The following is a 57,671-nucleotide window of genomic DNA, read 5'->3' on the forward strand; positions in this document are numbered from 1 at the left end:
TAGTGGCGTTGCCAAGAAATAGCCTTGTCCAATACTGACAGAGATGGTTTCACCCGGTAGCCAGTCTTTATCGTACGTGTCTTTTTTCCATTTCGGTGATGGCATAATGCCTGATTTTTCATTAGGAAGATCAATGCCTGTCTTGTCACCAAAACCAAAGCGCACCATCCAGTCGTGCAGACGCTGAATACCCATCTCATAAGCCAGTTTATAATAGTAAGTATCAACCGACATTTGGATAGATTTTTTCAAATCAACCGTACCATGACCCCCGCGCTTCCAGTCACGGAAACGATGGCTGTCTCCTGGTAAACTAAAATAGCCAGGATCATAAATAGTACTGTTCCAATCTCGCAAGCCGTAGTGAATACCGCCTAGACCCTCAAATGGTTTGATGGTCGAGCCAGGTGGATATGTCCCTTGGAGCGCACGATTATATAGTGGCTGATCAAGGTCTTCCCGCAGCGCATCATAGTCTTTGAAGGAGATACCTGATATGAAAGGGTTTGGGTCATAGCTTGGGTTACTGACAAACGCCAGCACGTCGCCGTTTTGGGGATCTATTGCGACGATTGCACCGCGGCGTCCATCTAGCTGCTGTTGGGCAATCTTTTGCAGCCCATAATCTAAGCTCAACGTGATATCGTTACCAGAGGTAGGCGGTTTGGTGTCCAATTGACGTAGGATGTTGCCATGAGCATCTGTTTCTACCGACTGGTAGCCTGGTTGCCCAAGCAAAATATCTTCGTAATAGTCTTCAATACCAATTTTACCGATCAGATCAGTACCTGCATAGCGGTCTTTATCAATACGCTTAGACTCTTTATCGTTAATACGACCAACGTAACCGATCACATGAGCAAATAGCTCATCATAAGGATAATCACGCGTCAGCTTACTTTGGATAGAAACACCGCGAAAGAACGGCTTACGCTCACTAAACTGAGCCAGCTGCGCCTCTGTGAGATCGATTTTGATGGTCACAGGGTCGTTTTTGTTTTTGCTCAAGCGCGCCAAAATATCTGTGATGTCTTCTTCTGTGAGATCAAAGATGGGGGCTAACAAGTTTAAGGTGCGCTCAGGGTTGTCAATCTCGTCAGGACTTAGCATGGCCGTAAAGACTGGCTGGTTATCCGCCAAAATTATCCCATTACGATCATAAATATAACCGCGGCTAGGCGGTGCAGATATGAGCTTGATGCGGTTGTTATCGGCTTGCGTGGTGTACTTATCATGAGCGTAGACTTGCAAATAACCATAACGCGTTATCAGGCCGCCCAAACCCAGCAATATTAAAATCCCAAAGATAATAATACGGTTGGTAAAGGTACTGTTGACCTGTTCGGTATTGGGAGTTAGCGGTTTATTCATAGAAAATCAGAGCCCAATCGGTCAGTGAGTCAATAAAAGCAGGATACATGGGCGGGTTAGTTAACCAAAGTGCGGTGAGTCTAAAGGATAATACAAAGGATTTCAATCACATAGCGTTATATGATCTAAAATCAACGTGCATCGATTTGTATGTAGATGGCGTCTATCGTTTGACTACAAATTATAACAGAACAAATGAGAAGGCGCAGTACTCAGCCACTTATTTTGTTGTGACCATATGCTGTATAAGTGATGAGCTAGATTAATCTCTTTATTCTCAGATGCAGGGCATGAAATGTGTCATCTTTAGTCACAACTTGCCAAGGGTCTACATGTGCTAATAAATGGCAAGTATGCTAAAATCAGGCGATTTATTTATAGCAGTTATTATGGGCAGAGCGTCTTTTTGAAACGTTCTAATTTTGCTAATGGCTTGTTATCGGTAACGACAATATTAGCAACGACAATCAACCTGTCAGGAACTAGAGAAGTCATGGACGTAAATTCATTGTGGCAGACGATAACTGAGCACCCAGAGTTTTTTGCCATGCTGACCATTCCACCAGTGACGGCATTCGTCACTTGGGTACATGTGTGGATGGCGCTCAAGATGCTGTTTTATCCGATTAAGTTTTGGGGTATTCGTATTCCAAACTTCCCATTTTTTGGGCTGCCAGGTATCGGTTGGCAAGGTATTGTTCCGCGCAAAGCGGGCAAGATATCAGGGGTTATCGTTGACCAGACGCTCTCAAAACTCGGTTCACTTGATGAGTTTTTTAAGGCGATGGAGCCTGAGCAAATGGCGATATTTGTCACTGATACGGTGGACAAAAACCTTGAGCCATTGATTGATGAGATTATGCTGGATCACTCGCCAGCATTGTGGGGTAATTTACCTTACGCCCTAAAGCGCCGTGTCTATGCGCAAGCCCATAAAGAGCTACCTAGTATTATGCAGTCGCTTGTAACAGATTTGACTTATCATGTCGAAGACTTGGTCGATATGCGTAAAATGATTGTCAACACCATGGAAAACGATCGTCGCTTGATGGTCAATATGTTTTTAAAGGTCGGTCAAAAAGAGATCGATTTTATTTGGCATATCAGTGCTTTGATTGGGTTAGTGTTTGGTATTATCCAGATGTTTATATTTTTGGTGGTGCCGCAGCATTGGACTGTACCGTTTTTTGCCGCGATCTGGGGATTTTTGACCAATTGGATTGCGATTTGGATGGTTTTTAATCCAGTAGAGCCGCATTTTATTCCATATTTGAAACTTTTTGCGGTACAGAGCCACTTCCCCTTTATCAAGCCAGTCATGCCGCATATCGCAAGGTATCGTCTGCAAGGTGGCTTTATGAAGCGCCAAGAGGAAGTTTCGGAAGTTTTTGCTGAGATTGTGGTAAAAGATTTGGTTACTTTAGAGAACATCATGAACGAGATGATGTACGGTGATCGCTCAGCACAAACTCGTGAATTGATGAAGTCACACTTATATACGGTACTAGAGTCACCAGTAATCAGCACGACATTACGTGTAGGATTGGGCCGCCGTGATTATGGGCAGCTGAAAAACACCATTATTGATAAATCGATTGTGGCAACGATGGTACCGCTGCGTGATCCTGAGCTCAATGAAAGCCGAGCCAGTAAAATATTTGGGCTGTTTCGCGATAGAATACGTGCACTGACGCCAAATGAGTTTCAGAATCTACTGCGCCCAGCCTTTCGTGAAGATGAGATGACCTTGATTGTTTTGGGCGGCTTGACTGGTTTTCTAGCAGGTTGGTTGCATTTAGTGTTAGTATTTTTCCCCTCGATGCAATAATGCATCAATAAGTATTTTTAATTAGTCATGAACGGCTGTATTGAATAAGCTTTGAATAACTAAAAAATGTAAAATTAACACCAGATAAGCAATTTGTATCAATCATTCATATTGGTACGTCACAATGATAGTAGCGGGTTTTATGTGCTTCTACAGCAATTGAAACCTCAGTTTTTAACCGTAAACTATGACCGCATAAAGGACTATTTAGCGTTTGCCAGTGGCTCACAATGCCATCGGTGAACTCTTAATGGTATCCAAGGTAAACAAGGTTAGACCGTATGTTAATCACAGAATTGGGTTATTTTGCCTTGCTGGCCGCTTTTATACTGGCGATTTTGCAGGTGGTACTACCAACCATTGGTGTCATGCGCGATCACGTCGCTTGGCAACGTCTAGCACCAAGTCTTGCATGGGCGCAGTTTGCGGCCATGATCATATCATTTGCTGCACTGATGGCAGGCTTTTATTACAACGACTTTAGTCTTGTCTACGTCACTCAGCATTCCAATACGTTGCTGCCTTGGTATTACAAGCTGTCTGCAACGTGGGGCGGGCATGAAGGGTCATTGCTACTGTGGATGACCATTATGGCCACTTGGTGTGCGCTGGTCTCTTATTTCAGTCGTGGGTTGCCTCTGTCCATGCGTGCGCGTGTCCTTGTGATATTGGCAGGCGTACAGATGATGATGCTAGCGATGCTGATCTTCACCTCATCGCCATTTGATCGTACCTTGCCCAATTTGCCAGTTGATGGCGCAGATCTAAACCCTGTCTTGCAAGATTTCGGTTTGATTATTCATCCGCCGATGCTCTACATGGGCTACGTAGGCATGGTCGTGCCATTTGCGTTTTGTATGGCGGCGTTGTGGGAAGGGCGTTTGGATGCGGTGTGGACACGCTGGTCGCGTCCGTGGGCGCTAGCTGCTTGGGGTTTCTTGACAGTCGGTATCGCACTTGGCTCATGGTGGGCCTATTATGAGCTTGGCTGGGGTGGCTGGTGGTTTTGGGATCCAGTAGAGAACGCGTCATTAATGCCATGGCTGGCAGGTACAGCATTGCTACATTCGCTTGCTGTCACTGAGAAACGCGGTGTGTTCAAAGCATGGACGATCATGCTTGCTATTTTTGCCTTTGCACTTAGTTTGCTAGGTACATTCCTCGTACGTTCAGGAGTGATCACTTCAGTCCATTCATTTGCTGCTGACCCAACGCGTGGTCTCGTTATTCTAGCCATTCTAGGCGTGATTATCGGCGGTGGTCTGCTGATGTTTGCAGTACGTGGTTGGCGCTTGACGGTTGAGAGTCAATATCGACTGATCTCACGCGAGTCGTTCTTGGTGATTAATAACGTCATTATTTTGATTTCGACCTTGGTTGTCCTACTTGGGACGCTATACCCGATTATCGCTGATTCTTTTGGCTTAGGTCAGGTATCGGTTGGCCCTCCATACTTCAATGCGCTATTTGTGCCATTAACATGGTTACTGTTGGTAGCGATGGGGATGGGCTCTAATATTCGCTGGAAACAAGACAGCCGCCCATTATTGGGTGCTGGCATGGTCATCGCTGTGAGCAGTCTGGTGTTGGCGGCGATTATCGCTTATTTCACAAGTCCATCAGCGATGCTAAATATTGGCGTTACGTTGGCAGTGAGCTTTTGGGTGCTCTTATGGATGGTGGTCGACTTTAGAGACAAAACCAAGAATGCACCGAGTAGAGTAAAGGGGTTGCGCCAGCTGCGTCTAAGCTATTGGGGTCAACAAATCGCTCATATCGGGGTGCTCGTTGCAGTTATCGGCGTGGCATTTACCAGTACGCTCAGTATTGAGCGTGATGTGGCGCTGGGACCAAATGATAGTGTCAATGTCCAAGGTTATGACTTTACAGTAAAAGGTTTTAGCGAAGTAAAAGGCAGTAACTTTGACGCCACCCAAGCCGAGGTATCGGTGAGCAAAGACGGTCAAGAGGTGGCTACGTTATATCCTGAAAAGCGTAACTATATCATCAGTATGATGCCAATGACCGAGGCGGCGATTGATGCCAGCCTTATGCGTGATGTGTATGTCGCACTTGGTGAGCCAATTGCTGAAGACAGCAACGAGTGGGCGTTCCGTATCTATGTCAAACCGCTTATTCGCTGGATATGGCTAGGTGCGCTTATTATGGCGTTTGGCGCATTGCTCAGCATGCTAGACAATCGTTACCGTATTAAGAAAACCAGAACACCTGCGCAAATCGCCGCCAAAAAGTCAGGCTTTGCTACGGTGGCAGATTTGGAATCGCCAGCTATCAAGACAGGGGATCAGTAACATGACGACCTCAAACAATGCACCTGATAAACAGACTCAGCAAAGCAATAAGAATACCAAACGCAAAAAGTCACTCAAGTTAGGATTTTTGATTCCTCTGGTGATTTTTATTGGTCTGGTTGCCATGCTGTATATGCGCTTGGGCAAACCGACGGATATCGTGACGAACACAGCACTTGAGCGTCCAGTACCCGCTTTTGAGCTGCCATTGTTATCCGATACCAGTCGTATCATGACCAATGATAACCTGCCTGATGAGCCGTTCTTGATGAATATCTGGGGATCATGGTGCCCTACTTGCATCATCGAGCATCCTTTCTTAATGAAATTGGAGGAGCGCGGTGTGAACTTGGTAGGTGTCAACTACAAAGATGACATTGGTAATGCACTCGGATACCTGAACAAAGGCGGCGATCCCTTTTCGATGTCTATTCAAGATCTATCCGGGCAGTTTGCTTTAGATTTGGGCTTAACTGGCGCGCCTGAGACTTTTGTCGTCGATGGTGAAGGGATTATTCGTCAGCATATTATCGGTGAGGTCAATGAGAGCAACTGGCAAAGCCGTATTGCGCCTTGTTTGATGGTGCTCAATGACGCCAATAATAATGGCGTCAGTTTAGAGCCAAGTCAGGTTGAGGAGGCGTGTCAATGATAGCCTATCAAATAAAATCCGTTACGATAAAATTAGCAAGCTTGCTTATCGCTTGTCTACTCAGTATGGCTAGTTTTGCTGCTATCGACGTCTATGATTTTGACTCTGTACAGCAAGAGGCACAGTATCGTGGCCTTATCGAAGAGCTACGTTGCCCAAAATGTCAAAACCAAAATCTAGCAGGCTCTGATGCCCCAATTGCCCAAGACTTAAAGCAAAAAACCTATGATTTGGTCAAAGATGGTCGTAGCGATGGTGAGATTCGTGCCTATATGCAGGAACGTTATGGCGACTTTATCAGCTACAAGCCACCAGTTCGTCCTTCAACGTGGATCTTATGGTTTTTCCCACCATTATTGCTCATCATCTTGTTAGTAGGTTGGTTTTGGCAAAGCAAACGACGTCAGCTTGTTGCCAGTGGTGCAAGCGGCATGACAGCAGACAGTACCGCTGAGGCGCTGTCTGTTGCCGAAAAAGCGGAGCTTGAGCGCTTATTATCACGTGCTGATAATAAAGACGATCACGATATTACAAGCCTTGGGGGCAAAAAATGACCATATTTTCTACGGTTGGCTTATTTATTGCGCTGAGCCTACTTACCGCCTTACTGCTTGCTGTTATAGCTATCAAACCATGGTTGAGAGCACCGCGTACGCATAGTAAGCCTTTGGACAATCAGCTATTAGATATCAACGTTGCCGTATTTCGTGAGCGCTTAGCGGAGCTGAAAACAGATAAAGACAGCGGCATCATTGATGACCATCATTATCAAAACCAAAAGCTTGAGCTTGAACGCCAGCTCTTGGATGCTCAGCGTGAAGTCGCACCTATGGTCACGCCTGGTATTAAGAGTCGACTGATTATTGTCTTTTGGGTGCCCGCATTAGCCGCTATGGCGTACTTGATGGTCGGAGATCGCACGCCTGTATTCGAGCTTTGGGCAAGCGAAGACAAAGTAGGTCAAGTGGCGGATGACTTATTAACTGGCAAGATTGACCAGCCGCCTGCTTGGGCGATCGAAGATGGCAATCAGCTGATTAGTGCCATGCAGACCAATGTCTATCGCCATGCGTACGATTACAACCGTTGGATGCGCCTATCGGAGTTGTTCTTATCATTAGAGGCGACTGATTCAGCACTAGAGGCCTTATCACGTGCTTATCGTTTGTCACCTGATAATGAAGAGATTGCGATTACTTACGCGCAGATTAACTTCTTTGCTAATAAGGGTCAGCTAGACGAAAATAGTCGCCGAGTGCTAGAAACTGTATTGGCCAAAAACCCACAGCATGAAGGCGCGCAAATGCTCATGGCAATGGGCGAGGCGCGAGCGAATAACTTTGATCAAGCACAAGGCTGGATCAAACGCTTGCGTGACAGTATTTCTGCCAAACCAGGCGATCATACGCAGGCGCTATCAAGCCTAGATGAGCTCAGTGCCAATGTGACCATGCAGCAGCAACAAGCCTCTGAAGGTATCGAGGTGACCGTTAAGATCAACTCAAGCCTACTACCATTGGTCAAAGCGGATGACGTGCTGTTTGTAGCGATTCGTGATGTGAATGGTGGCCCGCCATTTGCAGCTAAACGTTTACCAATTACTGCCATCAAACAAGGTGAAGCTACTATTAGCCTAAGTGATCTTGATGCCATGATGCCAGGGCGTACCCTAGGATCTGCTCGATCTGACAAAGTACAGTTAGCGGTCATCGCTCGTATTAGCCATAGTGGTACAGCAATCGCAGAATCAGGAGACCTATCAGGCAATCCTGTGGTGATTAGTGCTGATCAAAACCAGGCTAATGTAGAAATCAATCAACAAATCCCCTAGTATTGGGATGTGTCATTGTCAGCATTTGTCGTATCAATGCTGTTGCCCACAAAATGGTGCAACAGCGTTGTATGAACAGCTAAGTCATGGCAACTTATGACCATAATCATGAAAATACTTGAGGTTTGCAAGGTCACAAGGTAAGGTATCTCTGCAATCCGCCAATCCCTAAGTTTTATTAATCCTAAAATCCCACTCAATTCAGGAGAATCGTGTAATGATGCGTATTATTTTGCTAGGTCCACCAGGCGCCGGTAAAGGTACTCAAGCCCAGTTTATTTCTAAAGAATATGATATTCCGCAGATATCAACGGGTGATATGCTACGTGCTGCTATCAAAGAAGGCAGCGAGCTTGGCAAAAAAGCCAAAGATATCATGAATGCTGGTGGTCTGGTTTCTGATGACCTCATTATCAATCTCGTGAAAGAGCGTATTGCTAAGCCTGATTGTGCCAACGGTTGTATCTTTGATGGTTTTCCACGTACTATCCCACAAGCGCAAGCACTTGCTGATGCTGATGTTGCCATCGATCATGTGGTAGAGATCAGTGTACCTGATGATGAAATCGTGAACCGTTTGTCTGGCCGTCGTCAGCATCCAGGTTCAGGCCGCGTTTACCATGTTGATTACAATCCACCAAAGCAGGAAGGTATCGACGACGTGACTGGTGAAGCGCTTATCCAGCGTGAAGACGATCAAGAAGCGACCATTCGCGACCGTCTGTCGACTTACCATGAGCAAACATCTGCATTGGTTGGTTTTTATCAAGAAAAAGCCGCCGAGGGCGCAGATTCACCAAGCTACGATAAGTTTGATGGCACGCAAGACATCGAAGACGTTAAGCAACAAATTTTGTCTGCACTAAAAGGCTAAGATATTCTCAATATTTAGTCTATTTGTATAAAAAAGACCTCGACTTTGAATAGTCGGGGTTTTTTTATTTGAAAGTCACAGCTTTTAGTCAATATTTGCGTAGCGCGAGATAAAATAACCAGTGTATAGTTAAATATAAATCGTCAATTTATTATTAATGGAACAGATGTGACATGGATAAACCAACACTAAATATCATATTTCATCCTGATCTCATAAAGCCACCCTTTGCATCTGAAGTTTTTTCAATATTAAAAGAGACAGTGATTTGGAACAAGCAAATGACTTCTAGGTATACAGAAAGCTTTGGTCTTTCTTATCATTATTCAGGAATGAGTTATGATGAGAAAAAGATGCCAAAGATTATTCAAGAGATAGCTTTGATCATAGCAGGGGTAGTTGGTTATTTACCGAATAATTGCTTAGTGAATTACTATCTAGATGGTAGTAGTAAGATGGGCTTTCATTCAGACGATACGAATCAGTTAGCTGATGGAACAGGTGTCGCTATTTTGTCGTTGGGGGTGACTCGAGATATGCTCTTTAAGCACAAATATTTTGAAGATATTACGGAGTCTTTTCATCTTACGAATGGAACGTTAATATATATGAATGATAGTATTCAAAAAGAGTGGTTACACTCGATTCCTAAAAGTGACACTCAGTCAGGCAGAATCAGTCTTACCTTTAGAAAGTTAATAAGGTGATGACTAAAAACTAATTATATCTTAAACATAAAAAAGCCGTTTACTCATTATGAGTAAACGGCCTTTTATCAAATATACGACTCGTAGAGCTCATATATTTTTGGTTAGCGCTTAAGCATTACCTTGAGCATCAACTTGTGCTTGCTGCTGGCTTTGTGCGTACGCTTGATCAAAGTTCACAGGTGCAAGCAATAGCTGCGGGAAGCTACCGCGCGTCACGATGTCGCTGATGACTTCACGAGCATATGGGAACAGCACGTTAGGGCAGTATGCACCCAAGATTTGACCGATTTGATCTTCTGGAATGTCTTTTAGCAAGAAAATACCTGCTTGATGTACTTCAGCGATGAATGCTGCTTCTTCCGCATTTTTTGCGGTTACGCTTACGGTCAAGATGATTTGATAATGATCATCATCTAATTTTTCAGCGTTGCTAGACAAATTGATATCAAGCTCTGGGTTCCACTCTTTGGTGAATACACTAGCGCCTGGTACTTCAAGTGACATGTCTTTTACATAGATGCGTTCTAGTGCCAATTGTGGTTGTGCTTGTTCTTCAGCCATGATAAATCCTCTAAAATTAAATCAAGTGATGGGGCAAACGGTCATGTTAATAAAAAATCATTGTAATATAAACTAAGCGTTTAGCTCGATATTTTTTTAACCTTACTTTTTATTACGGTTTCCAAGCTTGCCACTGTCTATCTTTACATAAATAAAGACAGACAGTAAAGCAAGGTAGCAGATTAACCCGCTAATAGCTCGTCAAGTTTGCCTTGCTGGTTCATTTGGTTAAGCTCATCAAAACCGCCAACAAAGGTTTCACCAACGAAGATTTGTGGCACAGTGCGGTAGTTATTGGTTTTTTTCATCAGTGCTTGACGATCTTCGCTGCTCATGTCGTGCATGCCGATTTCTTCATAATCAACGCCTTTGGTTTTTAATAGTTGTTTGGCGTTTGAGCAGTATGGGCAGATAGGGGTCGTATAAACTTTAACAGATACAGTCATAGTAAGTCCTTATTTATAAATTTATGAGATAACAAACTTATCATAGTCTAAGTAATGGTAGAATCTGTTATCAATGAGTAAAGTGCAAATGTATTCGATTCTGCTCATACTAAAGTGGGGATGAGCATGACAAATTCAAGCCGTCTTAGTTTAAAACCCTCGACAGCAGTATAAACAGAATATAAAAAAAGACACCTATTGCTAAGGTGTCTTTTTATTTTGCTATTATTAATCAGATGCTGTTTTTAGTCAGAAGCTATATTTCAGCCAATCTACTATTTGCTTAAACTAGGCTTGGTCTTAGCTTTGTTTTTTGATTTGGCGTCTTTTACACCAACCAATGGCATACCAGCGCCTTGCCAGCCGCCAATACCGCCCTCTAAGCGATAGACACTGTCTTTGCCAATCATCTGAATCGCAGCGCCTGCCTGCACACCCATATCGCAGATGATAATCACTGGCTGCTCAATCGCACGAATCTCTGCTAAGCGCTCTTTGAGGTCAGTGAACGGTATGTTGCGGCTGCCTTGAATATAACCTGATTCAAACTTCTTCTTGGCGCGAATATCGATCAGCTGCGCGTTTTGAGAGTTGACCATCATGCCAAGGGTGTTGGGCGATATTTTTCTACCGCTACGTTTGTTTTCAATGGTAAAAAACAGGATAGCAAGTACGGCTAATATACCAAATAAAAACGGGTGGTTGCCCACAAATTCCAGCGCACGATCCAAACCATACCTCCAAAAAAATAGGTGTTCTATTGAGCTGAGAAGCCAGCCCAATGATATTGAACAAGGCGCTATTATACCGATAAGGTCATCTATAGTAAACGGGCGATGACACGGTCAATAATCAAGCTATCATTTTACCTTTGAAATGATGCTAACTGAACCTAGTAGGGCTTAGTATCAGCTTCCTCTCGTAGCGTCACGAGGTTCTCAACGCGGCGCTGTAATACGGTACCGTCAGCCACGGCTTCCCATAGCGCACAGCCTTTGCTGTTATGGGTGTGGCGACAGTCACGGAACTGGCAGTTACCGGCTAGTGGCGCCAGCTCAACGAAGCCTGAGATGATATCGTCAGGCGTCAGATGCCAGATACCATATTCACGGATACCTGGTGTATCCACGATGCCGCCTTCGGTCAGATCGTCTGGGTTAAATGGCAGTAGTCGACTGGTCGTGGTGGTATGTTGACCAAGCTTGGAGTTTTGCGAGATGATATTGACGCTTTGACCAGACTCTGGGAGTAGGGCGTTGATAAGACTGCTTTTGCCAACACCAGATTGTCCAGCAAAAATGACCAACTTTTTATCTATGTAGCGTTTTAACTCATCGAGGCCTTCTTGTTCGTCACTCTCGGCGATATTTTCAGGACAATCGACCGAAGTCAGAACGCTTTCATAACCAAGTGCGGCATACTGCGCCAACAACTCATTAGTATCCACGCCGTTTTCTTGGGCCAACAGATCGGCTTTGTTGAGGACAAGCAGTGGTTTGACGCCCGCGTGATGGCATACCACCAGATAGCGATCAATTAGGGTCGGTGCAGCAGCAGGCAATGGTGCAAAGACAATAGCAAGAATATCAACATTGGCGGCGACGGGTTTGAGCTTATGATAACGATCAGGGCGAGAGACCAATGAGGTACGCGGTTTGACGGCTTCGATACGCCCAAAGCCTGTGTTGGAGTCGGCACTCCAGCGCACTTGGTCACCAGCAGCTAGCATCGGCAGATTGGTACGTACGTGGCAGCGCCAGATGTCGCCGAGCTCGAGCGTTTGCCAAAACGGCTCCGGATCATCAGGGGCAATCTCTGGCTGCTCAGGTATCACCGCAGGTAGGCTGGTGACTTGTACTTCTAGTTGCTTACCGTAATGCGCCATGACCACACCATCCATCAAGCTATCATCGATGCTGTCTTGATTGGACAATTGCTGCTTGTCGATGCGACGAATCTGTTGTTTGGTCAGTTTGCGTTGCCGGATTAATGCCATGGGTTTTTGACCTATTATAAAAATATTGCTAAGTGTAGCGTGAAAATTTGCTAACATACAGCCTAAAGCGTCTGCGGCAGACAGTGGTTTTGTAATATTGTACGACTTCATAGGTTTTCTAAACCAAGTAGCGTGTTGCAATACTGTTTGAGCACGAGTGTCTACATGTAATACGTTTTTTCAATTGTTTTTCTAAAGTTGTTTTTCCAAAATTATGAATGATAGGATATTTTATGGCTACCGGCGACCATCCCAATAAGATTAAGATCAAAAACCAAGGCAAAAAAGGGTTGGTATGGATTGATTTAGAAATGACCGGACTTGATACGTTAAACGATGAGATTATCGAGATTGCTACTGTCGTTACTGACGAAGATTTGAATGTACTTGCTGAAGGGCCTGTGTTTGCGATCAAGGTATCGGATCAAGTCTTAAATAAAATGGATGACTGGAATACCAAGCAACATGGTCAGTCAGGATTGGTCGATCGTGTGCGTCGTAGTACCGTGACATTGGCAGAAGCGGAAGCTGAGACTATCAAGTTCCTAAACAAATGGGTTGATAGTGGCAAGTCACCAATGTGTGGTAACTCTATCTGTCAAGATCGCCGCTTTATGGCGCGCCAAATGCCAGAGCTTGAGCGCTTCTTTCATTATCGTAACCTTGATGTGTCGTCAATTAAAGAGCTATGTTTTCGCTGGCGTCCTGATATCTTAAAGAATTTCGAAAAAGGTGGCAGTCATTTAGCCTTAGATGATATTCGTGACTCTATCCGTGAGCTAAAGCATTACCGTCAGCATTTCTTTAAATTAATGGATTAGATAGCGAGCGATAAGCAGTGCAAGAATGTAATGAACGTAAAAAGGGTCTGTTGAACTATCAACAGACCCTTTTTGTATTGAAAAGATATTTTTTAAGGTGCATTGTTTAAAATGCCATTAAGTTTAAAACGCCATTAAACGCGCTTTAGCGAATAAAAAATTCAAACTCAAATAATCCAAAATCAGCATCATCACTGCTTAAATTATGACTATGCAAGCGGTCATTTGAATGCTCATCGACTATTACCGCGCCAATCACCGCATTAACTTTAGGCTGGCGGGTATCTTCATCTAATAATCGCCAGTCGCCAAGCACGTAGCGCTTTTTATCAGCGGTGACGTGATGGATATAGGGACGATGGGTATGTCCATGCAATAAGGCACCGCTGTCAGTAATGGCTTGACGTACGGCTTTATTATTCACATCCATGATATAAGCCGCTTTATTAGCATTGTTCTGCTGGCTTTTTTTGCGCATATTGTCTGCGATCGCCAAGCGTTTTTCTAATGACTTATTAAGCAAATACCACTGGGTCAGACGATTACGCATAATTTTGCGAAAGAACTGATATTTTTTATCATCGGTACAGAGTGCGTCACCGTGTTCTAAGCGGTAATTCTGCTGACCAACAGTCAAGTTATACGGCTCGCTGATAAGCTCACCACCGAACAGATTACAAAACGGTTGGCCTAACAAAAAATCACGGTTGCCGTGCATGACTAATATCTCGCAACCATTGATACGTAGCTGTTTGAGCTTTGCAATCAACGGGGTTAGCCAATGCGTTATTTGCTCGTCTTCTGACCTTTTTTCTTTTAATAGGGATAAATACGTATCATCACCCAGCCATACCTCAAACCAGTCGCCCAATATAAAGAGACGCTTAAGCGCTGGCAGGGCAAGACAGTCATCAAGCAGCGCCAAAAAAGCCTGCACTAAGGCAGGCTCCTGAGGCGATAAATGCAAATCGCTAATCAATACTTGCCGCACTTGATGAGGGCGGGTCGTGATTAAGTGATTAAAACGTTGCATTTATCTTTGTCCTCGTGACTTATCGTATAGCGAGCATGACTTAATAAATTTTATTAGAAAGTGCTCGCTCATTCACAGCTATCGCTAAGTAACTATTACTGAGTAGCTGCTATTGAATGACTATTACTGAGTAATGATGGTTGCTGAGTTGATAACAACTGGCTCTTTTGGCACATCAGCATGCATGCCAAAACGACCGGTTGGGACGCCTTTCATTTTTTCGATTACATCCATACCGCTAGTGACTTTACCAAATACCGTGTAACCCCAACCTTGCATGTTTTTGCCAGAGTGGTTTAGGAAATCATTGTCTTTTACGTTGATGAAGAACTGGCTAGTTGCTGAATGCGGATCTTGGGTACGCGCCATTGCGATAGTACCTTTGTCATTTTTCAAACCATTGTCCGCTTCGTTTTCGATAGGCGCGTTGGTTGGTTTTTCATTCATCTCAGCGTCCATTCCCCCGCCTTGAATCATGAAACCATCAATGATGCGATGGAAAATCGTACCGTCATATTGACCAGATTTTACATAGTTTAAAAAGTTTTCTACGGTCTTCGGTGCTTTTTCTTCGTTGAGTTCGATAACGATCGCACCCATATTGGTGTCAAGTTCTACTACTGGTGGCATGTCTACCATGGGATATTCCTTTTTGATTGCAGCGCCTTAAATGACACTGTCAAGTGGTGGTTAAAAATTGGTGGTTAAAAAGTTACGGGTAGTCTAACGGCTTTTTTATCCCGTGTCATGTATCAGGCTGTTAATGCGTTTGCAAAAGCTGATAGAATAACGCAACTTTAGCCATTTTTGATCATCTTTGACAAATTGTGATAATGCGGTCGCGTTATCTGAGTTTTTATATCCCAATTTATTTTAATAATTTATTTTGAACGTTTTGTGATGCGTGATGGCACGTATCACAAATTGACAATTTGCGTTAGGAGCAATACCCGATGAGTGAGCACTCAAGCAACAATGCACAAAAAGACGAAGCAAAAAACGATTTTATTCGTAATATCATTCGTGACGATGTCAATGCGCAAAAGTATGAGCAAATTGTCACACGTTTTCCGCCTGAGCCAAATGGTTACTTGCATTTAGGTCACGTAAAATCTATCTGCCTAAACTTTGGTGTGGCCAACGAGTTCGGCGGTGTGTGCAACCTGCGTTTTGATGACACCAACCCAACCGCAGAAAAGCAAGATTTTATCGATAACATCGAAAATGATGTGAAGTGGCTTGGTTTTGAGTGGGCAGGCGAGGCGTACCACGCATCAAGTTATTTTGACCAGTTACATGCATGGGCAATCCAGTTGATTGAACAAGGCGATGCCTATGTCGATCTGCAAACGCCTGAGAAAATTCGCGATAACCGTGGTTCATTCAATGAAGCGGGAACGCCGTCTCCGCAGCGTGATGCTAGCGTTGAGGAAAACCTAGCCCTTTTCAATGATATGAAAGAAGGTAAGTACGCTGAAGGTAAGGCGGTATTGCGCGCCAAGATCGATATGGCCAGCCCAAATATGAACCTGCGTGACCCTGTCATCTATCGTGTAATGCATCAATCTCATCATCAGACAGGTGATAAATGGTGCATTTATCCAATGTATGACTTTGCGCATCCACTCTCTGATGCGCTCGAAGGTATCACTCATTCATTATGTACGCTTGAGTTTGAAGACCATCGTCCATTCTATGATTGGGTCATCGCCAAGATTGGTTTTGACGTACCACCACATCAGTATGAATTTAGCCGCTTAAACGTTGACCATACATTGACCAGTAAACGTAAACTCAAACAGCTTGTCGATGAAGGTATCGTAAGCGGTTGGAACGATCCACGTATGCCGACCGTCGCTGGCATGCGCCGCCGTGGTTATACGCCAGAGGGCTTGCGAGATTTTTGTGAGCGTGTGGGCGTGACCAAAGCGGATAGTGTCGTTGATTTCCGTTTACTAGAGTTTAGCGTTCGTCAATCGTTAGAGACGACAACTGGTCGCGGCATGGCGGTACTAAAGCCATTAAAAGTGACGATTACGAACTTTAGCGAGGCGGTCAGCAGCTGGGAGTCGCAAAAAGCCGATAGCGTGAACGCCCGTTTTGACGATGCCACGCAGACCCTTTGGTTGACACAGCCTAATCATCCTAATGTCGATATGGGTGAGCGTGAAATTCCATTTACCGAGACGCTATACATCGATCAGGGTGATTATGAGATTGAGCCGCCTACAGGTTACAAGCGCCTATCACCAGAAAAGCCAGAGATTCGTCTGCGTAACACTTATGTGCTAGCCGTCACTGAGCATATCACTGATGAGAGTGGCAATGTTGTTGAGCTAAAAGCGACGATTGATCCTACTACTTTGGGCAACAATCCTGAAGGCCGTAAGGTCAAAGGGGTGATTCATTGGGTATCAGCCAGCCAGGGTGTGCCAGCGACCGTGCGCATGTATGAGCAGCTATTCAGTGCTGAAGACCCAAGTAGCGTCGCTGATGTCCATCAAGCGCTAAACCCTGACTCGCTCACTGAGCTGGATGCTGTCGTTGAGCCATCTTTAGCCAATGCTGATGCTGGCACGCGTTTCCAGTTTGAGCGTGAAGGGTACTTTATCACCGATAGCGGAGATCACAGCACGGATAAGCCAGTATTTAACCAAATCGTTAGCTTGCGTGATAGCTATAAGCCAGCGTAATCTATATTGGCCCAGTCTCTAAAAATGTCATTGCTAAAATGATATATTTGAAATAATACTGAACAATAGTAGTTTGCAAGTAAGCCCATTTCTAGTACGCTAGGGATGGGTTTTTTTGTGAATAATTATAAAGTTTTTGACAGTCATATCTAAGGAAGTGAGCATGGCAAAATTTTTGAATAGCAGTGGGACGACTTATCATTTAGAAGAGTTAATTAAAAATGCGTCTGATCGGTTGATTATTATTAGCCCATATTTGAAGCTGAATGAACGCATTAAAGAGCTGCTAGAAGATCGCAACCGTCTAAAAATCGATATTCGCATTGTCTATGGCAAAAATGACTTACACCCAGAAGAAATAAACTGGTTAAAAAACTTAACGTTTATTCGTACCAGCTTTTGCAAAAACTTGCATGCGAAATGCTACCTGAATGAAAACGAGTGCATTATTACCAGTTTGAACCTGTACGAATTTAGCCAAGTCAATAATAATGAGATGGGCGTACTGATTTATCGTAATGACGATGCTAAGCTTTATGCTGATACTTATGAAGAAGCGCAACGCATTATTCGTATCAGTGATGAAGTTAGGATGTCTCTTGAGAAAGTCACTGAAACTGAGAACCAGCCTGAACCTAGCACCAAAACAATGATCGCTACTACCAACGCAACCGTCACGTCTACAACAGACGCTGCACCTAGTTATTCTAAACTGACCACCGCCAAGCTTGCTAAAGAATTAGGTCTCAAGACCCAAGAGTTAAATGATAAGTTGCTTGCAGCGGGTTATTTAGAAGCGCAAGATGGTGAATTGGTATTGACTGATGCTGGGCGTGTGGCTGGAGGCGTGAGCAAAAAAGGCAAGTTTGGTGAGTTTTGCTTATGGGATGCAGGGATGGTGGTTTAATAAATAATCGATATACCTACTTAGGGTTAAATGGAATAACCGCATTACAATCCGTCACAAGACATTCATAACCAGTTTGTTACTATAAAGTCAGTTTTTACGGATGTGCTTTGCATTTTTATGGTGAGCACATCGAGGATAATAATAGAGCGCGCGGCCGATGGGTCAATACAAGCGTTCATCAACATAGCTAAGGAATAAAGCATGGCACATTTACGTTTAGGCGATACCGCACCCAATTTTGATGCTACAACCACAGAAGGTGATATCAATTTTCACGAGTGGGCAGGTGATCATTGGGTGGTTTTTTTCTCGCATCCAGCAGATTTTACGCCAGTATGTACCACTGAGCTTGGTCGTGCAGCAGCACTCAATGGCGAATTTCAAAAGCGCAATGTGAAACCAATCTGTATCTCTGTCGATAGCTTAGAGGATCATAAAGCGTGGGCGAGTGATATTGGTGAGACCCAAGGCACAGATATGAACTTCCCAATCATTGCTGATCCTAATAAAGAAGTCGCTGAGCTATATGATATGATGCACCCAAATGCAGATAGCACGCATACAGTACGCAGTGTCTTTATCATTGACCCAAATAAAAAAGTTCGTCTAACGCTGACGTATCCGGCCAGTTGTGGTCGTAACTTTGATGAAATTATTCGCGTTATTGATGCGCTACAATTATCGGATGAGTATAACATCGCGACACCTGTAGATTGGAAGGACGGTGATGACGTGATCATTCCACCAAGTGTCAAAAACGAAGATATTGCTGCCAAATATCCAAAAGGTCATAAAGAAATCAAGCCGTACCTACGTACGACACCAGCCCCTAATAAATAACTGGACTGGTTGCATAAATATGATTGAATAAAGCCCCGTGACTTAAAGTTATGGGGCTTTTGCTATTTTTACCTCATGAGTAATAAGCCTTTGCCATGACGGTCAGAGTAAGCTATAACTATGGTATGGAGTATCAATAGATAGGTGCTCATTAGTACCACCATCATAATAAAGCGTATCAGCATCATAATAAAGCGTATCAGCGCTAAATTTCTATTCAATTATTCTTACAAGGAGTTCACCATGAAAAAATTATACGTCACCCGTACAGCACCTAACCCGCGCAAAGCCCTTATCTTATTGGCATCAAAGGGTATCGATGTTGATGATATGGATGACATCGATGTGATTGATATTGATTTTGCCAAAAATGAGCAGATGTCAGATGAATTTACCAAAATAAATCCGATGCAGACAGTCCCTGTCTTAACATTAGACGATGGTACCGTGCTCAATGACTCACAAGCAGTCTGCGAATATCTGGATCGCGTCTATGGTGAGCGTTCCGTTATGGGCAATGACGTGATACAGCGTGCCCAAGTGTGCTCGATGCGCCGTATTGCTGAGTTTGAAGTGATGTATAATTTGATGCTAGCGTTTCAGCACAGTCATCCATCCAAAGCGCAGCGGGTCGAACAAGTGCCAGAATTTGTTGCACCATCAATTGCCCGTGCTGTCAAAGCCATGGGGTATTTTGAGACAATCCTAGAAGGTCGTGAGTATCTGGTGGGTGAGCAATTGAGCTTTGCTGACATCGTGCTGTATTTGGGCTTAGATTTTGGTAAAGTGCTCAAAGTTGATCCTAGTGAGCAAGGTAAAAACCTAGCCCGTTTTTATCAAATGATGAATGAGCGCTTCAGCATTAAGAACATGGCTAAAGCTAAGCCTGCGGAAACCAATGACTAGATAAAGAGATACATCGCAAGCTCTATTGTTTTTAGATGCTTGCTTCTTAAAGATAATATCGAGGATAGCTAATGTGTATTAGCTATCCTTTTTTCGTCCATGAAATTAATGACATTAGATAGCAAAATAATAAAAGAATTTAAAACATAATAAAAATCAACATTTTATTACATAAGCTAATAATGCTCGGTCTATAGTGGTTAATCTAACGTGATTATAATAACGATATTCCAGAACAGTTAATTAAATATTTCTTCAGAAGATGCAAGACCAGCAAGTATATAGAAATAAGTAATCGAGAAAATTGAGATACGCTTACTAAGAGGTTCGTAATATGGTAGGTAGAGCCAAAAAATCAGCACTGACAACGTTTTTATTGCCCAGTATAGTGGCGGCAAGCTTGATGCTGAGCGCTTGCCACAAAGAAGACGCTTCTAATGAAAACGAGATATCAGGCACATCTGATATTACTGAAACAACAGACACATTATCCAGCGCAAACCTTTTAACCGATAACGAGCCAGCAATGGATAAACCTGGCTCGACCAAACTAAGTGCTGAAGAAAAGCTCATAACCACCTTATCCCGTCATCGCTGGACATTAATGAGTGCAACGGATGCCAATGAAAAGCCTATGCCTGAGTTTACGGATATCAATAGTCAGGTAACTTTAGTGTTCAATCAAGACACACTCAGCTACAGCGTTGGCTGCAATATGGTGAGCGCTGCTTATGAGCTACAGGGACATGCTTTGAGCACTGAGGAAGTCATGAGCACCAAAATGTCTTGCAGCGATCTTGATATGGTAGAAAACACATTAAATACATTAATGCTCGGCAGCAGTGAATTAAAAATGGAGCAAGGTGAAAATCCAATATTGACCCAATTTACTGACGACGATGTCACTTTGGTTTGGAGTGGTAAACTCACACCTCAAGCGAAATACAACAGCAAGGGCGAGACGTTATTTTGGGCAGTGAATGCCAAAGAAGTCAATTGTGATATGAATGGTGAAAAGCAGTGTCTCCAAGTTAGGCCTGTCACTTACAACGACCAAGGTGTCAAAGTTCGTGAAGGGAAGTGGAGAGTATTTGCAGGAGAGATAGATGGTTACCAGCATGATGGTATGCACGAAGAAGTACTACGATTACAGCGCTACCGATTAGAGACTAACGAATTAATAGAGTCAGATGAGACAGTAGAAAATGATAATGATGATGAAAAGTATGCATATGTACTCGACGCTGTCATTGAAAGTGCAGTTGTAGAGTAGTCCGCTGTAATTTCGTCTTCCAAAAGATAAAAGTGACAGGGCTTGTACTCATAAAAAAAACACGCATCCAATGGCGTGTTTTTTTATTGTTTCACTATTTTAATGTTTATTTGTTTTAAAGCTTGTCTGCTTTAACGCTTATCTTTAACGCAAGTTACCCAAATCTTCTTCGGTCAAACGCCAACGACCCTTTTTCTTAGAGCCACCGCGTCCTCGCATAGAGCTATTAAGTAGTATTTTATTCATAGAATGGCTTGAGTGCGCATGACAAATAGCACAGGCAAGACCATCGGCTGCATCCTGCTGTGGTACGACTTCTAACTGTAGTATGCGGCAAACCATTTCCTGCACTTGTTCTTTAGCAGCCGCGCCATAGCCGCACACCGCTTGTTTGATCTGCCGAGCCGTATACTCTGATACTTCTAAATCCAAGGCGACCATCGCTGCAATCGCGGCGCCTCGTGCTTGCCCAAGCTTGAGTGCAGAATCAGGGTTTTCTGCCATAAAGACTTGTTCAATAGCCGTATAAATAGGCTCGTCAGCATATTTTAAATGATGCTGTGTGATGCGGGTCAATCCATTAAAAATACGCTTAAGGCGTTCAGGCATCTCTTTGGTGTCTGTGCGAATCGTGCCTGCATCGATATAAGTGAGCTTATCACCCGTCTGCTGGACTATTCCATAACCCGTCATGCGTGACCCTGGGTCGATCCCGATAATAATTGCCATAGTATTCCGTCTTGCTTACATTTTGTTTTATGGCTTAAAAATCAGCCGTAAGTTTGATAGTATAGCAACCAATCCCCATATACATCATATGTTAGCCATTTTAATTTGCATGGCGCTCAATTTATTGGTTTTTATTTTATAGGACGACACTTTATGGGTCAGATAGTTGGTATAGCCATCGTTTGGTTTATTATCGAGATGCTACTGTGGTATTTGCTTGCTCAATTCATGAGCGGCTGGTGGGTATTCATGTGGTTTATTGTCGCAGCAGTGATCGGTATTTCTCTTGTGCGTAAAGGTATGGCTTCTTTGAATCCAATGGCTCAGCAGATGAAAGCAGGTGGTATGATGAACCCTGCAATGCGTCCACCAGAGTCCACCATGATTAAGAGTATTGCAATGGCAGTCGCTGGTATTTTGCTACTTATTCCAGGTGTGCTGAGTGATGTGCTTGCGCTACTCGTGATCTTGCCACCAGTACAAAAGAAACTCAAAGACTTTGCCAATAACTATGTCATGAACAATCAGCAAAAAATGATGGAAATGATGGCAAAACAGATGGGTGGTCAAATGAGCGGCGGCCAAAATCCGTTTGGTGGTATGGGTGGTCAGAACCCATTCGGTGGCGCAGGCGGTATGAATAACCAAAATCCATTTGGTCAACAACAGCAAAACCCGTTTGGGGACGTATTCAAACAGCATACGACTGTTGATGGTACGGCCAAAAACATCCCTAAAGATGTGAAAAAAATTACCAAATCTGCTAATGATGAGTAACAGTGTTTTAGTCATTCATTAGGCATAGAAAAAGCCCCTTCCGTCATTAACGAAAGGGGCTTTTTGATGGCAGTAAATATATTAATTATAAAGAACATATTTACAAACCGAATAAAACAACCGAAGTGCCGCTGTAAGATGGTGACCCATGAACCGTGAAGTTCAGGGCGGATGCGTCATCATCTCTGCAGGTTTCCTGATACACCGCAAGCGGTGCAGGCATACACAATGAGACGATAGGTACCACATCCTGGTAAAGCATTATCGGCTCAGGGAATAAACATCTACTAGCCAACACTTCAGAATAGATTCATCTTAACCAATGAGATGAATGATTGCAAGTATGATTTACAGATTGATACGCAGTATTGTTACCTGATATCTGTGGTAGGTTTTGGGCTTTTGATAACGATACAAACCTCATCATTTTTTAGTGAAAAATTGTCAGTTTTTCAGCTATTTTAAGATATGTGTTAATATAGAGGGCTTTCCATACCCTAACATAGCATTAAAGGCGTTCATTCACTCGAGGAGCGGTAATATATGACCAGTACCCAGCAAGCATCAGAATCTATTGACGACAATCAGGCGCAGCAGCTCAGCAGTAAACAAGAAGACGGCGCACAGAATAAAAAAACGCCGCATGTCTTAATGATATTAGACGGCTTCGGTCATCGTGAAGAAGATAAAGATAACGCCATTGCTGCGGCAAATATGCCAAATCTAGATAGAATTTACCAAAAATACCCTCATGGACTGATTTCTGCTTCAGGAGAAGATGTGGGTCTGCCAGATGGTCAGTTTGGCAACTCAGAAGTTGGTCACATGAATTTGGGCGCTGGTCGTGTTCTTTATCAAGACTCGACTCGCATCTCAAGTGAACTTGCCAATCGCGAATTCTACAAAAACGAAGCATTGGTTGACGCAGTAAAAGCGGCTAATGAGCTTGGCGGTAATGTACATATTATGGGACTGCTCTCTGATGGTGGTGTTCACTCACATCAAGACCATATCGAGGGCATGTGCCATTCGGCACTGGTTCATGGTGCCAAAAACGTCTTTATCCATTGCTTCTTAGACGGCCGTGATACTCCGCCTAAATCTGCGGATAAATACATCAATCGTCTACGTGATTACATTGATAAGCTTAATGCTCATTATGAAAGCGGGCGCGTACAGATTGCTAGCATTATCGGTCGCTACTATGCGATGGATCGAGACAACCGTTGGGATCGCGTACAAAAAGCCTATGAGCTGATCACTGAAGGTAAGGCGGATCGCTTGTCGACACGTGCGGACGGTGCTGTCCAAGCCGCTTACAAGGCACGTGAGACTGACGAATTTATCAGCCCGACGACTGTCATTGGACGCGATGAAGTGCCTTATACTGTCGAAGATAATGATGCGCTAATCTTTATGAATTTCCGTGCTGACCGTGCTCGTGAGCTTGCTCAAGCGTTTGTCTTACCTGATCATGAGTTTTCGGGATTTGCCCGTCAAAAGCAGCCAAAACTTGCCGCATTTGTGATGTTGACCAAGTACTCAGACGTTTTGGCGGACAATGCAAAAACCAGCATCGCTTACTATCCAACGTCTTTGGCCAATACCTTGGGAGAGTACCTGCAGGATCAAGGTAAAACACAGCTACGTATCGCGGAAACTGAGAAGTATGCGCATGTGACGTTTTTCTTTAGCGGTGGCCGTGAAGAAGAGTATGAAGGCGAGACGCGTATCTTGGTACCCTCTCCAGATGTGGCGACTTATGATTTGAAGCCTGAAATGAGTGCGCCTGAAGTCACCGATAAGTTGGTAGAAGCGATTGAATCTGGCAAATATGATGTGCTGGTCGTCAATTATGCCAACGGGGACATGGTAGGGCATACAGGTATCTTTGATGCGGCGGTACAAGCCGTAGAAGCCTTGGATGTCTGTGTGGGCCGTGTCGAGTCGGCAGTAAAAGCTGCTGGCGGTGACATGCTTATTACGGCTGACCACGGCAACTGTGAGCAAATGCAAGACTACGAAAGTGGTCAAGTACATACTCAGCATACGACAGAACATGTTCCACTGATCTACGTGGGTGAACAGAACTTGCAAGTGCGTCGCGGTGGTAAACTCAGCGATGTGGCACCGACTATTTTGGCACTAATGAATGTTGATGCACCCACTGAAATGACTGGTGAGAGTTTATTGGTTTCAGCATCGTAAGCCAGTTGTCTCAAATTATCCGTACATCAGATAATCTGTAAAGATATGGCTCATTAGATGAATGATATAAATTAGAAAAGGGAAGGGTAGCTATTACCTTTCCCTTTTTTTATGATGTATTTTGCTTGATGATTTGCAAAACTGCCCTAGTTTGAGAGAGGCCTTTGGTGTTAACTTATACGGTAATACATAACAATAACTTTATACATTCTATTATTTAAATGAGTTTTTTATGCATCCTATCTCTTTTGTGCGCTCATCTTTGTCTAAACAATTAGACCAACGAGTAATGAAGTCTTTGCTAGCGACGATTGTGTCTAAACCCGCGTTTTTTAAATCTTTATGCTTCAAGCCCAGTCTAGCAATAGGTTTACTTGGATTATGTGTTGTCAGTATGGACGCGCAAGCAGCAGTGACCTCAGCTGATGATACTAGTCCGACATCAAGCCTACAGCTTATCAGTTTGAATGCCGATGATATAGTGGCTGAAAATGACACTGAGATGTTGAATGCTGCAGACGAATCAGATGATTCAATAGACAGTATGCCGGACGAGAGTGCGTTAATAGACGATGATGATAATATCGATACCAGTATTCCATCAGAGGTTGCGCAAGTATCATTGAATGCAATTTCTCCTGAGACATTAAAGACCTTTGTTGCTGTTGTTGATTTAGTGCGCCGTCAGTATGTTGACACGGTCAATGATGAGGAATTATTTAATAATGCAATGAGCGGTATGCTAACTAAGCTTGATAGCCATGCTGAATTTTTGGATGCGGAGGCCTATGAAAATCTACGTGCTTTTACCGAAGGTGACGTAGGTGATATCGGTATCCAAGTGACTTATCAGCCAGAGGTGGGCTATTGGGTCATCACAGAAGTTATTGATGATTCGCCTGCAGATAAGAAAGGCATCGCAGTGGGCGATTATTTACATCAGGTTGGTGAGTTCAAACTTGACGAAAATCGTCAAAGTAATGACGTTGAGCAGCTATTAACAGGGATTGCTGGTACCCAAGTAGATATCATCACTTCTAAAGCAGGTCGCCGCAAGCACACGACGACATTACAGCGGAATAACAGTCACCCTCAAATTGTCGAGACAAAACTCGTCGATGGCATTGCGATTGTTAAACTACCTGCGTTCCAGAACAATAGCCGTGAAAAGCTGTTGGAGGGTTTGATTAATTTAGATGCGCCGATCTCAGGCATTCTATTAGATATGCGTGACAATCCGGGTGGTGTTCTTACATCAGCGGTGAGCGTTGCCAGTTTATTTATGAATGATACCGATGTAGTACAAGTACAAGCACGTCAAGACAAATCGCGCGTACTAACCACCCAAGGGGATGCAATACTCAAGCCTCTGCCTATGGTTGTTCTACAAAATCGCTACTCGGCATCTGCGGCAGAGGTTCTGGCTAGTAGTTTACAGGCACAAAAACGCGCTACTATCATCGGCGAAGTGAGCTATGGTAAAGGCTCAGTACAGTCAGTCATACCACTCAATGACGAGCAAGCAGTCAAGTTGACAGTAGCTAACTATATGACCGCATCAGGCAGACAGATCGACGGCATCGGTGTTGAGCCTGACATTACTTTGTCAGGAAGTGAGAGCTCATGGGAGCAGCAGGCGCTGGATTTACTAAAACCCCGCGCTCTCGATTCAGGTATCCGCTTCATTCGAAAGGCGACTGCAAATTAGTATATTGTTGATAGGCTAAGATATTAACAATATACCGTCAGACAGCCATTGAATCTCTGAACTAAAAATTCAATGGCCCGATAAAAGACCTACTCAGATTGGTCTTCTGCAATTTCTAACTTTTTCATACGATAACGTAATGAGCGAAAAGTCGTCCCAAGCAGTTCTGCTGCTTGGGTTTTGTTCCAGCCAGTTTGTTTGAGGGCTGTGATGATTAATTGCTTTTCTTGTTCCTGTAGATAATGCTCCAACCCTTGGGCTGGCAACTGACCATCAAGCGGTTCTTGCAGGCTTGTAGTGTCATTCTCTTTTGGTTGAATAGAACGATTGAGCGGTGCTTCCTCATTCGTATCACTTGGGCTAGTTGACGGTTCTACATGATTAGGTACTGAGCGCTGTATCATTGAAGGGTAGTGTTGGGTATTAGTACGATAAGGGTGCAAGTTGGTTGTTTCTTGCTTGTGCTTTACAGCCGTTATCTCACTGTCAGATTGAAGCGCCTGTTCACGGTTTTCTGCGGCTTTAGATATCGTTTGGGTGGTTGGTTGAGATTGGTTTTGCTCATTTGCGTAATGGCCAGATTGTTGCGCATTGCTGTGAGCTTGCGTATCTTTAAGGTCGTGATTAACATCAGGTAGGCCTAAATGACTGATATCAATGTCCGAAGTTTCCGCCAATGTCACTGCACGCTCAAGTAAATTACGTAGTTCACGAACGTTACCAGCAAAGTCATGACGCTGCAAACGTTCGCTGGCTTTACGCGTTAGAGATGGGGGTATCTCTAACTGCCATTCAGCAGAAATCATGGCTAAAAAGTGCTCTGCTAATACAGGGATGTCATCACGTCGATCATTCAGTGTCGGCAGCTTAAGCTCAATCACATTGATACGGTAATACAAATCTTGTCGAAACGCGCCATCCTGTACCAAGCGGCTCAAATCTTTATGAGTAGCGGATAAAATGCGAATATCCACTGGTACTTCTTTAGTGTCACCAATGGCCCTCACGGTCTTTTCTTGGATGGCACGTAATAGCTTAACCTGCATGGCTAATGGTAAGTCTGCCACCTCATCCAAAAATAAAGTACCGCCATTGGCTTGTTGAAACAATCCCTGCTTGTCAGCCACAGCCCCTGTAAAACTGCCTTTTTTATGACCAAAAAACTCTGACTCCATCAGCTCAGAAGGTATTGCACCGCAGTTTACTGGTACAAAGCTGCCATCTCGTCGCGGACTTAAATCATGAATCAGTCTAGCGACGACCTCTTTACCTGTACCAGACGCACCAGATAAAAAAACAGGCGCTTGTGAGCGTGCCAATTTTAATATGGTGTTTTTAAGAGGGTGCATGACCGCAGAATTACCGATTAGCCTAGCGTCCAGCATTTTTTGCTCAGGTGAGGATTCAGGTGTGGCTTTTGCCCCATTATCTTGATGAATAACCTTTAAAGCGTTTTCTACCAATTGACGTAATCTTGGTAGCTCAAGTGGTTTATTGACAAAATCAAAAGCACCAAGCTTCAGTGCTTCGATGGCCAGATCCATACTTCCATGAGCAGTGATGACAGCTATCGGCGTATGCGAGCTGTTGCTGATTTCTTTGACCAGCTCCAACCCTGAGCCATCAGGTAGTTTCAAGTCAGTGAGGCAAAAATCATAAGTATTGTCTTGCCAGTATGATCTTGCTTGCGCCAAAGTATAGGCTACATCACTTTTGATGCCCATCTTAGTTAAAGTGATTTGCATCAATCGGCATAGATCCACTTCGTCATCAACGACTAGCGCGCTTGTTGTCATACATTATCTCGTCAAATTCAATGGCTACAAAGTATTAATAGCTAGGTCTAAATAGGGGTAAACTTCTTTTACAAAGAAATGTGTAAATCAATCATGTATGGTGGCTATTAGCTACCAATATGTAATGTTCAAAAACCTATAATTAGGTAGTATTTTGATTTATGACTGGGATTAATAAAGATTTTCTTCAACGGCTTGAAAGATATTTTCAGAGTCAATAGCAGGCGAAATTAAACGAAAACATGTTTTTTCATGTTCAGGAATATAGAGCAAACGTGCCTGATTGGCTTCACAAAAGGCTTGCGATAAATATAGTCCCAAGCCGGTACCAGCTTTGTCTGTTGTAAAAAATGGATTAAACAAATGTTTTAAATCTTCAGTCTTAATACCATCGCCATCATCTAATATATCAATTATAACATCGTTGTCTGCACAGTAAATCTCGATTTCTACATAAGCATGAGGATGGCTGTAACTACTATAACGCAAGCCATTGTTGATCAAATTAATCAAAATTTGTTCTAACTGGTGAGGGTCAAATGATATGGTTGGTTGGGTTTTTACATGTAGAAAAATGTCGTGCCCTTGAAAATAGTTCTCCAAAAATGCTGGCATCCATTCAGCCAAAATAATGGCTTGCTGAGAGGCCGCTTGCTGGCGAGACAGTTTTAAAATATCTTCAATAATACGGTTGACACGTTTGGTTTGTGAAAATATCATTTCATAGAGCTCATGATTGCCAGTCATATCGATATTTGATGCATTGTCGTTTGCCTCAATTTCGGTCAAGTCTTCCATCAGTAGTTGGCTGGCTTGTGAGATAGCGGCTAGAGGATTTCTAATTTCATGAGCAATACTGGCAGTGAGTTGCCCTAACGACGCCAGTTTTAATTGTTGGGCGCTAGCCTGCTCACGGCGTAAGTCTTCTAATAAGATTAATTTGCTATCATCTTTTAGCGGGATGATTTGTACACGTAGCTTACCAAATATCGAAGCGTTTGCTACTTCAGGCACATCGTACGTAAACGTACGCGATTGTCCTGTAGCCACTGACAAACAAGCTTGGAGTAGCTGAGAATGCTGTTTGCTAAGTTGTTGTTTAAAGTTAGATAGAATGGCATGAGGCGTATCGCCTCTCATTTCTTTTATATCAGTTGAAGTGCTAGATGCACGCAACGATGAATCCTGTGTGATACTGAGCAGTTGGTGGGCTGCTAGATTTGCAAGGACGATATCCTGTTTATCGATGACAATCACACCATTGACCATTTGTGTAATCACTTCTTGATTGATGACATTGAGCCGTTCAACCTCTTTGGCATGACTTTGTGCTACTTTCTCAAGCTGTACCAAGCGTTGTGAGATAGACCAACTCAAACCACCTACTGCCAAGAAGCTTGCTGACATCAGCAAAGCATCGCCTAAATTAGCCAAATTCATACTATTGGCAATGGCATAAAAGAACTGCTGATAGATCACAAAAATAATAGCCAGTAAGGTGATAACTAGCGCTTGTGAACCATGCAGTAGCATAAAGCTGGCGGCGACAACGACCATATATAGCATGGTCAGTTGTAAGTCCGGCTCACCTGCTGTATACAGCAATAAGCTTAATATAATAACGTCTAATACTAGCCCAAACGCTAACTGTCGGCGCATCTGCTTTGTGACAACGTAAAATAACCCGAGCAAAATCAAGCTTAGCATCACATAAAAGCTCAGGGCTGTCTGCTGCAAAAAACTGGGGAGAGAGGCGCTATCACCGGCGCGTGCAGATATATATATCATCAGCATAGAAAATATGCTGACGACAAAACGATAACTGCTATAAATAATGCCTAGTCTGCGCAGCTGCGGCAAAGGAAGTGTATCATCGTGGTGTACATAGCGACTGATAGCAGAAATGATGGTGGTAGCAGGTTTCATAAATTGACCATGATGACAAATGAGATACTAAGCAACTTATGGTTGAATCAAACCATGGCGAATGGCCAAATGCGTTAATTTTACATCACTATCAACGCCAACTTTTTCGTAAATACGGTAGCGATAGGTATTGATGGTTTTGACGCTGACAAATAATTGGTCAGCAATCTGCTGAGGGCTTTGGCAATTGACCACCATCATAGCCACTTGCTTTTCTCTATCACTTAACAAATCAAAAGGCGAGTTGGCATTGTCAGACAACAAGACGTCCGCCAATTGTTCAGCAACGTCTTGGCTAAAATAACGACCACCTTGATAGATTTTTTTGACCGCGCGTATCATCTCATCAAGTGGTGTACCTTTTGTGATATAACCATTGACACCAGCTTTGATGAGCATTGAGGGGTAGGGCTGTGCAGACATACTACTAACCGCTAAAATCTTGATACCCATATCGAGCTGAATCAAGCGTTTGGTCGCTTCAAGACCACCAATATTAGGCATGTTGACATCTAGCAATACCACGTCAGGACGTAACTGCTTGGCCTGCTTGATTGCCATATCACCGCTATCTGCTTCGCCCACTACTTCGATATCGGGGCTGTCTGACAACATACGGCTAATACCCATCCGTACCAAATCATGATCATCGACCACCAACACTTTAATCATAACCATACTCTTTATCGTTTGTCAGAATGAATGTTTTTATAAGGGTTAAATAACAGAAAAAACAAAGTTAACATGAGCCATTTTTTGATTCTAAATACATAGGATACGACTAATATGCTGTATCAATATCTTCATTTAATATAATAAAGTACAAAGAATCATAACATTCTAAGTTAAGTTATATTGCTGTATTGTTAATCAGTGTTTCTAAAATATAAATCAGTTGTATCAAAGTTTGAATGAAGCTAAAAAAAACCATTAAATCAGTTTGATAGATTAAACTTAAATGTAAACCATGATACACTAAAAATACAAAAGCTCTATGTGAGTACTTACAAACACATCTATAAACGCTACGTACGTTCTTGGCGTCAGGCAGTATGTAACTGGCGTGATAGCGACAGCAGGAGGCATAATGAAGCAACTACCATTAACCAAACAGCAATTGATCGCTGCTATGATTTCATTGAGTTTGGGCAGTGTTGCACAAGCCGCACTTACGATTAATGGTAGCACTGAGACAGCTTCTAGTGCACGCTTGAGTTGGGGCGGTGCGGATAGTTTGTCTGAAGCGCGTAACATCATGTACAAGTCTAATGGCTCTGCTATCAAAAAAGTCGACAACGGCTATGGTACGACCAATATCACGAATAGCAACAGTTTTGCTAGCAGTAACAATACCAATAGTGTGCGTTATAACACAACTTATCGCGGTGCATTTGGTAGCAGTGACATGATCCCAATCAGTACGGACTCGCGCAGTGTTGCCGTGATTGATGCTGAAACAGGCGAATCTATCTACGAAAAAGACGCCGATATTGCACGTCCTATGGCTAGCATTACCAAAATAATGACAGCCATGGTTGTGCTAGATGCAGGTCTTGATATGCGTGAAGAAATCACGCTTGATCCAGAAGACTTTGTCGGTCCCAAGCGTGCAAGCTCACGCCTAAAATCAGGCGATCGCATGAACCGTGCTGAAATACTATTGATGGCTTTGATGAAGTCTGAAAACCCAGCGGCAAAGAGCTTGGCACGTAACTATCCGGGCGGCTACAATGCCTTTATCCGTGCGATGAATAGAAAAGCACAAGATCTTGGTATGACTACTGCGTTTTTCGGTGATCCAACGGGTCTTGACAAGCGTAACGTCGCTTCATCGAATGATTTGGTAAAAATGGTTCGTGCTGCTGGTAACTACGATGTGATTCGTCGCTTCTCTACCACCAAAAGCTATGACTTCTTTGTTTCAAACTACTCAAGTGGTAACCGCACTTATAAAGCCAACAACACTAGTAGCTTGGTTCGTGCAGGTGATTACCCAATCGGTATCTCAAAAACAGGTTTTATCAATGAAGCTGGGCGCTGCGTTGTGATGGAAACGCGAGTTAACAATCGTCCTGCAATTATCGTTATCCTAGGGGCAAACAGCTCAGCAACACGTTGGGGCGATGCTAAAAACATTCTAAACAGCTTGGCGACACGTCGTACCGTATAGACACGCTGTTTTAAATGTATAAAAAAGGCTGTTATATCATATAACAGCCTTTTTATTGTGTTGAGTTTAAGATTAAGGATCTGCCCTATGAACCAGTCATCAACTTCATCTGCAATACCCAAGCTATATTTGCTGACCAATGATGATGAATTTGAATTGTTATACCAAAAGTTAGATGCTGCCTTATCAACAGGGCTAATCGCATTATTGCAGATTCGGCGCAAGCAAACGCTTAGTCTGCCAGATGGTCATATAACGCTTTATGAGGAAGCCAAACAGATTGTTAAGCTGGCCGAAGCGCATAATGTTCCAGTCGTTATGAATGATGATATCGCACTAGCAGCCAAGCTTGGTATTGGTGTACACCTTGGGCAAGGAGATGGCAAAATTGGTGATGCTTTGCAGTCTCTTGAATCGACTCAAATAATTGGTCGAACCTGCCATGGGAATATTTCTTTGGTTAAAGAGGCAAAGGATAATGGCGCAAGTTATGCTGCGATGGGCGCCATATTTGCATCTACCACAAAACCGAATGCTGACATTATCTCGCGTCAGAAGCTGATTGAAGGCTGTCAACAAGACATACCTATATGTGTGATAGGCGGATTAACTGCAGAAAATATTTTAGAGCTGGCAGGCATACCAATTGCGCTTGTGGCGGTAGTAGGCGATATTATGGATTTGCCTGTAGAAAAAATCGCCGAACGTTGCTATCAATGGCAGCAGGCATTTTCTAAATGGAAAACACCTGCTGTATAAAATGTGTTTTAGATAGGATTTATTAGCTATTCAGCATGTTCCATACACAAAGTAGCATAGGGCAGCGCTTCTAAACGTTGCTCTTCGATTGGCTCACCGCAGACTTCGCACTCGCCATAAGTACCATTCTCGATACGACTTAAGGCATTTTCGACATAGATTAGGCTCTGACGCGCTTCGCTCATTAAATTCTTGCGCATATCGTTTTGACGATAGGATATAGCCTGATCTTCCCAGTGCTCATTGAGATCATCTTGTGGGTTTTGGATATGATCTTCGATTTTGTCAATGCGAGACTCGTACTCATCTTTTAGTTTTAATAGATTTTGCTTGGCAGTGTCTAAGTCGATACTCATTGTGTTCTCCTAAAAAGTTATTGTTATTGTCAACGCTTCTATCATAAAGAGCCTGACTGCTGAGTACCACCACGAAATGTTACTGTTTATTGAATGAGTTCAAAGCTAGCAGTTACAACCGTTTCCTATCAATGCTGGAGTAAAATTACCCACTCAATATTTTCATGTTTTTAAAAATCGTGAAAGTTTGCTTGTGAGCATCTCATAGAAAACTGATAGAATACACCGCCACTGATTTCTACTCACTTATCTGTTCCAGTAACTTGGTGTGATAGTTAGTATAAAGACTCAGTGATGAAGACATATAAAGATAGCAAGTGTGCAGTCTAATAAGGCTCATTGTTAGAGCATATATAGTAGATGATGGTTAAAAAATTATTAGTCATATCAATCATGATAGTAATCGTAAATTAATAGATATATTGATGCATAGGAGCAGGTAATGAATTTTTTGCGTATGAGCGAGCTGAACTTAACCGATAAAGTGGTATTGATCCGAGAAGATTTAAATGTCCCTATTAAAGATGGTAAAGTCACAAGTGATGCTCGCTTACAAGCAAGTCTACCTACTATTGAGATGGCGCTAGAGAAGGGTGCCGCTGTTATTGTTTGTTCACATCTGGGACGCCCAACAGAAGGTAATCCTGAATCTATTTATTCATTGGCACCAGTTGCTGATTATTTGACAGACAAATTGGGCTCGCAATTAGCGTCACCAGTGCGCCTGAATAATGATTACCTGACTCAAGGCGCTGCTGTAAAATCTGGCGAAGTCGTACTACTAGAGAATGTGCGCTTTAACGATGGTGAAAAGAAAAATGATGCGACGTTAGCAAAAAAATACGCGGATTTATGTGATGTGTTTGTCATGGATGCATTTGGTACCGCGCACCGTGCGCAAGCATCAACAGAAGGCGTGACGCAAGCGATGCGTCAAGCAGACAAAACTGTTTGTGCAGGGCCTTTGTTGGCAGCTGAGCTTGATGCCTTGAGCCTGGCGCTTGAAACACCAGCCCAGCCTATGCTTGCCATCGTTGGCGGCTCAAAAGTGTCTACCAAGTTAGAAGTTTTACATAGCTTGGCTGAAGTCTGTACACAGATTATCGTGGGTGGCGGTATTGCCAATACTTTCTTAGCGGCACAGGGACATAGTGTGGGCGCGTCGCTGTACGAAGCAGATTTGATCGATACTGCGCGCGATATCATGACCAAGACTGAGATATTACTGCCTGAGTATGTGGTTGTTGCTGATAAAGACGACATCGATTTTGCTGACTTTACTGGTTCATTGCAAAAGGCAGTTGCGACAATCAAATCTGTTGATGCCATTGGCGAAAATGACATGATATTGGATATCGCGCCACAAAGCGCAAAGCAACTTGCCGATGCCATTATTCGTGCAAAAACGATCTTGTGGAATGGCCCAGTGGGTGTTTTTGAAGTTGATGCTTTTGGTCAAGGGACACAAATACTGGCAACAGCTGTAAGAGACAGTGACGGTTTTTCAATTGCGGGTGGCGGTGATACCTTGGCTGCTATTGATAAATATCAAGTCGCTGATGGCGTCAGTTATATGTCAACAGGCGGCGGTGCATTTTTAGAATTTGTAGAAGGTAAAGTGCTCCCAGCAGTTGCTGCGTTACAAATTAACGCTTAACTAATTAACGTTACTCAGTATTTTCGTAACACTAGACGTACAACTAATAGTAAACATCTAAGGTAGTCTGTGAAAATAATATTTTGACTTTCATTTTGCTTATTTATATTAGTATAGCTAAAATCTATAGTCATTGATTATTAAGCAGTAATTATTTGTTTCTACACTGAAAATTATTATTGCATGTCTCATTCGTACTCTATAAAATAGCGCGACCATGTATCTTGACATGCATTATTTACGAGAGGTTTATTATGTTAAAACGTCATTTGTTACTTGCTAGCATACTTGCTGGTACTTTTGCAGTTACTGCATGTAGCCAACAAACAGAAGAGAACACTGAAGCTGCTGTTGAATCAGCTGGCGATGATGCTGCTGCAAATGCTGATGCCGCTGCTGCTGAAACGGATGCTGCTGCTGCTGAAGCTGAAGCTGCTGCTCAAAACGCTGGTGCTGAAGTTGCTGAAAGTGCAGACACTGCTGGTGCAGCTGCAACAGACGCTCTAGAAAACACTGGTGATGCTATCGCTGAAGGTACTAATACAGCAGTTGAAAATACTGCTGAAGCAGTTGCTGACGGTGCCAATGCTGTTGCTGATGGTGCTAACGATGTTGCAGTTGATGCAGAGCAACAGTACTAAGCTACGCAATAACTATGCGATATAATGGCTGAAATTTTTGAATGCTTTACATTGTAAGTCATTCATTATAATAGCCATTGCTTTATAAGCCTCGAAATATTAAAAAAGCCTTGGTGATTGCCAAGGCTTTTTGCGTTCTATGCTATGAGTATAAGAGATAAGATGGTTCAGTTGTTGTAGACACCAATAAGAGAAAGAGACTGGTTAGACTGACAAATAGTCAGGCAACCGCTACGAAGACAGCACAATTTTTGCTATAATCACCGCGTGATAACCATATCCCAAATGAGTCAGATTTTGACTGATGTATATACAGTCAGTAAGGTCTAACAGATAGCGGAATGGTTGTTACAAAGCTGCATTTAAAATACTATTCAAAATCCAATCAGAGAGCGTCTTATGGCCCTAATATCCTTACGTCAACTTCTAGATCATGCCGCTGAACACAACTACGGTGTTCCTGCCTTTAACGTCAATAACTTAGAGCAAATGCGCGCAATCATGATGGCTGCGGATGCTTGTGATTCGCCTGTTATTGTTCAAGCCAGTGCGGGCGCACGTAATTATGCAGGGTCGGCATTTTTGCGTCATTTGATTATTGCTGCTATCGAAGAATGGCCACATATTCCAGTGGTTATGCATCAAGATCACGGTATGTCACCAGCTATCTGCCAGCGCTCGATTCAGCTTGGTTTCTCATCTGTCATGATGGACGGCTCACTTGGTGAAGATGGCAAAACGCCGATGGATTATGATTACAATGCCAGCGTCACGCGCGAAGTGGTCAAAATGGCACACGCGTGCGGTGTGTCTGTAGAAGGCGAAATCGGTTGCCTAGGTAGCCTTGAGACCGGTATGGCAGGCGAAGAAGATGGTTCTGGCGCAGAAGGCGTATTAGATCACGAGCAGCTTTTGACCAGTGCTGATGAAGCTGAGCAATTTGTCAAAGACACTAATGTTGATGCGCTAGCAATTGCTATTGGTACGAGCCATGGCGCTTACAAATTCACGCGTCCACCGACAGGCGATATTTTGTCAATTGAGCGAATGAAAGAGATTCATGCCCGTATTCCTAACACGCATCTTGTCATGCATGGCTCTTCATCAGTGCCGCAAGAGTGGCTAAAAGTCATCAATGAAAACGGCGGTGATATTGGCGAAACTTATGGTGTGCCTGTTGAGCAGATCGTTGAAGCGATCAAGCATGGTGTGCGTAAAGTAAATATCGATACCGATCTGCGTCTAGCATCAACAGGCGCTATCCGTGAGTTCTTGGCAAATAATCCAAGCGAGTTTGATCCACGTAAATACTTCAAAGCGTCTATGGTCGCGATGTCAGATATCTGCACCAATCGTTTTGAAGCGTTTGGTTCTGCTGGTCAAGCTCATAAAATCCGTCCAATTAGCCTCGAAGGCATGGTCGATTTTTATCAGTAAGGCTAAGCGTATATAAGCAATAGACTATGCTAGCGAAAGGTGGTCTTGCATAATGAATGGCAGCGGATTTAACTTTATAATAACCGACAGAGGTGAGTGATGATTGGATTGATTACCGGACAGGTGCAATATTTAATGGCGCCAACAGCCTGTATCATGACAACCTCTGGTGTGGGTTATGATATCGAGCTGCCATTGCCGTCATTTTGTCAATTGCACCTTAATGAGCAGGCGAGTATTTGGACACATTTTCATGTACGTGAAGATGCGCAACTGCTTTATGGTTTTATTGATCGTAAAGAGCGCGATGTCTTTCGCCAATTGATTAAGATCAATGGCGTTGGCGCAAAAATGGCATTGGCAATGCTATCTGCAATGTCAGCGGCTGAGCTAAAAATGCATGTTGAGCAAGAGTCAGAGACAGCATTGACGCGCATACCGGGCATTGGTAAAAAAACAGCACAGCGCTTATTGATTGAGCTAAAAGATAAGCTAAAAAATATCGAAGTGGATAGCGGTTCGTTTGAGCTAACACCTCAGCAAACCGCCGTTTCTCACGACGGCAGTATCATTGCTGAAGTAGAAGGGGCGCTGATTAGCTTGGGCTACAAGGAAAAAGAGGCTCAGCTAGCCATAAAGGCAGCTAAAAGTAAGGGTGACACCTTTGCGGACACTCAGGGGTTGTTAAAAGCCACATTACAGCAGTTGTCTGGTTTCTAAGCTCACGTTTCAACGTTATCTATCGATAACAACAAAATAGTATATTCAACAGATAAGCGACATTAAGTGTCGCTTATTTTCGTTTTGGCGCCTATTTAATGAGGTTTTGCATGACTTATGCGTAGCGTTTGGTTATGCTATTTATTACCTAATTTTTTAATATAATGATAAATTCTATGATGCAAGATCGCTTAATCAATCCGCTAGAAGGCGCGAACGACGCTCCTGACGCTAATATCCGACCAGCATTATTGGCTGAGTATATTGGTCAGCCAGTGGTGCGTGAGCAAATGGAGGTGTTCATCGGTGCGGCTCGTGGCCGTGATGAAGCCTTAGATCACACGTTGATATTTGGTCCCCCAGGACTGGGTAAGACGACCCTTGCCAATATTATTGCTCGGGAGATGGGTGGTAATCTGCGCTCTACTTCAGGGCCTGTGCTTGAACGTCCAGGGGATTTGGCCGCTATGCTGACCAATCTAGAAGCGGGTGACGTGTTATTTATTGATGAGATTCACCGTTTGAGCTCGGTTATTGAAGAAATACTCTATCCAGCGATGGAAGATTTTCAGCTGGATATTATGATTGGTGAAGGGCCTGCCGCACGTTCTATCAAGCTTGATCTACCTCCTTTCACATTGGTGGCAGCAACTACCAGAGCAGGGCTATTGACCTCACCGTTGCGTGATCGTTTTGGTATCGTACAGCGACTCGAATTTTATAATATTGCTGATCTCACAACAATTGTAAGCCGAGCAGCGCGCTTAATGCGCGTGCCTATGAGCGAGGATGGCGCTATTGAGATTGCTCGCCGTGCACGCGGTACACCAAGGATTGCTAACCGCCTGTTACGCCGTGTGCGTGATTATGCTGAGGTAAAAGGCGATGGTAGTATCAATGGTGCGATTGCAGGTAGTGCGCTAGACATGTTGGCAGTGGATAGACGTGGTCTCGATCATCTAGACAGGCGCTATATAGAGATATTACACGAGCGCTTCGATGGTGGTCCTGCTGGGGTGGAAGCCGTGGCAGCGGCAATGGCAGAGGATAGAGGTACGTTAGAGGACGTGATTGAACCTTATCTTATTCAACAAGGATATGTCCTGCGTACCGCTCGTGGACGAGTACTGACACAGATGGCAATTGATCAAATGCTATAAAGATAAATATTAAAAAATCGCCTACTTTTGATTGAAAGTAGGCGATTTTTTTGGCTATAGCTTTAATAAAACCATTAGGAAGGAGATAAAGGCTCAGGCCATATTTTTCCAGGGTTTAGAATATTTTTGGGATCAAGGGCTGACTTGACAGCTTGCATCAGTATTAGGGCGTTGCCATGCTCTTGCTGCATATACTTCTGTTTCCCTTGCCCAATACCGTGTTCGCCCGTACAGGTGCCATCCATCTCAATAGCGCGCGTAGCTAGGCGTCCGATAATTGCCTCAGCGATGGCAACTTCTTCAGGATTTTTGGTATCGACCAATAACAGAACATGAAAATTTCCATCACCAACGTGACCGACGATAGGACCAATCATACCAGCACCTTCAATGTCTTTTGCGGTGGCGCTAACGCATTCTGCTAATCGTGAGATAGGCACGCAGGCATCAGTCGATAACGCGCTGGCTTCAGGCCTCAGGGCAGAACTGGCATGATACGCATTGTGCCTTGCTTGCCAAAGGCGCTTGCGCTCAACCTCATTGGTATCCCAAGCAAAATCATGCCCACCAAATTCTTCGATGATATCGTTAAAGAGCTTGGCTTGCTCAGCAACACTCGCGTCTGTGCCATGAAATTCGACAAATAACGTTGGTGTCTCGGTTAGACTGAGGTTGTCATATTGATTGCATGCTTTGATTTGCATCGCGTCAAGTAGTTCAATACGAGCAATAGGTAAGCACATCTGAATAGTCAGCATCACTGCCTGACAAGCATCTTCAATGGTCGAAAAATGACAAATGCCACTGCCTATGCACTCGCTAATGCCAAACAGTTTCAGTGTGATTTCAGTGACAATTCCCAGTGTCCCTTCCGAGCCTATCATCAAGCGCGTCAGATCATAGCCTGCCGCCGATTTTTTGGCTCGCGTGCCTGTTCGTACGATATCGCCACTTGCGGTCACTACTTCTAGTGCGAGTACCACATCTTTCATAGTGCCATAACGCACCGCATTAGTACCTGAGGCGCGAGTGGCGACCATGCCACCGATACTGGCATTAGCGCCGGGGTCTATCGGAAAAAACAGCCCTGTATCGCGCAGATAATGGTTTAGTTGCTCACGCGTCACGCCAGGCTGCACGGTAACGGTCAAATCTTCATTATGAACCTGCAAAATGGCATCCATTGCGTGCATGTCTATGCATAACCCGCCATAAGGTGCATTGAGTTGGCCTTCCAAAGACGAACCAATGCCAAATGCGATTACTGGCATCTCATACTGATTACAAATCTCGACCGCCGCTGCTACTTCCTGTTTGTCCTGTACGGTTAATACTGCATCTGGTGGCTGATTGGTCAGCCACGTCATCGTATGGCCATGCTGTTCACGCACTGTCGAATTCACACTCAGTTGTTTGCCAAAACGTTCCTGCAAGGCTGTAATAGCCTTACTATGGTCTGGTTTGATAGTGTTATGAGTCTGTGACAATGGTAGTGATGACATGATGAACCCTATAGATAATGCGACTATTTGGCATTAAATTAGCATATTCAATATCCATTTGATATACTTTAATGACAGGCATTTGTTCTATTTTAACTAAGCTAGGATACGCCACACAACCACTATAATAGCTAACAAATAAAACAAAGGCGCAAACCAGCCTACTTGAGTAGCGATCGCAATAAAAATAGCAAATCCTGCCAATGCCAACCAGTCGCGGCGACGGTCGTTGAGCATATCAGCGCGAATTTGCTGTATTTCACGCAGTTGGCTGTCTTGCCGTGACCCTTGTGAGGCAAGGCTTTGTAGCCCTTGATCCAGTAGCTTGGGAATATCAGTGGTAGACAGTAGTATTTCAGGTAATTGTTGGCGCAACTGTTGTAGGTTACGCATTGGGTCTAACTGTTCTTTAATCCAGCTACTTAGGATTGGTTTGGCAAGTGACCAGATATCAAGATCAGGATACAAGTCACGACCGAGCCCCTCTACATGTACCAAGGTTTTGAGCAAAAGCATGAGCTGCGGCGGGATGCTCATATGATGGCGACGGGCAATGTCTAAAATCTGCATCAGTACACCAGCAAAATCGATATCGTTGATTGATTTTTGTAGCATGGGGCCAACAGTGCGTTTCATATCACGCATCAGCGCATGTTTATCAGCATTTGGTGGTATCCAACCTGCACGGCTAACGATGTCAACGACCGCGGTAAAGTTGTTATTCATGACCGCAAGTAACATCCGCGCCACGATAAGCTGATCATCTTTTGACAGGGTACCCATGATGGCGCAATCAAGCCCGATATAGCGGGGCTGATGACCCAAATCAACCGCTGCCATATCTGCATGTAGTGTTTTGACAGGCGGCGTCTCAACAAACACATTGCCCGGATGCATATCAGCATGAAAAAAATTATCGCGAAAAACTTGGGTAAAAAATATCGTTAAGCCTTTTTCTGCCAGCGCGGCACGGTCATAACCCAGCTGATCAAACACCTCGACTTGTGAGATAGGAACCCCTTGGATACGCTCCATGACCATCACGTTTTTGGCAGCATCATAGACTTCAGGCACATACATCAATGCTGAACCCAAGAAGTTATTGCGCATCTGAGTAGTATTGTCAGCCTCAAGCGTTAAGTCCAGCTCATTTAGCATCACTTGTCGATAGTCTTCGACAATATCGATGATATGAACAGCACGCGCCGCTTCGATACGAGCCGATGCCCAACTTGCCAATTCTCGTAGCAGCTCAAAATCAGAGACAATCACAGTGCGAATATCGGGACGCACGACTTTAACCACCACTTCACGCCCATCATGCAAGGCCGCAGTATGGACTTGGGCGATAGAGGCTGCTGCCAGTGGTTTAATATCAAATCGTGCAAACAATGTATCGACGGACTGACCGAGACCATGTTTTGGATGTTGAATTTGAGCGACAGCAATATCAGCGTCGAAAGGTTTAACTTTATCCTGTAGCTGTACTAATTGAGCGATGATCTCAGGCGGTACCAAGTCTCGACGCGTTGAGAGCAGTTGGCCTAATTTGAGAAACAGCGTACCCATATCTTCAAGCGCGTACTTGATTGCATTTGGCTGGTGCTTTTTACCCCACGCAGCACGGTGCGTGCGAATTAGGCGTGCTAATGGTTGTAGCTGTGGCGCGTCTTCAAGGGGTAAGTGTGTATCAAGACGATACATCGCGGCGATACGCCAAAGCTCACGTAGTCGGGCATGATGGGATAGTAGCATGGGATTGGGTACTCTGGACAAAAACGAAAATAGGGTAGGCGCTGTGTTTCATGCTAAGCACGTACTATCAGCAATAGTATTCACTTAACATGAATTAAATACGCTACTAGTAAAACAAACTATTGATGAAAAGAATTGTTAAGGAAACGTGCTTGCTCTTCTTTGATAGCCGCAAGCTTGGCCTCTTCACGTTCGACATCAGCACGCAACTTTAGAATCTGCTGTTTGAGATCGTTTACTTCAGCGACATCAATAGGGTCAGGCGCGCTATTGCCTGCCACATCATTGGCCCAATCGCTGACATCATCAAATGCGCGTTTGGCACTATGGCGCCAGCTGCCTTTAAGCTGAGAGATTAGAAGATGTAATTGGCTAGCCATTGGTTTGCCGATCAATGGCTCAAGCTGCCCAGCCAAATCAGGATCAAAGCCAGCCACCAGCTGTTTGAGCTGCATCAGTACTTTGTAATCGCCCGCGATTGGTAGGTTACCCTCCGCGCCGCGCATCAGATTGAGTAGCTGCGCTGGATTATCGACTGTGATGGTACAGTCCGGACGGCTATGACCGAAACGGGCACGCTCCATACTGGCTTTTTGGCGCTCATTCATCTGACCACTTGGCTCAAATACGCTGTCTGTCGTAACTGGCTCAAAACGCAACCGCTCATGAGTGAACAATACGTCCAAATCAATATCAGGCATGCCCATGTTGAGACGCAATACTTTACCAGCAAGCGGCGCTAACCCTGCCTTGGTAATCTCGTCGCTAGCAATGGCAATATTAATCAGCTTTTCGGCACCAGCCAATAGTAAGACAGTCAGCATAAGGCTCTCGCATCATTAAGTGAGCGCCTTTGAGTCAGCGCATAGTATATTGGGTTCAATATGGTCATTGCTAATTGTACTTTATGCTTTAAAACCACGATGTACAGCGACAATGCCAGCAGTCAGGTTATGATAATCACAGTTTTCAAATCCTGCTTGTTGCATCATCTGTTTGAGCGTTTGCTGATCAGGATGCATACGAATCGACTCAGCCAAATATTGATAGCTTTCAGAATCATTAGCAATCAGTTTGCCCATCACTGGCAGTGCAGTAAATGAATACAAGTCATACGCTTTAGATAATGGCTCAAACACGGGTTTTGAGAATTCTAAAATCAATAAGCGACCACCCGGCTTTAGGACACGGTACATCGCACGCAGTGCTGCATCTTTGTCGGTGACATTACGTAAACCAAAGCTGATGGTGACCAAATCAAAGCTTTCATCATCAAATGGTGCCAAGGTCTCCGCATTTGCCAGCACAAAATCAACGTTATTGCAGCCAGCATTGATTAAGCGCTCGCGGCCCACTTCTAGCATGGCAGCATTGATATCAGATAATACAACATGGCCATTTCTACCGACTTCACGGCTGAATACTTTGGCTAAGTCGCCTGTACCGCCCGCGATATCTAGTACATGCTGACCGGCACGAACACCTGATAGGCTAATGGCGTAGCGCTTCCATAGACGATGAATACCAAATGACATGAGATCATTCATGATGTCGTATTTTTTTGCGACAGAAGTGAATACATCAGCCACACGTGCTTGTTTTTCGGCTTTGTTGACCGTCTTATAGCCAAAGTGGGTTTGCTCATTGCCATCAGTTTCAGGCGTATGTGGGTTATTGATATCATCACGCTGATTGAAGAGCGCTTGCCTTTCTGTGCGTACTGAAGTATCCGTGCTGGTTGGTTTTTCGGTGTTTGGCATAGTCGTTTGTTGGCCTTGTGGCGTTCCAGTTGGTAGGTCTTGGACTTTAGTAAAGTCATTATTGCTATCATCTTTATTAGATGCAGCTGTCTGCGCGCGTAATATTTGCGCGCTGATCTTTTGGTTATGATCGATACTGTCTTTTACCAATTTTTCTTGCAAATGAGCGTTGTTATTACTTGAAGTGTCGGTCATTACATTATCCTAAGGTTTGTTTTTATTAGACTATGTACAGCCTGAGATATGACAAGAATTAATTAGCTATTTAGCGTATTGATTCTATGATACACCAAACCCTACTGGCTTACCGTCATTATGTACTTCATCAACAATGAGCAGTTCACGTTCACAAAATGGTTCAATAAAACTGCTTACGCTACTTAAAGGCTTCATAGCTTTGAAGCCTGCGTCGATGAAATCATAAAGTGGCTGGTAATTGCTGCGATAAGCAGCACCTTTTGCCAATGCAAAAGCCTTTTTGAGCATAAAGGTATTTAAGTGTTTGTCAGTGCGGTAACAAACGTCTTTTAGGTTAGCAATCTGTACTCGGCGTTCAGCTTCTTCATCAACCGCACGGTAGGCAGCTAGCATATTGTCTGCGTTCACTGGCAAGTTTTGATCGAGTAGCCACTCAGCCAAATGTAGATCCAGCTCAATGGCCAAAATTGCTGCTTGAATACCCATGCTACCAGCTTCTAATGCAGACTCTTTGGCAAGACGTTCTAGTTTTTTGGCTTTTGGCAGGATACGGGCCAGTTGTTTTGCTAGTATCTCGAACTCATCACCACCATATAGTTTCGTTAAAAAGTAATCTGCCATTAGCTGGTTTTTGGGTTGTTCAAATAGTGCACGATGGGTATGACGGATACGTACTTGTTGCCATGTTTGTACTTCGTTGAGCTTGGCTCTCAATACGTCATTTTCATGGTGAGGCAGAGCCCAAAAACGTGTCAAATGCTGTTGCAAGTCGGCTAAAGCGGTCATGGCAGTGAATCCTATAATAAAAATAGATAATATTGAAAATTTGAGGCAGCGTTATTGTGGTTATTTAACCGCGTAAGCTTTTGAATGGCTATTTTAGCAAGTATTAAAAATTGTGTTCACCATAAAAGAAAATAAATGAGAATACAAATGTCAAACTGTTACATAGCAATATTATTTACTCGATTAGCACAATGCTATGATGAAATAGCGTCAAGATTTTTGATGAAATCACTCTAGCATGAAATGCGATGTCAAAAAGAGTCTGCCAAGCCAGAGTATCTAATATTATTCAATGGCAAAGCAGTGTAATAACAATATCATTCAATAACAATAAAAGTGAGCCCAATCATGTCCCAGAAAAATGATACTACTGAACCAGAGGCACCACAAGCGGTCAGTTCGCAGTTTAGTGAGCAAGTCGTCGAGGAGCGCCTGACGCCCAATCCTTTGAGTCAGTTTTCTATGGACAAGGATGCACTTAGGCTCGCCTTGGTTACGGCGCAGTATGCGCTAAGAGCCACCCGGCAACAGACACCGCCAACCCTTAATAAACCAACGGGGCTGCTGGTACTTGTCAATGGGATGGAGCAGGCAGGCAAGGGTACTGCCGTTAAGCAATTGAGGCAATGGGTCGATCCAAGATTGCTTAAAGTTGAGGCAACCGTTGGTCATGCGCCGCTAAGCTATCAGCCTATTTGGCAAGTTCATACCGGCGCGATGCCGCGCCATGGCGATGTGATGGTTTATTTTGGTAATTGGTATGCTGACTTGTTATACAACGTCATGCGCATAGCAACATCAAATACTGAAAATAAAAAACATATCGATAAAAATGCGCTGCCTATTGCGAAATGGCAAGCCTATTTACAGCAGCAGTTAGCTGAGCTCAAAGCATTTGAGCAGGACCTTGTAGCCAACCACACTAGACTACTGAAATGCTGGTTCCATGTGGATATGGAAACACTGCATAGCCGTCTACAAGATAGTGAAGCTGATCCGCAGTTTTTGTATCAAATTGACTGGAACAGCAAAAAAGTGATCGAAAAATTTAACGAGGTTGCAGCCACTCTTTTAAGTCAACAAGATGACTGGATCATCATTGATGGTGATGATAAATCGGCAGCGGCTGATAATTTTTGTCATGAAGTCCTACATGCGATGCAAATGGCGCTCGTCAGTAGTCGTACCAGTACAACCGAATCTACAGAAAAAAAACCACCGTCCAAGACAAAAAAATCCAAACTAAAAGTTGAACAGGCGCCGTTTGAACCAGTAAAGATACCGAAAAGCTTGACCAATATTGATGATTCAAAGATCAGTAAGTCTGAATATAATGATGCTTTGGTAGAGAAGCAAACACGTCTTGCTGAGTTACTACGGGCGCGTCAAGGTCGTCATGTTGTCTTTGCCTTTGAAGGCATGGACGCGGCTGGGAAAGGAGGCGCAATTAAAAGGTTAGTTGCCGCACTCGATCCACGTGAGTATCAAATTTACAATATCGGCGCACCGATGTTATACGAGACTCAGCACCCTTATTTATGGCGCTTTTGGACAAAGTTACCTAATGAGCAAACGAACCATGTTAGCCGTATCGCTATCTTCGATCGCACTTGGTATGGCCGCGTGCTGGTTGAACGTATTGAAGGTTTTGCCACCGATGAGGAGTGGCAGCGTGCCTATGATGAAATCAATCGTTTTGAATCAGACTTAGTGGAGGCTGGGACACTGGTCATCAAATGTTGGTTAGCTATTGATAAAAAAGAGCAGCTAAAACGATTCGAAGCCCGCCAAGATACACCGCACAAGCAATTCAAACTCACTGATGATGACTGGCGCAATCGTGATAAATGGTCAGATTACGTGCAATCTGCAGCAGATATGTTGGCACGCACCGATACAAAAACAGCGCCATGGTGTATTATCGCGACCAATGAAAAGCGACAAGCGCGTTTAGACGTCTTAGATCATGCTATACAGCAGCTATCGGAAGCATCTGATGGCAGATAGCTATCAAAAAAACTAAGATTTGCCAGTTATTTATACTTTTAAGAAACCATCTTTTTCCAATTTTGCTTAGGGAAACATACGAAATCTAATCTGTCATTGGTAAAGGATGAATTCTGTGGACACGCTCACAGTTACAAATCTTGCAATATCATTATGCATTATGTGATTATATTTAATATAATAGGGCCGCAATTGTCTTTACCCTGTCATAAAATGTGCTGACAGATGCATATCTTATGATGGGTACAGATATTTAAAAGACATTATCGCCGTATCTAAGTATTGATAAACACTGTATTGATCAAAACTGTACTGATAAAAACCGTAACATTACCAGAAAGATAAGCCGCAAGATGCTGTAATCAAATGATTGGGCAATATACTTTGCGGCTTTTTGATATGTGATGTGTTTTTACAGAGAAGCGTATCAACGCCCTGAATCAAGCATAGATGAATGATTCTCAGATACGGCAGCAAAATCCGCTAAACATTATTGTTTAGCATTCATCGTTTAAAAATCACGTTGCGCATTTATCATCATGCTACTTTGTTGTGTGATCTTAAAACTCACATGTATAGCTGCGCAATGTTACTAATCGCATATAATTTCAATCAGCTTACGCAGGACGTATCAACGTATGGGTATTAGCAACAGTTCTACAGAGCCAACCCAATCAGTCGGCTCTACGAAAGTAAATCTATTTTTTGCCATTTTATTGATTGCGATGACCATCTACTTTTTGTGGTGGGGTTTAGATTACACCATGCGTCAGCAAACGACGCTGTTTATTGTAGCGACCGCGTTTGGTGTCTTTATGGCATTCAATATCGGTGGTAACGATGTCGCCAACTCCTTTGGTACTTCAGTGGGTGCAGGGACATTGACTATCCCGCAAGCATTGGGTATCGCAGCGATATTTGAGGTGTCGGGCGCCGTACTGGCAGGTGGTGAAGTAACCGATACTATCCGAAGCGGTATTGTCGATTTAGATGGTCTCTCAGTCGAGCCCAACCAGTTTATTTATGTCATGCTTTCAGCGCTGATTGCGGCTGCATTTTGGTTGTTATTTGCCACCAAAAAAGGTCTGCCAGTGTCGACCACACACGCGATTATTGGCGGCGTGGTTGGTAGCTCCATTGTATTGGGTATCACGTTAGGTGGTACTGAAATGGCGTTATCAACGGTAAGTTGGAGCAAGATTGGCACCATCGCTATCTCTTGGGTACTATCACCGTTATTAGGTGGCGTTTTGTCTTATCTGCTATACGGACAAATAAAGAAAAATATCATTGAATATAACGATAGAACAGAAGCACATATTGGTGAGCTAAAAGCCAATAAAAAAGTATTAAAGCAAAACCATAAAGAGTTTTTGGATGGTCTAACCGAGTCAGAGCAGTTAGCTTACACGTCAGCGATGTTACGAGATCAGGAAATTTATAAAGACGATGACTGTGTTGTTGAAGATTTAGAGACCGACTATTACAAAGAGCTGTATGAGATTGAGAATGAGCGCAGCAGCCTTGATACGCTAAAAGCGCTCAAGCAATGGGTGCCTACGATTGCGGCTATAGGCGGTGCAGTTATGGCCTCACTGGTTGTCTTTAAAGGTCTAAAAAACGTCAATAACGGTATGACGACGTTGCAAGGCTTTTTAATCATGGGGATGATTTCAGCCCTCGTTTGGCTTGCAACCTACATTTATACCAAGAGTATCCGCGGCAAGCACAAAGAAGATCTGACCAAAGCCACCTTTATTATGTTTAGCTGGATGCAGGTCTTTACCGCGTCAGCATTTGCTTTTAGTCATGGTTCAAACGATATTGCCAACGCAGTTGGTCCTTTTGCTGCGATTATGGATGTCATTCGTACTAATAGCATCTCGACCGAAGCGGCTGTACCACCTGCTGTCATGCTGACTTTTGGTGTGGCGCTGATTGTTGGTCTTTGGTTCATCGGTAAAGAAGTGATTCAAACTGTCGGTACCAATCTAGCGAAGATGCATCCAGCTTCTGGATTCTCAGCTGAGCTGGCCGCTGCTGCGGTCGTTATGGGCGCATCAACGATGGGTCTACCTGTATCAAGTACGCATACATTGGTTGGGGCTGTATTGGGTATTGGTATGGTCAATAAAGACACCAATTGGGCGCTCATGAAACCAATCGGTTTGGCATGGGTCATCACCTTGCCAGTCGCTGCTGGTCTATCAGCGATCAGCTATATTGTATTGAGCAATATTTTTTAACCCTAAGGCGATAGAGTTCTGTACTAAAGCTTATTTTAGAGCCATAAAAAACGCTTATCAGCATGATGCCGATAAGCGTTTTTTAATGTCATATGAGGATTTACTCAGTGCCAAACTGCTGGCGTTTTTTTGCAAAAAATCGGTCCAATCTGTCCATCGCATTTTCTAAGTCAAGCAAGTTAGGCAAAAAGACCAAACGAAAATGATCGGGTTTGTCCCAATTAAAGCCTGTACCTTGTACCATCAATACGTTTTCTTCGACGAGTAAGTCCATCATAAAGTCCATATCATCCGTGATGGGGTAAACCTCTGGATCCATTTTTGGAAAACAATAAAACGCACCTTGCGGCATCGTACAAGAAATACCTTTAATCGCATTGAGACGTGACACCGCCATTTCTCGTTGCTTATATAGGCGACCTGATTCAGAGGTCAAGTCTTGCATACTCTGATGACCGCCCATCGCTGTTTGAATAGCGTATTGTCCTTGCACATTAGAGCAAAGGCGCATAGATGCCAGCATGTCCAAGCCTTCAATAAAGTCAGCCGCGTGTTGTTTGCGTCCAGACACCATCATCCAACCTGAGCGAAATCCGGCAATACGGTGCGATTTTGACAAGCCATTATACGAGAGTACCAATACTTCATCGGTCAAGGTGCTCATCGGGGTATGTACATTATCATCATAGAGAATACGATCGTAAATCTCGTCCGCCATGATGATTAAGTTGTGCTCTTTCGCGACTTCGATAATTTGTTTTAGTAACTCATCGCTATAAAGGGAGCCTGTCGGATTATTGGGATTGATAACCACGATGCCCTTTGTTTTACTGGTAATCTTAGATTTGATGTCCTCAATATCAGGGTGCCAGTTGTCTTCTTCGTTACAGCGATAATGTACAGCGGTGCCACCAGCGAGGTTAGCCGCTGCTGTCCAAAGCGGATAATCTGGCATCGGAATTAGGACTTCATCGCCATCGTTCATGAGCGCTTGCATGGTCATGACAATCAACTCAGACACACCATTGCCCAGATAGACGTCACGCACATCAACTGCTGATAACAAGCCTTTGGACTGGTAATATTGCAAGATGGCCTTGCGCGCTGAAAAAATCCCTTGTGAGTCTGAATAACCCGTTGCCTCAGATAAATTCATCGCCACGTCACGTAAGATTTCATGAGGCGCTTCTAAACCAAACGGGGCTGGATTGCCTACATTTAGCTTCAGTATTCGCTTACCTTCTGCTTCCATTTTATTGGCAGTTTGTAGTAGTGGGCCGCGAATGTCGTAGCAGACGTTTTGTAATTTATCGGATTTTTTTATGGTGTTCATAGCGTGACCATTTATCGAGTGGTTGTGTGAAGTTTTATCATGATTAAAAGATGTCGTATTAGGAGATAAAATCGGTTGAGCCGTAGTTGCTTTAGGGCTCGTCGAATTGAGCTCGCTTTGCTTTGTAGATGATGCTAAATCATCGGAGTCAGCAGCTTCATTTTTAAGCTCACCGCGCAATAGGTAGCCTTCGCTACAACCTAAAATACGAGCCAGTGTGGGTAGCTTGGATGAGACGATACCATTAGTGCCGCGCTCCCAGTTGGAGATAGCACCGCGACTCACCTTTGCACCAGCGGCTGTCATTGCTTGTGCTAGCTGCTCAGCAGTAAATCCTTTGTCTCGGCGTAGCTGTACCAGTCGCTGCGCTTGTGTGCTTTTACTATTGCTATCAGACATCGTTATTTGAGCCTTTATCAATCAGTGAACATATAATAGGCGATGTAACACTAAATATTGTTTTATGACTAGCCAATGCAAGATATTATTGCATTGCAAAACATATTGCAAGAGATAGAAACTCTTTTTATAAAACGCAAGAATAACTTGCAATATTGTGTCTTTTTCCCTTTCCCTTGATGCTCATATCTATAGATAAGTGAATATTATTGACTGTATTTTATTCGAAGGGTGCTGCTCAAAGCACTACAAATCACATAGCATTGGCAGTACTCTTTTTGAATATGCCTTGAATAGTGAGTTGTGAACCTTCACATATAATCCATCGTTTTTATAATAATATGGCGATAAAATAGTTATCAATAATAAATAATCGAATAAGGGTAAATTATGCAAGACAATCAATTAAGTAAAGAAGAAATCAGCCAATTGACCGAAGCTGACTGGAAAGAGCGTTTGAGCGCTGACGAGTATCATGTGATGCGTGAAAAGGGCACAGAGCGTCCATTTACTGGCGTCTATAACGATGCAACTGATGATGGTGTTTATCGCTGTAAAGGCTGCGGTGCCAGTTTGTTTGATTCAAGCAATAAGTTTGATGCGGGTTGTGGCTGGCCAAGTTTCGATCAAGGGGTTGATAACAGTGCAATAGACGAGCATGTTGACAACTCATTGGGCATGACTCGTACCGAAGTCACCTGTAGCAACTGCGGTGCACATTTGGGTCATGTATTCCCTGATGGTCCACGTGAGACGACAGGTATGCGCTATTGCATCAACTCAGTATCTATTGATTTGGATAAATCTGAGAAGTAAGTCCTTTATCTGATTTTAGAAGTGTGAGAGGGGAAGTACAGAGTGCTTCCTTTTCAAGGGTTTTTAATATTCATGTGATAAAGAAAACAGCGTTATTGAAACAAATAATCAAAATAATAAAATTCTCAAATTAAGGATAGATGATGAGTACTATTTATGATTTCACCGCTGAGCGTATGGACGGCAGCTCGCAAGCGTTTTCTGAGTATAAAGATAAAGTATTGCTAATCGTTAACACGGCAAGCAAATGTGGCTTTACCCCGCAGTTTGAAGGGTTAGAATCGTTATATCAACAATATAAAGACCAAGGGCTGGTCGTTATCGGTTTTCCTTGTAATCAATTTGGTGGTCAAGATCCCGGTAGTAATGATGAGATAGGTGCGTTTTGTCAAAAAAACTATGGTGTCAGCTTTCCTATGATGGCAAAGACCGAAGTCAATGGTGCAGATGCCCACCCTATCTATAAATGGCTCAAAGACCAAAAGGGCGGGGTGCTAACAGAAGGTATCAAATGGAATTTCACCAAGTTTTTAATTGACAGCAAAGGTCAGGTTATTGAACGTTATGCGCCCACAACCAAGCCAGAAGCACTCAAGAATGATATTGAACAAGCTCTCACTGATGCGTGAGTATGAGACTCAAAGAAATGAATTTTTTATAAAAATAAAAAATCAATAAAAACATATGCTTGCTAAAAATTTCAATATAAAAGTGAAAAATATTTAAAAAAGTGGAAAATAGCGTTTGACAGCCAAGTGTAAATCTATATAATACACACCCACAGCAGCAGAGCTTAGTGACAAACATAGGGCTCAGTTGATGTTGAATAAATTGCATCGCAATTGTTCGAAGGGTGATTAGCTCAGTTGGTAGAGCGTCTGCCTTACACGCAGAATGTCGGCGGTTCGAATCCGTCATCACCCACCACTTCTTAGCAAGTGGCTAAACAAGCTAAGAGACCTAAGCAGCGGTAGTTCAGTTGGTTAGAATACCGGCCTGTCACGCCGGGGGTCGCGGGTTCGAGTCCCGTCCGCTGCGCCATATTTAAAACGAATTTAAACTGTTAAGTTTAAGCAAGTTTCGCCTCAGACACTAGATTGTTTGGGGTTTTTTTGTGTCTGTATGTTTTTTCGATATTATTATATCTCGATATTTTGTAGGCGAGTATGCCACAATAATATTAGTTCGAATCAGGTGTCCTTATTTATCGATACTATCAGTAGTGAAAATATAAGGGCAAAGCGATCTAAAAGTCGTCAATAGATCATTGTCACAGGCTTGAATGTTTTATTTTCGTACGCCTTACACCGCCCATTGTTGACAGTAGTGCTGGCTGACTGATATATCTAATGGCTCAATATACATAGGTAAGTAAGGAATAAGTTTTGAGTGACAGTAAAAAGCTAGATGTTGATATTGGACAAGATCATATTTTGATACAGCGGCGCTATGATGCCTTGGGCGCGGTAAATGACTTACTTATCGCTATCTGGTTTTTGATTGGTAGCTTTTTCTTTTTAAAAGAGTCGCTCACCACAGATGGGACGTGGCTGTTTATCCTTGGTAGTGCGCAGTTGCTTATAAAACCACTGATCAAGCTAGTCAGCTTAATTCATGTCGGTAGAGTATACAAACGATCACAAAATAACAAATAGTAATGCATACATAATCATTTTAGTCAGTGATAGAAAATGAGAAATATAATATGGAAAAAGAAAAGGTTTGGTTATGTGATTCGGTATTGGATTGGTCTGCAAAGATAGAGAGCTATAGTTATACAAACGAGGTAGATCATCTAAGGGCATACGATCTTTGGAAACATGCTGAGCTAATTTCGACAGGGGGTACAAATGAGTTTGATCGGGTTGTTGTCATTTCTAATTTAAAACGCTGCCTCAATCAAAGGCTGAAGTTTATAGAACACGTATATTCGCTCAAGAAAATTGCTGTATCTGATTCACCAAAAGGATATTTAGAATACTTAGAGTCTTTGGGCTTAGTTCGACCTTACATGTTAAAACAGTTAATGCTTATCAGGAACGATATTGAACATAATGATGCTCCACCGCCTAATATTGAGCGTTGTCGAGAATTGTTGGATTTGACTTGGTATTTCTTAAAATCCACGGATAGTTTTATTCTTTGGTATAAAAATAATTTTACATTGAGTTATTTAACAAATAAGGGCGAGGAAACTCAATATTGGTTAAATTTCGATATCGACTTTGAGCAAGGTCATACAACTATGGTTAACGGTTGGGTTCCTGAAGCACTACTCAGCAAAGAGGAAAAGCAAGGCTTTACGTTAATTGAATTAAAGGATTTTGGTTCTAAAGAATCACGCTGGGGAAGCTCTGAAAAACATACAGATAAGCTAGATAACGACTTTTGGATAAATGGTAGCCTCAAACCATCAGAAAAAGTCAGACTCAAAATTGTTAAGCGCTGTCTGCACGCAAACATGTAAGGTACCTACTTGAGAATACGCAATAGTTAATATCATATCGGTAAGAAGGTCAATTACTAAGCATATATTTGGCAGATATGAGTGTTAACTATTTAGATATTCTACTTATCGTCGCATTTTGAGTAAGCTCTGGCACTCCCAAAAGAAAAAAATTCATCCAAAAACCATTGAATTATTTCCATATGTCTATATTATTGGACATATGGAAATAACTACTGCTACTGCAAGCTTTGCTGCACTCTCTCAAGACACTCGTTTAAAGGCTTTTAGATTGCTAGTCAGCCACGAGCCTGACGGTCTCCCTGCGGGTGAAATAGCTCGTCAGCTCGGTGTGCCACACAACACGATGTCAGCGCATCTAGCGGTGCTGGCACGAGCAGGGTGGGTGGTCTCACAACGACAAAGCCGACAGATTATCTATCGGGCATCGCTCTCACATATGGATAGCGTCATTCAGTTTTTACTGCAAGACTGCTGTGCAGGACATCCAGAATTGTGTGCCTCACTTATCGACAGTTTAAGTGGATGCAGGGTAAATGAGTCTGCTGAGCAAAGTGATGATTAACCAATGATTGATTCAATAAACATACTTATAAAATAGGTAAGATCACGATGAAACCTTTAATTTTTCATAATCCTAACTGCGGAACCTCTCGTAATACACTTGCTATCATGAAAGCCTCAGGAGAGACGCCAGAAGTGGTGGAATATCTAAAAAATCCACCAACGCGAGCGCGTTTAGTTGAATTGTTAGACCAAATGCAAATCTCTCCAAGAGAATTACTAAGAAGTAAAGAGGCGATCAATGATGAGCTTGGCCTAGACAATCCTGAGCTCTCTGATGATCACATCATCGATGCCATGATTGCACATCCTATTTTGATCAATCGTCCGATCGTGGTGACTGATAAAGGCGCTGCTTTATGTCGCCCTTCAGAGCGCGTGTTTGAACTGCTAGCAAATCCAGTCAGTAGCTTCACCAAAGAAGATGGAGAGGTCATTTATCATGATAAACACTAAAGCGCAGCCAGCGTCTGCGCATGAGTCAGCTACTTTGACAGCATCTGGCTTTGATGATTTGCCCAATATTGATGCAGACCAAATTCAACCTATTGATGTTGAGTCTCTGATCGCGCCTAATGATCCACGTCATGCGCCCAAAATACTGGTGTTGTACGGCTCTGTCCGCGCGCGCTCATTCTCTAGATTGGCCGCGGAAGAATCGAGCCGACTGTTACGTTGGTATGGTTGTGAGGTGCGGATGTTTGATCCCTCAGGCTTGCCACTGCCTGACGATGTAGACTCAGACCATCCCAAAGTGCAAGAGCTACGACAGTTGGCACAGTGGTCAGAAGGGATGCTTTGGGTGAGTCCAGAGCGTCATGGCAGTATCACCAGTATTATGAAAGCGCAAATCGATTGGATTCCGCTGTCTTTGGGTGGCGTCCGTCCGACACAGGGTAAAACCTTGGCACTGATGCAAGTCAGTGGCGGTAGTCAGAGCTTTAATACGGTCAATCAAATGCGTATTCTTGGACGTTGGATGCGGATGATCACTATCCCCAATCAATCTTCTATACCCAAAGCTTTTTTAGAATTCAACGAGAACAATCGCATGGATATGTCTCCGTTATATCTGCGTCTGGTCGATGTCTGCGAAGAGTTGGTGAAATTTACTTGGCTCACTCGCGGACGCTCAGCGTATCTTACCGATCGCTATTCAGAGCGCGTCGAGAGCGCTGAAGAACTATCCAACCGCGTCAATCAAAAGTCGCTTTGATACGGTCACGCTAATACTGTCTCCCTAATACAATTACATTAACATTACTATCTAAGTAAGGCTGTGCCATGCTTGCGTTTGCTATTTTTGTTGTCACTCTGGTGCTGGTCATATGGCAACCGAAAGGATTGGGTATCGGCTGGAGTGCGATGGGCGGTGCATTGGTCGCTTTGGTGCTTGGTGTGGTGCAGCTATCAGATGTCGGTATCGTTTGGGATATTGTTTGGGATGCGACCTTTACTTTTGTGGCGCTGATCATCATCTCGCTTATCTTAGATAGAGCAGGATTTTTTGGCTGGGCAGCGCTGCATGTGGCAAGGCTTGGCAATGGGCAAGGGCGACCACTTTTTCCGATGATTGTCATACTGGGTGCGTTTATTTCTGCGTTTTTTGCCAATGATGGGGCGGCGCTATTACTGACGCCGATTGTGATTGCTATTTTGCTGCGTCTCAATTTTGCACCACCATCTGCTTTAGCTTTTATCATCGCCACGGGTTTTATCGCTGATACGGCAAGTCTGCCCTTGGTCACTTCAAATTTAGTCAATATCGTCAGTGCCAATTATTTTAATATTGGTTTTGGTCGTTATGCGGCGGTTATGGTGCCTGTGAATATCGTGTCTGTATTGGCGACGCTACTGGTGTTGTGGATGGTCTATGCCCGTCATATTCCCAAGCACTATCCAGTCGATAATCTAAGCGCCCCAGCGTCTGCTATTACCGACCCATTGGTCTTTCGCACAGCTTTTCCATTGTTGGGTTTGTTACTAGTTACTTATTTTGCAACGGAGCCGTTGGGGTTACCTATTTCACTTGTCACAGGTGCTATTGCTCTGGTACTGATGGTCATCGCTGGTCGGCTATGGCAAGGCGGACGCGGTGCGGTGATATCTGTCAGTGATGTTGTACGCAAGGCTCCTTGGCAAATCGTCCTGTTTTCGATCGGTATGTATTTGGTGGTGTATGGTTTGGGCAATGCAGGTCTTACCGCATACGGCGCGCAAGTACTTAACTGGCTAGGAGGGCAGGGCGCAGTCATTGCCACAGTAGGGACTGGGTTTTTATCTGCCATTGTCGCGTCTATCATGAATAATATGCCAGCGACTTTGGTCGGCGCGCTTGCGATTGATCAGGCACAAGTGCCCGCCGCGACGCGAGAGCTGATGATTTATGCCAATGTGATTGGTAATGATTTGGGCCCCAAGTTTACACCGATTGGCAGTCTTGCGACTTTATTGTGGTTGCATGTGTTGGCAGAAAAAGACTACAAAATCAGTTGGGGGCAATATATAAAAATAGGCCTGCTGATTACGCCTCCTGTGCTATTGGTGACGCTTTTGGCCTTGGTTGTTTGGCTGCCTATGCTGCCAAGCTAATCAAAGCATTAGCAAGCTTGCTAGGACGGCAATTTGATAAGAATATTGATGTTCAGCTTTATTCTGACATGATAAGGTCTAAATGTGATCAGTGTTTTACCAAAAATGAGGCCATAAAATGACAATGCTAACTGTAAAACCTACC

Annotated in this window: 52 protein-coding genes, 2 tRNA genes, 1 other RNA gene and 1 pseudogene (2 of these 56 cut by a window edge); 36 read left to right on the forward strand and 20 right to left on the reverse strand. The window is 43.5% G+C overall.

Translation table 11 applies throughout. From position 1 onward, the window contains the following. On the reverse strand, positions 1 to 1,371 hold the 5' portion of the coding sequence (mrdA, locus tag QO189_RS08280; RefSeq protein WP_371532361.1) for a penicillin-binding protein 2. It extends 621 nt beyond the left edge of the window; only the first 1,371 of its 1,992 coding nucleotides appear in the window; it begins with the start codon at positions 1,369 to 1,371; the stop codon falls past the left edge of the window. Between the two features lie 493 nt (positions 1,372 to 1,864). Here mrdA and QO189_RS08285 point away from each other — a divergent pair, with 493 nt between their 5' ends. The 7 genes from QO189_RS08285 (at position 1,865) to QO189_RS08315 (ending at position 9,575) form a co-directional block, all read left to right on the forward strand. Then, entirely contained in the window at positions 1,865 to 3,199 is a 1,335-nt protein-coding gene (locus tag QO189_RS08285; RefSeq protein ID WP_371532507.1) for a hypothetical protein, read from the forward strand. Between the two features lie 281 nt (positions 3,200 to 3,480). Then, entirely contained in the window at positions 3,481 to 5,511 is a 2,031-nt protein-coding gene (locus QO189_RS08290) for a heme lyase CcmF/NrfE family subunit (protein WP_371532362.1), read from the forward strand. A gap of 1 nt (position 5,512) precedes the next feature. Further along, positions 5,513 to 6,163 (forward strand): DsbE family thiol:disulfide interchange protein, encoded by a 651-nt coding sequence (locus QO189_RS08295; protein WP_371532363.1) that lies wholly within the window; start codon positions 5,513 to 5,515, stop codon positions 6,161 to 6,163. Between the two features lie 65 nt (positions 6,164 to 6,228). Beyond that, positions 6,229 to 6,717: a cytochrome c-type biogenesis protein gene (locus tag QO189_RS08300; RefSeq protein WP_371532508.1), complete on the forward strand. Its 489-nt coding sequence runs from the start codon at positions 6,229 to 6,231 to the stop codon at positions 6,715 to 6,717. After that, positions 6,714 to 7,994 (forward strand): c-type cytochrome biogenesis protein CcmI, encoded by a 1,281-nt coding sequence (gene ccmI, locus QO189_RS08305; protein WP_371532364.1) that lies wholly within the window; start codon positions 6,714 to 6,716, stop codon positions 7,992 to 7,994. Before QO189_RS08300 ends, ccmI begins: the two co-directional genes overlap by 4 nt. A gap of 217 nt (positions 7,995 to 8,211) precedes the next feature. Continuing rightward, on the forward strand, positions 8,212 to 8,868 hold the full coding sequence (gene adk / locus QO189_RS08310; protein ID WP_371532365.1) for an adenylate kinase: 657 nt from the start codon (positions 8,212 to 8,214) through the stop codon (positions 8,866 to 8,868). Positions 8,869 to 9,041: 173 nt separating this feature from the next. Further along, positions 9,042 to 9,575 carry an alpha-ketoglutarate-dependent dioxygenase AlkB gene (locus QO189_RS08315; RefSeq protein ID WP_238036778.1) on the forward strand — a complete coding sequence of 178 codons (534 nt, stop codon included), beginning with the start codon at positions 9,042 to 9,044 and terminating at the stop codon, positions 9,573 to 9,575. 111 nt (positions 9,576 to 9,686) lie between these two features. Here QO189_RS08315 and secB read toward each other — a convergent pair whose 3' ends face one another. From secB to rsgA, 4 genes are all read right to left on the reverse strand, one after another. Next, positions 9,687 to 10,139, reverse strand: a complete 453-nt coding sequence (gene secB, locus QO189_RS08320; protein ID WP_057760989.1) for a protein-export chaperone SecB — start codon at positions 10,137 to 10,139, stop codon at positions 9,687 to 9,689. Between the two features lie 182 nt (positions 10,140 to 10,321). After that, positions 10,322 to 10,585, reverse strand: coding sequence for a glutaredoxin 3 (grxC, locus tag QO189_RS08325; RefSeq protein WP_238036782.1), 264 nt, complete (start codon positions 10,583 to 10,585; stop codon positions 10,322 to 10,324). A 275-nt stretch (positions 10,586 to 10,860) separates the two neighbouring features. Then, positions 10,861 to 11,316, reverse strand: a complete 456-nt coding sequence (locus tag QO189_RS08330) for a rhodanese-like domain-containing protein (protein ID WP_058025919.1) — start codon at positions 11,314 to 11,316, stop codon at positions 10,861 to 10,863. Positions 11,317 to 11,477: 161 nt separating this feature from the next. Then, positions 11,478 to 12,581 carry a ribosome small subunit-dependent GTPase A gene (gene rsgA / locus QO189_RS08335; RefSeq protein WP_371532366.1) on the reverse strand — a complete coding sequence of 368 codons (1,104 nt, stop codon included), beginning with the start codon at positions 12,579 to 12,581 and terminating at the stop codon, positions 11,478 to 11,480. A 233-nt stretch (positions 12,582 to 12,814) separates the two neighbouring features. Between rsgA and orn the strand changes: the two genes are divergently transcribed. Continuing rightward, entirely contained in the window at positions 12,815 to 13,402 is a 588-nt protein-coding gene (orn, locus tag QO189_RS08340) for an oligoribonuclease (RefSeq protein ID WP_201598474.1), read from the forward strand. A gap of 145 nt (positions 13,403 to 13,547) precedes the next feature. Here the strand turns inward: orn and QO189_RS08345 are convergent, their stop codons facing one another. Beyond that, positions 13,548 to 14,435, reverse strand: coding sequence for a UDP-2,3-diacylglucosamine diphosphatase (locus tag QO189_RS08345; RefSeq protein ID WP_371532367.1), 888 nt, complete (start codon positions 14,433 to 14,435; stop codon positions 13,548 to 13,550). Between the two features lie 123 nt (positions 14,436 to 14,558). After that, complete coding sequence (locus tag QO189_RS08350) at positions 14,559 to 15,074, reverse strand: peptidylprolyl isomerase (RefSeq protein ID WP_058025915.1); 516 nt, start codon at positions 15,072 to 15,074, stop codon at positions 14,559 to 14,561. Between the two features lie 314 nt (positions 15,075 to 15,388). Here QO189_RS08350 and QO189_RS08355 point away from each other — a divergent pair, with 314 nt between their 5' ends. The 5 genes from QO189_RS08355 to QO189_RS08375 all read left to right on the forward strand — a co-directional run bounded on the left by QO189_RS08355 (position 15,389) and on the right by QO189_RS08375 (position 21,057). Further along, positions 15,389 to 17,128, forward strand: a complete 1,740-nt coding sequence (locus tag QO189_RS08355) for a glutamine--tRNA ligase/YqeY domain fusion protein (RefSeq protein ID WP_371532368.1) — start codon at positions 15,389 to 15,391, stop codon at positions 17,126 to 17,128. Between the two features lie 163 nt (positions 17,129 to 17,291). Further along, a complete protein-coding gene (locus QO189_RS08360; protein WP_371532369.1) occupies positions 17,292 to 18,035 on the forward strand; it encodes a phospholipase D family protein in 744 nt (247 codons plus the stop codon). A gap of 204 nt (positions 18,036 to 18,239) precedes the next feature. Continuing rightward, entirely contained in the window at positions 18,240 to 18,878 is a 639-nt protein-coding gene (locus tag QO189_RS08365; RefSeq protein WP_371532370.1) for a peroxiredoxin, read from the forward strand. Positions 18,879 to 19,121: 243 nt separating this feature from the next. Continuing rightward, positions 19,122 to 19,784: a glutathione S-transferase family protein gene (locus tag QO189_RS08370; RefSeq protein WP_371532371.1), complete on the forward strand. Its 663-nt coding sequence runs from the start codon at positions 19,122 to 19,124 to the stop codon at positions 19,782 to 19,784. A 334-nt stretch (positions 19,785 to 20,118) separates the two neighbouring features. Continuing rightward, positions 20,119 to 21,057: an META domain-containing protein gene (locus tag QO189_RS08375; protein WP_371532372.1), complete on the forward strand. Its 939-nt coding sequence runs from the start codon at positions 20,119 to 20,121 to the stop codon at positions 21,055 to 21,057. Between the two features lie 144 nt (positions 21,058 to 21,201). Here the strand turns inward: QO189_RS08375 and ruvC are convergent, their stop codons facing one another. Further along, the gene (gene ruvC / locus QO189_RS08380) at positions 21,202 to 21,786 is read right to left on the reverse strand and encodes a crossover junction endodeoxyribonuclease RuvC (RefSeq protein WP_071001968.1); all 585 of its coding nucleotides are present in this window, start codon (positions 21,784 to 21,786) and stop codon (positions 21,202 to 21,204) included. A gap of 153 nt (positions 21,787 to 21,939) precedes the next feature. Between ruvC and QO189_RS08385 the strand changes: the two genes are divergently transcribed. Further along, positions 21,940 to 22,563: an FxsA family protein gene (locus QO189_RS08385; protein WP_371532373.1), complete on the forward strand. Its 624-nt coding sequence runs from the start codon at positions 21,940 to 21,942 to the stop codon at positions 22,561 to 22,563. A 113-nt stretch (positions 22,564 to 22,676) separates the two neighbouring features. Here the strand turns inward: QO189_RS08385 and ssrS are convergent. Then, positions 22,677 to 22,872, reverse strand: a non-coding RNA gene (ssrS, locus tag QO189_RS08390) — 6S RNA. A gap of 234 nt (positions 22,873 to 23,106) precedes the next feature. On the opposite strand from ssrS, the gene gpmI reads away from it, so the two are divergent. Both gpmI and QO189_RS08400 read left to right on the forward strand, forming a co-directional pair. Further along, positions 23,107 to 24,771 (forward strand): 2,3-bisphosphoglycerate-independent phosphoglycerate mutase, encoded by a 1,665-nt coding sequence (gene gpmI / locus QO189_RS08395; RefSeq protein ID WP_371532374.1) that lies wholly within the window; start codon positions 23,107 to 23,109, stop codon positions 24,769 to 24,771. A gap of 394 nt (positions 24,772 to 25,165) precedes the next feature. Further along, a complete protein-coding gene (locus QO189_RS08400) occupies positions 25,166 to 26,479 on the forward strand; it encodes a S41 family peptidase (protein ID WP_371532375.1) in 1,314 nt (437 codons plus the stop codon). 89 nt (positions 26,480 to 26,568) lie between these two features. Here QO189_RS08400 and QO189_RS08405 read toward each other — a convergent pair whose 3' ends face one another. The 3 genes from QO189_RS08405 to QO189_RS08415 form a co-directional block, all read right to left on the reverse strand. Continuing rightward, positions 26,569 to 28,275, reverse strand: coding sequence for a sigma-54-dependent transcriptional regulator (locus QO189_RS08405; protein WP_371532376.1), 1,707 nt, complete (start codon positions 28,273 to 28,275; stop codon positions 26,569 to 26,571). Positions 28,276 to 28,446: 171 nt separating this feature from the next. Continuing rightward, positions 28,447 to 30,201, reverse strand: coding sequence for a PAS domain-containing sensor histidine kinase (locus QO189_RS08410; RefSeq protein WP_371532377.1), 1,755 nt, complete (start codon positions 30,199 to 30,201; stop codon positions 28,447 to 28,449). Positions 30,202 to 30,237: 36 nt separating this feature from the next. After that, positions 30,238 to 30,873 (reverse strand): response regulator, encoded by a 636-nt coding sequence (locus QO189_RS08415; protein WP_371532378.1) that lies wholly within the window; start codon positions 30,871 to 30,873, stop codon positions 30,238 to 30,240. A 415-nt stretch (positions 30,874 to 31,288) separates the two neighbouring features. Between QO189_RS08415 and QO189_RS08420 the strand changes: the two genes are divergently transcribed. Together QO189_RS08420 and QO189_RS08425 are read left to right on the forward strand one after the other, a co-directional pair. Continuing rightward, positions 31,289 to 32,371: a serine hydrolase gene (locus tag QO189_RS08420; RefSeq protein WP_371532379.1), complete on the forward strand. Its 1,083-nt coding sequence runs from the start codon at positions 31,289 to 31,291 to the stop codon at positions 32,369 to 32,371. Positions 32,372 to 32,458: 87 nt separating this feature from the next. Next, the gene (locus QO189_RS08425) at positions 32,459 to 33,130 is read left to right on the forward strand and encodes a thiamine phosphate synthase (protein WP_371532380.1); all 672 of its coding nucleotides are present in this window, start codon (positions 32,459 to 32,461) and stop codon (positions 33,128 to 33,130) included. A gap of 26 nt (positions 33,131 to 33,156) precedes the next feature. Here the strand turns inward: QO189_RS08425 and QO189_RS08430 are convergent, their stop codons facing one another. Then, positions 33,157 to 33,486: a TraR/DksA C4-type zinc finger protein gene (locus QO189_RS08430; RefSeq protein ID WP_058025902.1), complete on the reverse strand. Its 330-nt coding sequence runs from the start codon at positions 33,484 to 33,486 to the stop codon at positions 33,157 to 33,159. 442 nt (positions 33,487 to 33,928) lie between these two features. Between QO189_RS08430 and QO189_RS08435 the strand changes: the two genes are divergently transcribed. The 5 genes from QO189_RS08435 to ruvB all read left to right on the forward strand — a co-directional run bounded on the left by QO189_RS08435 (position 33,929) and on the right by ruvB (position 39,101). After that, positions 33,929 to 35,143 (forward strand): phosphoglycerate kinase, encoded by a 1,215-nt coding sequence (locus tag QO189_RS08435; RefSeq protein WP_371532381.1) that lies wholly within the window; start codon positions 33,929 to 33,931, stop codon positions 35,141 to 35,143. A 254-nt stretch (positions 35,144 to 35,397) separates the two neighbouring features. Continuing rightward, positions 35,398 to 35,784 carry a hypothetical protein gene (locus tag QO189_RS08440; RefSeq protein ID WP_058025900.1) on the forward strand — a complete coding sequence of 129 codons (387 nt, stop codon included), beginning with the start codon at positions 35,398 to 35,400 and terminating at the stop codon, positions 35,782 to 35,784. A 399-nt stretch (positions 35,785 to 36,183) separates the two neighbouring features. Continuing rightward, a complete protein-coding gene (fba, locus tag QO189_RS08445) occupies positions 36,184 to 37,221 on the forward strand; it encodes a class II fructose-bisphosphate aldolase (protein WP_371532382.1) in 1,038 nt (345 codons plus the stop codon). A 99-nt stretch (positions 37,222 to 37,320) separates the two neighbouring features. After that, on the forward strand, positions 37,321 to 37,941 hold the full coding sequence (ruvA, locus tag QO189_RS08450) for a Holliday junction branch migration protein RuvA (RefSeq protein WP_371532383.1): 621 nt from the start codon (positions 37,321 to 37,323) through the stop codon (positions 37,939 to 37,941). Positions 37,942 to 38,120: 179 nt separating this feature from the next. Further along, positions 38,121 to 39,101, forward strand: coding sequence for a Holliday junction branch migration DNA helicase RuvB (gene ruvB, locus QO189_RS08455; protein ID WP_058025939.1), 981 nt, complete (start codon positions 38,121 to 38,123; stop codon positions 39,099 to 39,101). 74 nt (positions 39,102 to 39,175) lie between these two features. On the opposite strand, the gene QO189_RS08460 is transcribed toward ruvB, so the two are convergent. The 5 genes from QO189_RS08460 to QO189_RS08480 form a co-directional block, all read right to left on the reverse strand. Beyond that, a complete protein-coding gene (locus QO189_RS08460; protein WP_371532384.1) occupies positions 39,176 to 40,603 on the reverse strand; it encodes an FAD-binding oxidoreductase in 1,428 nt (475 codons plus the stop codon). A 96-nt stretch (positions 40,604 to 40,699) separates the two neighbouring features. Next, positions 40,700 to 42,358: an ABC1 kinase family protein gene (locus tag QO189_RS08465; RefSeq protein WP_371532385.1), complete on the reverse strand. Its 1,659-nt coding sequence runs from the start codon at positions 42,356 to 42,358 to the stop codon at positions 40,700 to 40,702. Positions 42,359 to 42,477: 119 nt separating this feature from the next. Next, positions 42,478 to 43,182 (reverse strand): SCP2 domain-containing protein, encoded by a 705-nt coding sequence (locus QO189_RS08470; RefSeq protein ID WP_371532386.1) that lies wholly within the window; start codon positions 43,180 to 43,182, stop codon positions 42,478 to 42,480. Between the two features lie 81 nt (positions 43,183 to 43,263). Then, the gene (ubiE, locus tag QO189_RS08475; protein WP_371532387.1) at positions 43,264 to 44,313 is read right to left on the reverse strand and encodes a bifunctional demethylmenaquinone methyltransferase/2-methoxy-6-polyprenyl-1,4-benzoquinol methylase UbiE; all 1,050 of its coding nucleotides are present in this window, start codon (positions 44,311 to 44,313) and stop codon (positions 43,264 to 43,266) included. Positions 44,314 to 44,397: 84 nt separating this feature from the next. Continuing rightward, positions 44,398 to 45,102 carry a hypothetical protein gene (locus QO189_RS08480; protein WP_371532388.1) on the reverse strand — a complete coding sequence of 235 codons (705 nt, stop codon included), beginning with the start codon at positions 45,100 to 45,102 and terminating at the stop codon, positions 44,398 to 44,400. Between the two features lie 348 nt (positions 45,103 to 45,450). Between QO189_RS08480 and QO189_RS08485 the strand changes: the two genes are divergently transcribed. Together QO189_RS08485 and QO189_RS08490 are read left to right on the forward strand one after the other, a co-directional pair. Then, entirely contained in the window at positions 45,451 to 47,109 is a 1,659-nt protein-coding gene (locus QO189_RS08485) for an ATPase (RefSeq protein ID WP_371532389.1), read from the forward strand. Positions 47,110 to 47,747: 638 nt separating this feature from the next. Beyond that, complete coding sequence (locus QO189_RS08490) at positions 47,748 to 49,355, forward strand: inorganic phosphate transporter (RefSeq protein ID WP_371532390.1); 1,608 nt, start codon at positions 47,748 to 47,750, stop codon at positions 49,353 to 49,355. A gap of 100 nt (positions 49,356 to 49,455) precedes the next feature. Here the strand turns inward: QO189_RS08490 and QO189_RS08495 are convergent, their stop codons facing one another. Beyond that, positions 49,456 to 50,688 (reverse strand): aminotransferase class I/II-fold pyridoxal phosphate-dependent enzyme, encoded by a 1,233-nt coding sequence (locus tag QO189_RS08495; RefSeq protein WP_256714015.1) that lies wholly within the window; start codon positions 50,686 to 50,688, stop codon positions 49,456 to 49,458. Positions 50,689 to 50,849: 161 nt separating this feature from the next. Next, positions 50,850 to 51,087 (reverse strand): annotated as a pseudogene (locus QO189_RS08500) (helix-turn-helix domain-containing protein); the annotation flags it as partial. A 390-nt stretch (positions 51,088 to 51,477) separates the two neighbouring features. On the opposite strand from QO189_RS08500, the gene msrB reads away from it, so the two are divergent. The 11 genes from msrB to QO189_RS08555 form a co-directional block, all read left to right on the forward strand. Then, complete coding sequence (gene msrB / locus QO189_RS08505; protein ID WP_201598436.1) at positions 51,478 to 51,903, forward strand: peptide-methionine (R)-S-oxide reductase MsrB; 426 nt, start codon at positions 51,478 to 51,480, stop codon at positions 51,901 to 51,903. Between the two features lie 143 nt (positions 51,904 to 52,046). Then, entirely contained in the window at positions 52,047 to 52,532 is a 486-nt protein-coding gene (locus QO189_RS08510; RefSeq protein WP_371532391.1) for a glutathione peroxidase, read from the forward strand. Positions 52,533 to 52,754: 222 nt separating this feature from the next. Next, positions 52,755 to 52,830: transfer RNA gene (locus tag QO189_RS08515), tRNA-Val, on the forward strand. A 37-nt stretch (positions 52,831 to 52,867) separates the two neighbouring features. Continuing rightward, a tRNA-Asp gene (locus QO189_RS08520) sits at positions 52,868 to 52,944 on the forward strand. Positions 52,945 to 53,288: 344 nt separating this feature from the next. Further along, on the forward strand, positions 53,289 to 53,558 hold the full coding sequence (locus QO189_RS08525; protein WP_371532392.1) for a YrhK family protein: 270 nt from the start codon (positions 53,289 to 53,291) through the stop codon (positions 53,556 to 53,558). Between the two features lie 50 nt (positions 53,559 to 53,608). Continuing rightward, positions 53,609 to 54,370: a hypothetical protein gene (locus tag QO189_RS08530; RefSeq protein ID WP_371532393.1), complete on the forward strand. Its 762-nt coding sequence runs from the start codon at positions 53,609 to 53,611 to the stop codon at positions 54,368 to 54,370. Between the two features lie 202 nt (positions 54,371 to 54,572). Then, a complete protein-coding gene (locus tag QO189_RS08535) occupies positions 54,573 to 54,935 on the forward strand; it encodes an ArsR/SmtB family transcription factor (protein ID WP_371532394.1) in 363 nt (120 codons plus the stop codon). A gap of 47 nt (positions 54,936 to 54,982) precedes the next feature. After that, a complete protein-coding gene (gene arsC, locus QO189_RS08540; protein WP_371532395.1) occupies positions 54,983 to 55,390 on the forward strand; it encodes an arsenate reductase (glutaredoxin) in 408 nt (135 codons plus the stop codon). Then, a complete protein-coding gene (gene arsH / locus QO189_RS08545; protein ID WP_371532396.1) occupies positions 55,377 to 56,150 on the forward strand; it encodes an arsenical resistance protein ArsH in 774 nt (257 codons plus the stop codon). Before arsC ends, arsH begins: the two co-directional genes overlap by 14 nt. A gap of 68 nt (positions 56,151 to 56,218) precedes the next feature. Continuing rightward, the gene (locus tag QO189_RS08550; protein ID WP_371532397.1) at positions 56,219 to 57,526 is read left to right on the forward strand and encodes an arsenic transporter; all 1,308 of its coding nucleotides are present in this window, start codon (positions 56,219 to 56,221) and stop codon (positions 57,524 to 57,526) included. A 118-nt stretch (positions 57,527 to 57,644) separates the two neighbouring features. After that, positions 57,645 to 57,671: the beginning of a DUF411 domain-containing protein gene (locus QO189_RS08555; protein ID WP_371532398.1), read on the forward strand. Its footprint extends 594 nt past the window's final position; only the first 27 of its 621 coding nucleotides appear in the window; it begins with the start codon at positions 57,645 to 57,647; its stop codon lies beyond the right edge, outside the window.

The organism is Psychrobacter sp. Arc29, assembly GCF_041431175.1.
Taxonomy (GTDB): Bacteria; Pseudomonadota; Gammaproteobacteria; order Pseudomonadales; family Moraxellaceae; genus Psychrobacter.

Excerpts from the sequence above, each read along its gene's own strand:
- gpmI (WP_371532374.1), top strand. The coding sequence starts at position 23,107 with ATGACCAGTACCCAGCAAGCATCAGAATCTATTGACGACAATCAGGCG.
- QO189_RS08350 (WP_058025915.1), bottom strand. The coding sequence starts at position 15,074 with ATGGTAGACATGCCACCAGTAGTAGAACTTGACACCAATATGGGTGCG.
- QO189_RS08365 (WP_371532370.1), top strand. The coding sequence starts at position 18,240 with ATGGCACATTTACGTTTAGGCGATACCGCACCCAATTTTGATGCTACA.
- QO189_RS08410 (WP_371532377.1), bottom strand. The coding sequence starts at position 30,201 with ATGAAACCTGCTACCACCATCATTTCTGCTATCAGTCGCTATGTACAC.
- QO189_RS08465 (WP_371532385.1), bottom strand. The coding sequence starts at position 42,358 with ATGCTACTATCCCATCATGCCCGACTACGTGAGCTTTGGCGTATCGCC.
- arsH (WP_371532396.1), top strand. The coding sequence starts at position 55,377 with ATGATAAACACTAAAGCGCAGCCAGCGTCTGCGCATGAGTCAGCTACT.
- QO189_RS08355 (WP_371532368.1), top strand. The coding sequence starts at position 15,389 with ATGAGTGAGCACTCAAGCAACAATGCACAAAAAGACGAAGCAAAAAAC.
- QO189_RS08400 (WP_371532375.1), top strand. The coding sequence starts at position 25,166 with ATGGACGCGCAAGCAGCAGTGACCTCAGCTGATGATACTAGTCCGACA.
- QO189_RS08535 (WP_371532394.1), top strand. The coding sequence starts at position 54,573 with ATGGAAATAACTACTGCTACTGCAAGCTTTGCTGCACTCTCTCAAGAC.
- QO189_RS08435 (WP_371532381.1), top strand. The coding sequence starts at position 33,929 with ATGAATTTTTTGCGTATGAGCGAGCTGAACTTAACCGATAAAGTGGTA.
- QO189_RS08345 (WP_371532367.1), bottom strand. The coding sequence starts at position 14,435 with ATGCAACGTTTTAATCACTTAATCACGACCCGCCCTCATCAAGTGCGG.
- rsgA (WP_371532366.1), bottom strand. The coding sequence starts at position 12,581 with ATGGCATTAATCCGGCAACGCAAACTGACCAAACAACAGATTCGTCGC.
- ccmI (WP_371532364.1), top strand. The coding sequence starts at position 6,714 with ATGACCATATTTTCTACGGTTGGCTTATTTATTGCGCTGAGCCTACTT.
- QO189_RS08360 (WP_371532369.1), top strand. The coding sequence starts at position 17,292 with ATGGCAAAATTTTTGAATAGCAGTGGGACGACTTATCATTTAGAAGAG.
- QO189_RS08495 (WP_256714015.1), bottom strand. The coding sequence starts at position 50,688 with ATGAACACCATAAAAAAATCCGATAAATTACAAAACGTCTGCTACGAC.
- QO189_RS08470 (WP_371532386.1), bottom strand. The coding sequence starts at position 43,182 with ATGCTGACTGTCTTACTATTGGCTGGTGCCGAAAAGCTGATTAATATT.
- QO189_RS08290 (WP_371532362.1), top strand. The coding sequence starts at position 3,481 with ATGTTAATCACAGAATTGGGTTATTTTGCCTTGCTGGCCGCTTTTATA.
- QO189_RS08415 (WP_371532378.1), bottom strand. The coding sequence starts at position 30,873 with ATGATTAAAGTGTTGGTGGTCGATGATCATGATTTGGTACGGATGGGT.
- QO189_RS08430 (WP_058025902.1), bottom strand. The coding sequence starts at position 33,486 with ATGAGTATCGACTTAGACACTGCCAAGCAAAATCTATTAAAACTAAAA.
- grxC (WP_238036782.1), bottom strand. The coding sequence starts at position 10,585 with ATGACTGTATCTGTTAAAGTTTATACGACCCCTATCTGCCCATACTGC.
- ruvA (WP_371532383.1), top strand. The coding sequence starts at position 37,321 with ATGATTGGATTGATTACCGGACAGGTGCAATATTTAATGGCGCCAACA.
- orn (WP_201598474.1), top strand. The coding sequence starts at position 12,815 with ATGGCTACCGGCGACCATCCCAATAAGATTAAGATCAAAAACCAAGGC.
- QO189_RS08440 (WP_058025900.1), top strand. The coding sequence starts at position 35,398 with ATGTTAAAACGTCATTTGTTACTTGCTAGCATACTTGCTGGTACTTTT.
- QO189_RS08425 (WP_371532380.1), top strand. The coding sequence starts at position 32,459 with ATGAACCAGTCATCAACTTCATCTGCAATACCCAAGCTATATTTGCTG.
- ruvB (WP_058025939.1), top strand. The coding sequence starts at position 38,121 with ATGCAAGATCGCTTAATCAATCCGCTAGAAGGCGCGAACGACGCTCCT.
- QO189_RS08375 (WP_371532372.1), top strand. The coding sequence starts at position 20,119 with ATGGTAGGTAGAGCCAAAAAATCAGCACTGACAACGTTTTTATTGCCC.
- ubiE (WP_371532387.1), bottom strand. The coding sequence starts at position 44,313 with ATGACCGACACTTCAAGTAATAACAACGCTCATTTGCAAGAAAAATTG.
- ruvC (WP_071001968.1), bottom strand. The coding sequence starts at position 21,786 with ATGGCAATTATTATCGGGATCGACCCAGGGTCACGCATGACGGGTTAT.
- QO189_RS08315 (WP_238036778.1), top strand. The coding sequence starts at position 9,042 with ATGGATAAACCAACACTAAATATCATATTTCATCCTGATCTCATAAAG.
- QO189_RS08405 (WP_371532376.1), bottom strand. The coding sequence starts at position 28,275 with ATGACAACAAGCGCGCTAGTCGTTGATGACGAAGTGGATCTATGCCGA.
- arsC (WP_371532395.1), top strand. The coding sequence starts at position 54,983 with ATGAAACCTTTAATTTTTCATAATCCTAACTGCGGAACCTCTCGTAAT.
- QO189_RS08480 (WP_371532388.1), bottom strand. The coding sequence starts at position 45,102 with ATGACCGCTTTAGCCGACTTGCAACAGCATTTGACACGTTTTTGGGCT.
- msrB (WP_201598436.1), top strand. The coding sequence starts at position 51,478 with ATGCAAGACAATCAATTAAGTAAAGAAGAAATCAGCCAATTGACCGAA.
- QO189_RS08420 (WP_371532379.1), top strand. The coding sequence starts at position 31,289 with ATGAAGCAACTACCATTAACCAAACAGCAATTGATCGCTGCTATGATT.
- fba (WP_371532382.1), top strand. The coding sequence starts at position 36,184 with ATGGCCCTAATATCCTTACGTCAACTTCTAGATCATGCCGCTGAACAC.
- QO189_RS08485 (WP_371532389.1), top strand. The coding sequence starts at position 45,451 with ATGTCCCAGAAAAATGATACTACTGAACCAGAGGCACCACAAGCGGTC.
- QO189_RS08550 (WP_371532397.1), top strand. The coding sequence starts at position 56,219 with ATGCTTGCGTTTGCTATTTTTGTTGTCACTCTGGTGCTGGTCATATGG.
- QO189_RS08295 (WP_371532363.1), top strand. The coding sequence starts at position 5,513 with ATGACGACCTCAAACAATGCACCTGATAAACAGACTCAGCAAAGCAAT.
- QO189_RS08285 (WP_371532507.1), top strand. The coding sequence starts at position 1,865 with ATGGACGTAAATTCATTGTGGCAGACGATAACTGAGCACCCAGAGTTT.
- secB (WP_057760989.1), bottom strand. The coding sequence starts at position 10,139 with ATGGCTGAAGAACAAGCACAACCACAATTGGCACTAGAACGCATCTAT.
- QO189_RS08385 (WP_371532373.1), top strand. The coding sequence starts at position 21,940 with ATGGGTCAGATAGTTGGTATAGCCATCGTTTGGTTTATTATCGAGATG.
- QO189_RS08510 (WP_371532391.1), top strand. The coding sequence starts at position 52,047 with ATGAGTACTATTTATGATTTCACCGCTGAGCGTATGGACGGCAGCTCG.
- QO189_RS08490 (WP_371532390.1), top strand. The coding sequence starts at position 47,748 with ATGGGTATTAGCAACAGTTCTACAGAGCCAACCCAATCAGTCGGCTCT.
- QO189_RS08530 (WP_371532393.1), top strand. The coding sequence starts at position 53,609 with ATGGAAAAAGAAAAGGTTTGGTTATGTGATTCGGTATTGGATTGGTCT.
- QO189_RS08460 (WP_371532384.1), bottom strand. The coding sequence starts at position 40,603 with ATGTCATCACTACCATTGTCACAGACTCATAACACTATCAAACCAGAC.
- QO189_RS08370 (WP_371532371.1), top strand. The coding sequence starts at position 19,122 with ATGAAAAAATTATACGTCACCCGTACAGCACCTAACCCGCGCAAAGCC.
- QO189_RS08300 (WP_371532508.1), top strand. The coding sequence starts at position 6,229 with ATGGCTAGTTTTGCTGCTATCGACGTCTATGATTTTGACTCTGTACAG.
- adk (WP_371532365.1), top strand. The coding sequence starts at position 8,212 with ATGATGCGTATTATTTTGCTAGGTCCACCAGGCGCCGGTAAAGGTACT.